This is a genomic window from Pedobacter sp. 05L430 (assembly GCF_056397585.1).
Map to the genome: position 1 here is coordinate 1 of NZ_JBFTNT010000011.1, position 53,298 is coordinate 53,298.

Genomic DNA, 53,298 nt, shown 5'->3' on the forward strand with positions numbered 1-53,298 from the left:
TAATTATACGAAGGGTTGGGATTTGCAGCATAACCGCCAGCAGCCACAATGCCTATATTTTCACCGTTGTAAACCTTATTTTTTCTGATCTCAAAACCATCCACGTATCCATTTATCGTCAAGTTTTCGCTATAACCCGTGTTACAGTCAAAAACCTCATTTTCCTCGACCAAAATCTTTGTAAGTGCCACATTAGTATTGCCTATAATATGAATACCATGTCCACTTCTACCCAATTCGGGGGCGGCATTATTTTCGATATTAAATACCCGATTCTTTCGTAGGGTAATATTACTTGAACCGCCTTTTACTACTATTCCATCAACATTGGCCCAGGCATTAGTGGTTTTAAAATCACAAATATCGAAACCGTCAATTACAATAAAGCTTACATTATTTACTGTAACCAGTGCTTCGTTACCAGACACAGAAAGGCCATCACCACTAATAATCGCTTTTTCTCCCTGATATGGCTTTAAAGTAATCAGCTTATCCTTTCTGCCAGATTTAGCAAAAGAGACTTTTTCCTTATAAGTACCACCTCTTACAAAAACCGTAAAACCGGGAGTAACCAATTCAAGTCCTTTATTAATCGTACTTACCGGAGCCTCCAATGTCCCGCTATTTGAGTCATTTCCGTTGACAGCCACATAGATGTCTYTTCCAGAAGCTTGTCCTTCTGGTTTATCCGAACCTGCTGAGGAACTTTTCTTACTGCATGCAGATAAAACACCATAATTCAACATGATGATCCCTAAAAAAAAGATGCGCTTAAAATACCCTAGCTTTGATGTATTCATAACTTAAATTCAAGAGCTAACCAATTAAAAGCTATTTACTTTTAATTGGTTAGCAAGTTTGTATGTTAAAATTAAAGGAGTTGTTTATTCCGAAACTATTTTTCGAATGCTATTGTTGTTTTTATCCAACACATATACGGTTCCATTCTTGTCCACAGCGACTCCGGAAGGCGCACTAAATGCTGCAGCTTTGCCAACAGCATTTACATTTCCCGCATTTGCAGATCCAGCGAAAGTACTTACTGAGTAAGTCAGGCCATCTACATAACGGATACTTTGATCTGGATTAGAAGTACTCCCGCCTCCAGAGCCATTTCCAGCTATGTACAAATTATTTGAGGCATCTATTGTCATACCCCATGGATAGGCAAATTTAGCGGATGAAGCTGGTCCATCTTCATAACCAACCGACCCAGATCCTGCTGCGGTTGTGCCGATCCAGTTAGAGGATTCGTATTTTTTAATGACCTGATCTCCATGTACAGTAACAAACAGATTCCCCGTATTATCAAAAGCAAGTCCTGATGGATAGTTCAACCCTGCAATAACCTGACTCGTTACGCCAGCTGGTGTCACCTGATATACATTACCTGGAGAATTGCAACTTGCATAAAAAATATTACCGCTCTTCTTATCGAAAACCACACTCCAGGGCTCTTGATTCGCCCAGGTCAAAAGACTAGCTGTACCATCAGGTGTTATTTTTCTAATGTCCCAATTCCCAGGATCAACACAATACAAATTACCTTCAGGGTCTATTGTAAGCCCATAAGGAATACTAAATTTAGCTGCAGTGCCTTTCCCGTCGGCATAACCGCCACTCGTTGGATTACCTACAAAAGTTGTCACGTTGCCATCCTTATCAATTTTTCTAATGCAATGGTTACCTACATCGGTTACATATACATTAAGCTGATCATCAACAACGATACCACTGGCCCTGTACCAGGATTCCCCACTAAAATTAAACATGGCATCTGTACCTTGCGCATTTGCAAATCCTGCAACTCCAGAACCGGCTAGTGTAGTTACAGTTCTTGTATATTCATAAGTAAAAGTACTTGTACTTGTCGCAGTTTTATCACCAATTTTTACGGTAATCGCACCTGAACCTGCCTTTTTAGGCACCACAACCATCAACTGTTTACCATTAACGCCAACTACTTTTAACGGCTTACCATTCAGTGTTACCCTAATCTTTGAGGTATCGGTAGTAAAATTACTTCCGTTAATTAATATTTCAGTACCACCACTACCTTTCTCAGGAAGTATTTTATCAATTGTTATTGGAGAGGAATCATCATGTTTAAATCCTTCATCCTTTTTACATCCTGCAATCACTACCAACAGGAAAGCGGCAATAAGTAAGCAAGCATTTATATATCTTTTCATATTCTTATACGTATTAATAAATGATGAATCCATTACCAACCCGGGTTTTGTACTAAAGATGAATTTTTATCAATATCATCCTGTGCAATAGGAAATAAGTACATCTTATCAGTCCAGGTTCTGTTTTGAAGCAAGGTTCTTTTGTTAAAATCAGCAAAAGCAAAACCCTGGTTACCATCGTTTGTAATGGTATTCATTCTATAAATGCTTTGCACTTTGGGATCCCCCATCATCAACCTTCTGATCAAGGTAAAGTACCTATCACCTTCAAAAGCCAATTCTATTTGCCTTTCCCTCAAAATCCATTTCCTCATTTCATCCTGATTGCCTACAGCTCCCGGATAAACAGTTTCCAAATTAGGCACACCTGCCCGCTGTCTTACCAGATTCACATATTTTAATATATCCGTGTTACTTGGCTCCACCTCATTCAATGCCTCTGCATAATTCAAATACATTTCAGCAAGACGCAGATGAATAAAAGGACGGTAGGTCACAGAACTGGTTCTTATATTAGAAGCAGGGCTCACATTTTTTAACACATCGTAACCGGTAATATCTCCATTATTGTTTACACCAACGCCCGATTTTCCTGAGTAGTAAAACTCAGCACGTCCGGTACCATCCTTATTTGCGTCTGAAGAGAAGAAATTCCTGTCATCCGCAGTAGGCGCAGGTAGAACTGGTTTACCATTGTATTGAATACTCACGTAAAACCGTGCTTCCCTATTAACGTACATATTTGAATTCCCTTTAACATAACCTCTGTTTAAGCCATCTCTGGATTTACCCCAGTTGGCCGGGTCATCGGACTGCACAAAACCTGTTTCCACATACTGAGCTTGTGGATCATCAATAGTCCTTCCGTTACGCATATAAAAGGCATCTACAACATTCTGCGTTGCATTTTGCATATCAAATCCACCTGGTTTAGGTGCACAACGCACCTCATGTCCCCATTGCCATGAACCAGCCATATTGGTAGAGAACAGTATTTCATTGTTCCAGTTTGTCAGGAACAGGTTACGGAAAGATAGGTACGGATCAAACTGAGCATCACCTTCATCAATATTTGTAAATAGTTTATAACCCTGCAGGTCAATTACCGCTTTAGCGGCATCAGCAGCTGCTCTCCATTTATTTGCATCATACTGCAACGGCGCTAAAGAAGTACCGTCATTATTTTTAAACCCTGCAAACTTTGGGTTGCCATTCCACAGCGGACTCGCTGCTAATAAGGTTACTTGCGATTTAACAGCAAGACAGGATGCTTTGGTTGCTCTGCCATAGTTTACCGAAGAAGACCAGGCATCAGGTAAATCAGCCGCTGCTCTGTCTAATAAGGAGTTGATGTGATCAACACATTCATTAAATGGACTACGAGGATATTTATTATAGTCGTCATTAAGACTCAATAATTCAGTCACCTTAACAAAAGGCCCATATTGTCTTAATAATTTCCAGTAAAACCAACCTCTTAAAAAGATAGCTTCTGCTTTGTATTGCTTTTTCAAATCTGCACCGATTAAACTCTCAGACATTTTATCAATATTTTGCTCAAATACAATACTTTGTCTGATACCGGCATAATTATCACCCCAGTAATACCAATAATTACTCTGAGCATTCCAATTTCCAGTAATCATTTTACGAACGGCAACCCCCTGGATACTACATGAGGTTTCATCACTTGCACCAAGCATACTATAGGTATCTGCTGGAATTGAAACATGACTATAAATCTGATTCAGATAGGATTCCGCATTTGCTCTGGTTTGCCAAAGCATATCAGAAGTAAGCAAATTATCAGGTGTTTTATCTAAATATTTACAACCAAGACTAAACAACAATATGCAAAGTGCAATACTGCCGATAGATAGAAAGTTTTTATATAAGTTATTCATTGTAATCATTTTAAGTAATGGTTATTAAAACTGCGCCCTTAAACCAAAAGTTACCATTCTTGTAATGGGATACTTTGCACCATTAGATCCCAATTCCGGATCCCATATTTTGAATTTACTGAAGGTCAGCAGGTTCTGACCTGATGTATAAAAGTACAATACCGGTACACCTGCTTTTTTCATAGATTCTGACGTAAGTGTATATCCCAGAGAAGCCTGTTTTAAACGGATATAAGAACCATCTTTAAGCCAGTGTGTACTGTTTAAATAGTTGTTATCGGAAAGACCACCCACAGTTAAACGAGGATAATATGCATCCTGACGAGGATTATCCGGGGTCCATCTATCTAAAACTTTAGCCAGGGTATTGTTTTGATATTGACCTAAGCCGGAGAAAGGTATCACACCTACCCCGTCTACGCCCATGCCATTTCCCCTAATCTCTGATCCATTTGCCATAATCCCTACATCAGCCACTCCCTGAAAAAATAACGAAAGATCGAATCGTTTATAAGCTAAAGAGAAACCAGCCCCATACAACCAGGAAGGGAAAGGCGACTTACCTAACCTTCTACTGTCATAGGCATCAATAACACCATCTCCATTCTGATCCAGATAACGAATGTCCCCTGGCTGCACTGTCCCGAATTTTTGTTCCGGACGTGAGTCTATATCATCCTGATCGGTAAAGTATCCGTCAGCAACATACCCCATAAATTCATTAGATGCATATCCTGCCGCGCTTTGGTAGGCAAACTTTCTTTTAGGCTCGTCTGCAAAAGTAATTTTATTTTTACTGTGGGTTACATTTCCAAACACACGCACACCTACGGCGCCTATCTGATCATTATACTCAATACTTGCATCTATACCCCGATTACTCATTTCACCTAAATTGGCAAAGATCGCAGTTGAACCGAAGCCGCCAATTGAAGAAATTGATTCTCTTCTGATTAAAATATCTTTACGTCTTTCATCAAAAGCATCAACAATTAGGTTGAACTTATTAAACAAACCGATCTCAAGTCCGATATCTCCTTTGTAAGACTTCTCCCAGGTTAAGTTTTCAATACCTATTAAATTTTCAGTTAAACTACCATAATATGTTCCATTTAATCCGAATCCGGTACCTCCACCTCCACCAATTTGTGTTAAATAAGGGAATCTATTCCCAGTACCTATATTATCATTACCCACAACACCATAAGAACCACGAAGTTTTAAAAGACTGAACGTCTCGGTAAATGGTTTAAAGAAACTTTCATTAGAGATCACCCAGCCTCCGGATACTGAAGGGAAAACTCCAAATTTCTTACCTTTTTCAAAATTCTCGGAACCCGTGTACCCCGCATTCACTTCAAGTAAGTATTTATCCATATAGCCATAGGTAATCCTTCCGGCCAAACTTTGATTACGGAATGGAATGGAGCCAATCACATCCTCAGCTGTACTTTTCAGCCTGTTCCTCATATTATATAAAAACATTCCGCCAAATCGATGATTTCCGAAGGTTCTATCATAATTAATATTCCCCTCTAAATACATCATCCGCTCACCAGCAGAAGATCGACCATAACCTAAAAATTGCTGTCCAATTCTCGTCTGTGTAAACATCAATTCGCCATTACCATCACGACCAATCGCTTGCCAATTGTCGTTTATACCTGATCTTCTGTTATCAAACTGTCCGTAACTGTCAAATGAAAATCTTGCATAAGACGACAAACCAGGAGTGACCACATCCAATTTTTGATTTACAGTAAATACGGATTGAACTGCAGGCCTAAACTCATCAGAGTAGCCATTGTTCTGAACCTCATTTAAAGGATTGGAACCACCATTTGTTGTGGGGCCTGCCCATTTACCATCAGGATATCTTGTAGGATAGGCAACTGGTGTGGTAGCATAAGACTGATACCATAAACTACCTGCAGAAATACCCGGGTAACGGGAATTTACCAACATTGCCCCAAGATTTAGCTGAAGCAAAGTACTTTTAGTCACATTTACATCAATATTACTTCTAAAGTCATATCTCTTAAAATCCAGATTGGGATTAAAACCATTCAAATTTGAAACTTTATATGGGCCCCTCTACCCCTCTTTTTGTGGTAATGATCAATACGCCATTGGCGCCTTTTGCACCATACATTGCTGTTGAAGAGGCATCTTTAAGCAGGGAAATGCTGGAGATATCCTCAGGATCTATGTTATTAAATGAACCCCCAAAATCACTGTTCACATCATCTCGCTGAACACCATCCACGATGATAAGCGGCGAGGTGTTTCCACCGTTAAATGTTCCCAAACCACGAATAGTAAACTGTGAATTATCGTACCCAGGTTCTCCACTTGATTGCATAGAGATAATACCAGCTACTTTTCCGGCCAATGCGTTAGAAAGATTTGCAACCGGGGTTCTCATATCAGCCATATTCACAGAGCTGATGGAACCGGTTACCGTAATCTTTTTCTGGGTACCATAGCCCACTACCACAACCTCCGAAAGCTCATCAACTGCCTCTTTAAGCACCACATTTATGGCATTCTGACCGTTAACAGAAACTTCCTGAGTAATAAAACCAGTGTAAGAAAAAATAAGGATAGCATTAGGCGAAGTAACAGCAATGCTAAAATCTCCATTACTGTTGGTAGTCCCGCCGCCTGTTTCACCCTTTATCCGAACTGTTACACCAGGTATTCCTTTGCCCTGCGGATCCAGCACACGGCCACGTATGTCAATAGCCCGGGCAACAACGGGCTTTATTTTTAAAAGGCCGTTAACCTTTTCTCTAATCACAACAGTTCTGTCCTCAATAGTATAAGACAGGGGCTGGCCGCTGAAAATCTTTTCCAGTACCTCATTCAGTTCCACAGAATTAACTTTGATATCTACCGTCTTTGCGTTTTGCAATAGCTCCTCGGTATATAAAAAATCATAATTGCTTTGTTTTCGTATCTCCTTAAAAATACGCTTAAGGGTCGCTTTTTTTTCCGAAAGCGTGATCCTTTGCGCAAAACCTACTGCACTCACCTGCATCATGGTTGCTATTAATATTACGGTGGTTAGTCGCATAATCAGCAGTAGTTTATTGATATACTTTTTGAGCATACCAAGTTGGTTAGCATAATTTTTATACATTTGTTGGTCTGGTTATTAGCGAGTTGGTTATTGCACTTATTAAAGCTCAATAACAGGTTCGCTGGTTAAAGTTGATTGAATCGCAAGTTTGTTGACTTAGTAATCCAGGCATTAGCCAGTTGTGTTGCAAGCACTTCTGGCTTTTTTTTATTTTCTGTTAGCGAGGGCAGTTTTTACCAAAACAATTCGCTAAACCCAAGATTACTTTATTGATTTTATGTAGTTATTTGGTAACTGTAATCCTCCCTTCTTCAATTATAAAGTGAACCTTATTTGTATATTCTAATTTTCTGAGTACTTGTGACACATTCGCAAAACGACTCACTGTACCGCCAAATTTGTCTTTGGAAACATTTCCTTTAAATGCCACATCTATATTATACCATCGCGAAATCTTTCTCATTACCGATTCGATACTTTCACTATCGAACATAAAGTATCCATTTTTCCAGGCCAAAACCTCATCCATATTTGCCTCGACAATTCTTAACCCATCGTATCCATTTATAGCCTGACTTCCGGGTTTAAGTATTTGCTGTATACCTGAGGCCTTAACCAACACAGATCCTTCCACAAGCGTCGTTTTGGTCAATGGTTCATCAGCATAACTATTGATATTAAAATGAGTTCCCAGAACTTTTATCTCCTGATTTTGTGTCTTAACTATAAAAGGATGGCTTTTATCCTTCGCGACCTCAAAGTAGGCCTCACCTTTTAATTCCACTCGTCTTTCCCTCAGTGCAACGAAAGAGATTGGGTATGTCAATGAAGATGCTGCATTCAAAAACACTTTACTTCCATCTGGTAAAACCACTTGATATTGGCCCCCTCTTGGTGTTTCTATAGTGTTGGGGGCTGCATTTGCAACCTTACCTGGTTCTAAGGTATAAACAATTTTCCCATCGGCTAATTTAGTAACTGTAACACCGGATTGTGGGGGCAGCGCTCCGTTTTTAGCATCAGTAAGAACTATTTTCTTTCCATTCGCTAGGGTGAGTACCGCTTTATTTCCACCAGGAGCTACATCATGAACCAATTTATCAGACTTGGTATCTAGTCTGGACGAATAGTAAAAAGTACCTACACTTAAAGTGATCAGAATGATTGCTGCAGCAGCAAATTTTCTCCAATACAAATTCCTGTCCCGAAGAACAACAATTTTATGCCCTTCTTCACTAATGCTATCTTGTATTTTACCGTAAAGTCTGGTGATTTCATCTAAAGACATTTCTGCCCGATGGTCACTACCTACCAATCTGGAAGCTTCTTCTGCGAGCACAAAATCCCATTCACTTTTATTACTTCCTTCTTCAATGAGCTTAAAAACCCTTTCAAGTTCGGTTTTACTGCATTGATTATTTAAATACCTTGTAAACAGGTGTATGATTTCGTTGTTCAATTTCTCTCCTTTTGTAACTAATACAAATGGGAGTAACGATACATCTATCCTAAAAAAATAATTATTTTATTATTGCAGCCATTAGTACGATTACTGCACTGCGCATAGTGATAAATCCCCTTATTGATTTAAGCGCTTTTACCATTTGATTATTTACTGTGCTCTCAGAAATACCCAGTTCTGTTGCTGCCTGTTTATACGTTAATCCTTGTATGCGACAACGGATAAACACCTCTCTTCTCTGTTCTGGCAAACTTTTTATGGCTTCATTGAATATCGAGCTGCTTTCGCTATAGTCAAGCAGAAGCTCCGTAGCATTTTCCTCGCCAATTACGTTTTTCCGCATCTCCTCCACTATGCTTGTTTCATGTTGGGCCCGTTTTAACAGATTAAGCAGGTGTCTGCGCGCAATAGTATACAGATAGGGTTTAAATGGCTGTTCACAATCTATTTTATCTCTGTTTTCCCAAACCTTAATAAAAGTATCGTGAACAACATCTTCAGCAAGAAGCGAAGACTTTGCTGTTCTTAGCACAAAATATTTTAATTGTTTCACATACAAATAATAAAGACTGCTTAAAGCATCCGCATCACCCTCCCTAAGAAGTGTAACTAGTTTCTTTTCACTGTAATTATTATAAATGTTCATTCGGTTTGGTTCCCAAGCCGAAACTACAAAAAATTAACGCAAATTATATATGTTATTAATTCTCAACCACAACCCTTAACGAGCAGCCACTATTTCTGATGCTCCTGCAAATAACTGCTGTTTCTGGATTTTAAAGCGAAATCCTTTAACAATTCAATTTCCTGAGGGTCGTAAGGTGTAAAGTCACCCCGAAAAAGATCATGCTGCCATACTGCAGGAATAGGATCTGCAGGCCGATGCCCCCACGGCAAGTCTGTTTGCGTTTTACCATTTACAAGGCCCCATAACATACAGCCAACCTTCTCATTATAAAAAACAGCCAGATTATCTTTGATTACCGATCCATTAGGTCTGTTCATCCATTCCGTATTAAATAAGGGTCTGCCCTGCGTTTTAAGTTCCACAATTTGCTTGGTCAGGTCATTTTTATTACCATAATTATGAAAAGAAATAATATCTGAATTTGCAAGCGCAATATCATTCAACCGGTTATCGCCATTCCATATATCAATTGTTATTGGCTGTGAAGGATTGATTTCGCGTGCCCATTTAGCAACCTTTTTAAGCAAGGGAAAACTAGCAGACCCCAGTCCGCCATTTGTGGGTTCGTTGTACAAGTCCCAGATAAAAATGCGTTTATCATCCTTAAAGCGCCCAATTACAGCTTTAACATATTTTTCAATGCGGGGATGGGTAGTAGAATCAACAACCATGCTGTGACCCGGACTTGGCGACCACGCCCAGGCATACCAGCCTTTAAGCGGCTCCGGTTGCTTTCCTACTCTAGGATCATGCTCAATTCCAAAAACACAGTCATCAAACAAAGCAGGCATAAATTTAATATTATGCTTATTGCAAATCGCCAGAAACTTATCCAGGGTATTTAAAAAATATTCCGGATCATCTTCATAAACTGCATACTGAAGTACAGCCCTCAAACAATTAAGTCCGGTTTTCTCTGCCAGGGCAAGTTCCTTATCAATGGTCTTGGCATCAAAACTAGTCTTATCCCACATAGCAGTATAATTAATGGCATAAGCCGGGATATAATTAAAGCCACAATAAAATGGCTGCTTGTTGTACCAATCCCATATTTTCTGCTTTGGCCAGCGTTGATCTGTTTGGGCCGTAACCGGACAAACGAATAGTAACAGCAATAGTAAATTTATTGCATAAGCTATCTTTTTCATTACAAAGTTTAAAAAATTGAGAGCCTTCTATAGCACTAGTGGATTAATTTCTGACTTTACCAAATCGCCAATAGGTGCATTCATCAGCCAACGCTCACGGTCATTTACCTGCCAGCTATTTTTAGGTTCGGCCACCCGTGCGCCTTCAGCGACGTAAATAATAGTCATTACCTCACGCATAATGTCAGATTGGTTACCGGGAGCACTATGAATGGTATTGCCGTAATGCCAGGTTGCGTCTCCGGCCTTCATCGTCGATGAACGCATTATAGGGAAGTCATTATCCTTAACATATTTTTCATATTCAGCTTCCGATTCGTCAGAGATCTCGTAATTAAACACTACCCCTTTTTTATGAGAATCAGACGCAAATGTCAGCATCCCCATTTCTACATTAATATCTACCAAAGGCATCCACATAGTGACGGTATTATGCGTATCCAGTGGCCAATAATACTGATCCTGATGCCACGGAGTAGGTCCACCTCCAGGTTCTTTAAACAGGGCCTGATCATGATAGATACGTACATTTTCTACGCCAAGTAAATCTGCAGCAATTTTCCCCATACGTTTGGCAAGCGTAAATTTCTTCGCTTGTTCATCTACTTCCCACAGATTCATTATCTGCAAAAAAGCTTTACCGTAAGTATCTCTTTCGGCTAAATCTCTCTTTTCGGTATTGAACTTATCAGCAGCTTCTTTTATTACATCTCTGTAAATAAGCACTTCTTCAGCATCAAGTACATTTGGGATTAAAACGTGTCCGTTCTGACGGAATGCAGCAGCCTGTGCATAAGTTATTTCCCGATACTGATCTAATTTAGGCAATTCAATTGTCGACATGGCTCTATTTGATTTAGGTTTACATTTGGTGTTTTCAATTACTAAGTAACTGTTTATCGTTAGTCCGCAAAAGGAGTAAATTGGCCTTTTAATGGTTTTTTTTATCTATTTGCAAGAATAAACCGATAACTTTATGAGAATATGAAATAATTAACATGGCACGAGCCGCATTTGAAGCATTAGACCCATATAATGATAATTCCTTTCTCCTTCGTGAATTCACGGAGTTTACTGCGCCTTATCATTTTCATCCGGAACATGAACTTACACTTATTGTAAAAGGTAAGGGTAATCGTTATGTTGGCAATCATATGGATGTATACAGCTGTGGGGATCTGGTTCTTATAGGCTCAAATCTTCCCCATTGCTGGAAAATTGAAAATAATGAAGAACAAGACAAGGATGTTGCATCGGTAGTTGTTCAATTTAACAATGATTTTTTAGGTACAGATTTCCTGGCCAAGCCAGAGCTATCTCAAATATTACATCTGCTGGAGAGAAGCAAGCATGGAATACAGTTTTTAAATAATACTGCAGAAGAAATAACCAAAAGATTAATTCTTTTGGCCAAACAACCAAATTCTTTTAAGYGACTTATAGAATTTTTAGAAATCTTATATACCCTCGCCATTTCCAAAGAATACAAATTACTCGACAAACAAGAAACAAAGGCGCATCAGTCAGCGAAACCAGAAAGAATCAATATAGTTCTGGGTTACATCATCGACAATTACAAGGATGAAATTTTGCTTGATCAGGCAGCCGCGTTGGTAAATATGACGCCAAACGCTTTTTGCAAGTACTACAAAAAGACCACAAAAAAAACTTTTATAGAAACAGTAACCGACTATCGGATAAATTACGCCATTCAACAACTTGTAAATTCAGATAAATCTATCTCCGACATCTGCTTTGAGAATGGCTTTGGCGACTTATCGCATTTCTATAAACTTTTTAAAAGAAAGATGAAGCTTAGTCCTTTAAAATACCGCAAGGAATTCAGGAAAGATATCGCCTAATTGATCTTCCCATTAGCAGCATCCGGAGTTTGTTTTAAATAAATACGATACAATTCGAAAAAAGTTGGTGCATCCAATAATTCAATTTTAGGATCAATACGCTTTAACTCATCAACCACTTTTACATACCATCCGGGATCTTTTAAAATATTGCGAAACCAATGAAACGGAACCGGCCGTTTCCCTATTCTATCAAGAATATGCTTTGCCGCTTCGGCAGGATCATCCTCATTAACATCATCATCAGCACGCAGCACAGGCATATTCCCATGTAAAGAAGTTAATGGGGTTTTCTGTGGAACTATTCCGTTAGGACTAAACTTAGCATACGCATCCAGTCCTTTTTTATTAAGCCCGGGCGCCTGGCCATCAATAATAAACCCGGTAATGCTTAAGTCCCACTTATCATAATAAGGTTTGTTGTGTGCTACCCAGGCATCAAGGCCATCCGGTAATGCAGAAATTGGTCTGGGCTGCTGCAACATTCCGGGCATTAAGTACCCCGCACCATTATCAGCTGCAGCGAAATAATCATTTTTTGTTGCCGATTCCCTCCTGTATTCCATTGCCATTGGCACTCGCTGCTGTAAAACCGGACTAATGCACCACATCAATGGAATTTTACCGCGCTCGGGACTATCCCATAAAGTAGGCGTAGTTTGAGACACCCATGAAGATGCATCGTAATCACCAACATAGAAAATAAAGAAATTACGCCCTTTAAAATTAACTTTTCCGTCCTCAGTTAAATAACCTCTTTGCTTCAGTTCAGCCTGGGTAACCCACTTTTGTTCATATTTCTTTTTAAGTGGATAATGCTGCCAGAAAGAGGCATTTGCCAGTGCTCCGAAACCAATAGCATCAGCGTCTTTAAACGCGTTATAGGCGCTTATCACAGCAGAATATTCCCATTCGGTCGGCACATCATCGTGACTACCACCGGCATGTTTAGTATATTTAAAAGCCCATGGAGGGAAACCCCCAAGATATGCATAATCCATGCCCTTATTATGCTGATAAGCAGTAAGCAGTAATTCTTTAAGTGTGTTTAGGTCTGTCCCTGTTTTCTGAGTAGGATCATCAGTTGCAGGCTCATCACCCCAAGGGCTCAGGTCAAAGAAAAACCCGCGTTTACTCACAAAAAAATCATGATTGGTAAGCGTATGATGGTTTGGTCCGGCAGCATGCGGATTCTTCATCCACTGCTGATCTACATAATATGCCCCATACTTTGTATTGGTTTTGCCAGCCTTTGTATATTTCTCCATAAACCACAAGTAAGCATCATTTTTTGCCGAACCTGTGGATAAGCGCTTAGTTCCGGGAATATTACCTGATCCTGTAAATAACGACGATCCATTTTTATTTAATAACCAGACCTTAACAGGTAATTTAGGGCCTTGTAATACAAGTTGTGTGTATAAACTATTTTTAGCAGGATCGTAACGAATGGCAATTACATCTTCTTGCCCCGCAACAGAAGAGGCAAYATTACTGGTTGCTGCTACAGTTGGATCATAAACCACCACGCCTTTAATCGCTGACCGGTATGCTTTAACTAAACTAATAACATCCTTATAAACCACAGTATCTCTACTGTTTAACCATTTGTCTTTTTGGCGATATTTATTCCACCAGTACCTGTCAATGTCTATTGACCCATTCTTTACCAAGTAAATATACAGTCTTGGCGATTTGCGGTTCACTATTCCTTGCAGTGTTGAAACTGTATGCACATCATCCCAAGCTGTTTTTACATCTTCAGCGTTACTTAGATCTTTTTCTAAGGTATATCCTAAGTCAAACACACCTATTTTTAGTGATTGAGATTTTACATAGGGAGAGAGCAAAACAAACCACCCCCCAAGGAGCATACTACTGGCTAATTTAAAGGCTGTCATCAGTTGTGTGTTAAACAGTGAATATAAAGAAGTTTTTCAAATTCAGATCCGCCCCGTCTCTTTTAAGTAGCTATCAGTGATATAATTAATGTTGTTTTTACCAGCAAGATTTTAAAGGAAATTTTTGAAGGCAGCAGATGAAAGGCTTTTCTTATCGGAATTTCTGCTTGAAAAAATTAATTGAGATATAATCAAGAATAACCTATATATTTATTTTAAAGTCTCAAAAATATTACAATGTAATGTGTTTTTGACAAATATTGAGCTCAGCCACTAACCAAATAAATTAAAGCTTTATGCCAAAATTCTATATCCAAATTGTAATTCTTTTTCTTCTGTTTTCCTGTACTGGATCAAAAAAAGACAATACAATCTCTGTTGCTGAAAACCCGCTCTTTATCCTACTCGATTCTTCCAATACCAATGTCATGTTTAACAATGTGCTCAAAGAAGATCTTGAAAAAAAAATCGTCGGCTTCTATCAGGGTTTCTACAGCGGTGGTGGTGTAGCTGTTGGCGACCTCAACAATGACGGATTAGATGACATTTACTTCTCTGGCAATATGACCGGAGACAAGCTTTATCGCAATCTCGGTAACATGCGGTTTGCCGATATTACTGAAATTTCAGGCGTAGCTGGACGAACCCCGGGATGGAAAACCGGAGTCAACATGGTAGATGTAAACGGTGACGGGTACATGGATATTTATGTATGTTATGCGGGCAGAGAAGCGGGTCCGGACTCAAAAAACCAGCTCTTTATTAACCAGGGATTAAACAAAGACAGCATACCTACATTTAAAGATGAAGCCGAAGCTTACGGATTGGCTGATCCATCCTACAGTACACAATCAGTCTTCTTTGATTATGACCGTGATGGCGATCTGGATCTCTTTCTTGTAAATGATAATATTAAGGTACTTAGTAATCTGGATGACATTACGATCGAAGAATTAAAAAAACAGGATGATCCGCTTGCGAGCTCTAAACTGCTCAAAAATGAAAATGGACATTTCAAAGATGTAACCAAGCAAGCGGGAATAAATATGTCTACTTTATCGTATGGTCTTGGCGGGGGTGTTGGTGACATCAATGGCGACGGATGGCCTGATATATACCTGTCCAATGACTATGCCATTCCTGACCGAATGTACCTCAACAACGGAAATGGAACATTTACAGATAAACTGCAGAACAACCTGGATCACATTTCATTGTTTTCTATGGGTAACAACATTAGTGATGTCAATAACGATGGCCTTCAAGATATATTCACGCTCGATATGCTTCCTGAAGACAATAAACGCCAAAAGTTATTATCGGGACTGGATAACTATGAAGTATTTAACATCAATTTACGTAACGGTTTTTATTATCAATATATGCGGAATATGCTTCATATAAATAACGGCAACGGCACCTTCAGTGAAGTGGGACAGCTGGCGGGCATCTCCAATACAGACTGGAGCTGGGCGCCCTTGTTTGCTGATTATGATAATGATGGCTGGAAGGATCTTTTTATAACCAATGGTTTTATGCGCGATTTCACTAATATGGACGTGCTTAAATACAATGAGAACTATATGAGAAGCCTCAATGGTCAGGTTGAAGCAAAGGATTTGATCGCTTTACTTAAGAAAGTACCTTCTTCCGATGTAAAGAATTATATCTATAAAAATAATGGTGACCTTACCTTTACCAATAAAGGATTTGACTGGGGAATAAATATACCATCGAACAGTAATGGTGCAGCATACAGTGACCTCGATAATGATGGAGATCTAGATATTATAGTCAATAACATCAATAAGGCAGCTTTCCTCTATCGAAACCAGGGTAGCCCCACAATGCACTACTTAAAAGTAAAGCTAAAAGGTTCAGGTAAAAATACCAGTGGTCTTGGTGCTTTAGTAACTATATTTAATAAAGGACGCCAGCAATGCCTAGAGCAGATGCCATCCAAAGGTTACTTGTCCAGCGTATCTCAAAACCTGCATTTTGGTTTGGGCAAAGAAAAAATGGTTGATTCAGTCAGAATCGTATGGCTTAGCGGAAAGTACCAAGTCCTCACCAATGTTGTAGCAAACAAACAGCTGGTACTTATAGAAAGCGATGCCAAAGACACTTACCAGAGACCAAAGCCATCAAAACCCTTGTTCACCGAAATACCTTCACCAATTGCATCTGCACAGGTTAAGAATGAAATTAATGATTATAAGCGTCAGCCCCTCCTTGTCAATGCACAGTCCTTCACCGGACCATGTATGGCCAAGGGCGACGTGAATGGTGATGGGCTAAGTGATATATTCGTTGGCGGCGACATCAATCAAGCCAGCGCATTATTCATCCAGCAAAAAGGAGGGAAATTCATGAAGAACCAAAAACCCTTTCTAGCCGATACGGCAAGTGAATGCACAGATGCCATATTCTTTGATGCTAATGGAGATAGTCACCCAGATTTGTATGTAGTAAGTGGAGGGTATGGGAGCTTTAAAGACAATGACCCGCTATTTCAGGACAAACTTTATATCAATGATGGCAAAGGCAATTTTACTAAATCAATCAATTCACTTCCAGAAATGCACGTGAGCAAGAGTTGTGCAAGAGTGGGCGATTTTAACGGCGATGGCAGGCCGGATCTGTTTGTGGGGGGCCGTAGCACGACCTMCAAATATCCTGAAACACCAAGGAGCTTTTTGCTGATTAACGATGGAAAGGGTCACTTTTCTAATCAGATTAGAAAAATTGCACCTGATTTGGAGTACATTGGTATGGTTACGGATGCTGGTGTTCTAGACCTAAATAACGATAAGATACAAGACCTTATAGTAATAGGCGACTGGATGCCGGTCACCGCATTCATCAATGATAATGGTAAGCTAAAGAACAGGACAGATAAATATTTTGACAAACAATACAGCGGTTGGTGGAACACCCTGAAGGTTGAAGATCTTAATGGCGATGGCAGGCCGGACCTTGTAGTTGGCAATCTTGGACTTAACAGCCAGTGCCGGGTAAGCGACGACGAACCGGCAGAGATGGTCTACAAAGACTTTGACGATAACGGAGCCATGGACCCGATCCTATGCTTCTACATTATGGGCAAAAGTTATCCTTACCTGACCCGCGACGAGATTCTCGATCAAATGAGCATCATGCGAACACGCTTCCCTGATTATAAAAGTTATGCCGATGCAGGTCTAAATGAAGTTTTCACTGCAGAAGAGCTCAAGGGTTCAAAGATTTTAAAGGCCAATTACCTCAAAACGGTATATTTTGAAAACACCAGTGATGGAAGATTCAAAGAGAAACAATTGCCACTACAGGCACAGTTCGCCCCGGTTTATACCATCACCTGCCTAGACTACGACGGCGACGGGAATAAAGACTTGCTTTTATGTGGTAATATCAACCAGTCTCGCATTCGCTTTGGAAAATATGATGCCAACCACGGTGTAGTGCTAAAAGGCAATGGAAAAGGCACATTTAAATATGTTCCTGAACTGCAAAGTGGTCTTAGTCTAAAAGGCGATGTAAGAAGTACCCTTACCATAAACAATACGCTACTAATTGGAATTAACCAGCAGAAGCTAAGGGCATTCCGGTTTAATCAAAACTAGCCAGCGTTGCGTGTACAAAAAAGTTCATACTATCGGCAAGTTTACCTCGGTATTTCTAAAACAAGTGACAGTGAAATAATTAATGAAATTTTGACAAAAACAGGCAATCCTTTATCAACTGGGGATTGCCTGTTTAATTAGAAAATACAAATTATTACCCTTTTACAGCAAATGCACCTGGCTGATAATCTCCTGCCGGAGTACGAAAAGCAATATTAAGGCGATTGTAACTGTTAATTGTATTTACTGCTATTGTCAAGTCTATCAGTTCCTCTTCAGTAAACTGCTGTATTGCTTCATTATATACTTCATCAGAAACATCACCTCCTGTTATCCTTGTTACTGCCTCGGCCCACGCCAATGCAGCACGCTCACGCGCGGTATACAGCGGAGCATCACGCCATGCATTCAACACATACAGTCGTTGCTCGGTTTCACCTTCTATGCGCAAATCTTTTGAATGCATATCCAAGCAAAATGCACATCCATTAATTTGAGATACCCTAAAATAAATCAAGTTTAAAAGTTTCTTTTCAACCGGAGATTTAGCAAGATAACTCCCTAAACCATACATTGCTTTTATAGCATTCTGTCCTTTTGCGAATAAATTGATTCTTTGTTCCATTTTCTTTTGATCTAAATTGTAATACAATAGTTGTTTTATACCGCTATGACAATTGAGATTTCAGAAATAGGACATCAAATAAAAAATATTTTCTGTTTTTATTATCTATACCCTCCATTTAGAAGATTAGCAAAGAAAACTGCATTTAAAAACAGCCTGCTTGTTCCTAGCCAATAGCCACGATAAGTTGGGTCATCAGCAAACAAAACCACTTCACCGCTTCCACTTGCCGTGGCAATAATGGCCGCAGAATTGGCTACTTTACCAATATTTGTTTTTGATGAATACCCATTAATAAAGGGCTTACTGGTGTACTGGGCCACTGTAGCATATTTGTTTGCGCTAGGTAGTAACAAGGTAGGTCCATTTTTATTGATGAATAACTTTCTATCAGTTATACCAAATGCTATCGGATGTGAAATATCAAGATCTGCCTGAAAAATTGCACCGTTAATTCGTCTCGATCCCTCTACATCTTCTTGTCTGGCATAATCAAGCCTTTCTACTTCTGGTTTGGCAGGAGCATCTTTAGCCCCTCCCGCCGGCGCCTTCTCTTTTACTATTGCCTGAGATGATACCAAAGGAGTTTCTCCTCTTCTTGTGAAAGCCTCTGTTTCTGATAATCTTTCTTTTACAATTTCATTCTGTACAGCCCATGCTGTTGCATTTTGAAAAGTAATTAATGTTCCTCCTTCATTTACCCATGCCTTGATCTTACCTACTGTTTCTTTGTCCCATGCACTATAATTACCACCGGGTAAAACCAAGGTATTATAACGACCTAAAGATGCTCTTGAAAAACTAGCCAGATCAATTTTAGTAACCGGCAAATTAAGTTGTTGATTAAGCAGGAACCATACCTGTCCGGCTTCAGATGAAGTTACCCCTTGCCCAAAAGCTAAAGCTACTTCCGGTTTTCTTACTGCTTTAATATTGCTGCTACCAAGATCTATCCCTTCTGCACTAAATCCACTTGTAACAGATAAAATGTTGATATTAGTTTCTGCAGCTACAGTCTGTAATGCACTATACAGAGAATCAGCTGAAAGAGTTTGCCCTACTACCGGAACAACTAACGACCCATTTCCAAATGCCCGCTTACCAGAAGGAGTATTTGCAGAAAAACCTTTAAAGGCTGTTTTAACGAGCACATTTTTCAGCTGCAATTGATAAAGTGCTTTGCTAGCATTGTAATCGCTGTAGTTAATCAAGTAAGCATAAGGAGACTTTCCGCCTTCAACAGCACCCTTGCCAGGGATTAAAGCAGTAACCTGATTACCTTTTGCAATTGCCACATTTAGTTTAGCATATTTTAAACCATAAGCATGAATAATGCTCCATCCTGTATTGTCATAAAAAATACTGTCTTTTAAAACGTTCTCTTCAAAAATAGAGTGTACCAGTAAGAAATTTGGTTGGGCTGATGGCACCACATAAGCCTTTCCTTTTTCAAATGTTTTGCCATCATGAGTGGTGTTATCGGAGAGTTCATAAACATTGATATGATGCTGCAGCAACAGGCCTAAAAACTTTTGAGTTAAATTAACATCCTTACTATCACCAAAAACAAATGTCTTTGCCGGATTTTTCTGTCCTTGCTCCAGCGCATACTTAAAAAAATCCTTTTGAACTTTAAATAGGCCCGCTTTCTCCGCAACAGAACCTCTTATTGTTGAAAAACTTGTGGCCAGATGATTTCTGATAGTGAAAGCAAAAGTAAGTGGGCCGTTGCTCGACTCCTGTAAGATCCCCCTGGAGCTTGCCTGCTCAAATGTAGCTGCAACAGAACCAAAGAATTTAGGATATGTAGAACCATAAATTGGCGAAAGATTATCATAATTTTCTTTGGTAAAGTAGAACGACCCAATATCATCTAAAGCTTTAGCATGGTATTTAGCTAAAACAACATTAAAATCGTAAATAAATTGGGGTATTACCGGGCTCTCGTGGCGCTTCGGACTTGGTTCAAAATAATAAGTTGCGTTTGTTCCCTGTTCATGAAAATCAATTTGAACATTCGGATACCATTTATGAAAAAACACAAGGCGATTGCGGCTCTCAATCTGAACAAGATTTAACCAATCTCTGTTTAAATCTGTAAAATAATGATTGGTACGCCCATTTGGCCATGCTTCTTGATGTTCCTTATCTATTGGATCGCCAACAGCTGGAAACGAGTGATAAGCATTGTGCCAATTTGCGGCCCTGTCTCTTCCATCTGGATTCAATGCCGGATCTATAAAAATAACCGATTCATCTAACCATTTTTTCGTTTCTGCATCCTGGCTTGCCGCTAAATAATATCCGGCAAGTAAGCTTACCTCCGTACTARAAGTCTCGTTACCATGTACACCATAACCTAGATGCACTATCACAGGTGCATTACTACTTAGCGCAGGTTTTGAAGGATCTACCTGGTTCAGGTGATCCTGCCTTATTTGTTCCAGATTAGTATAGTTTGCCGGAGAAGTTATAGTTACTATAATTTGCTCTCTTTGTTCATATGTTTTACCTATAGATTCAACATGAACACGATCACTTATTTTTGCCAGTTCTCTGAAATAATCGACCACCCTTTCATATCTGGTAAAGTAAGATCCAATCGGATAGCCAAGGTATTGTTCCGGACTAGGTACTTTAGCATCTAAAGCAGTTGCTTTAGGAAAGTAATAATTATTTTGGGCAAATGTGTGTTGAACCAGCAGCATTAAAAATACGATCAATATCTTACTGGATTTATAGATTATTTTCATCATTATTTAAGTTAATAGATTAATTAATATCCTGGATTTTGTGTTACATCTGGGTCTGATAAAACATCAGAATACGGAATTGGAAACAACCAGTAGTTCTTATTGGTTAAACCCAATACTACTCCTGCCCTTTCGGTTCTTACCAGATCAAACCATCGATGAGCTTCAAAAGCAAACTCAATCCCATTTTCGTCTTCGATAGCTTTAATAAGATCTGCTTGGGTTACCGCTGTCGTTTCTGGTACATCAGCTCTTTTTCTTATCGCATTTAAATCTCCGGCTGCCCCTGTCAAATTATTTTGCTGTGCCCTTGCTTCGGCACGTATCAGATACAATTCTGCAATTCGAATTAAATATGATGGATCAGTACTTGTAGATGTTGTATTATACAACACGCCATATACCGTAGCCCCGCTACCAGCTATTAAGGCGTTGCGGGTACCGCCTATTGCCGGATTATTTAATTTTGCMACTAATGCATCCGAAGGCTTTAAAGTAAACTGTCCTCCGGCCGAACTTGGATACCATAAATTCCAGTAGCTATTCCGGTCGTTAACTGAGTAAGCAAGCTCAAATACCGACTCGGCACTTTGAAAAGGTGCTGTAAAAAACGACTTATATGGTTTTACCAAAGAATACTTCGTATTATCTATAACCAGCGTAGCATACTTCTCTGCATCGGCCCATTGTTTCCTATATAAATGGAGTCTGGCTCTAAGTGCTCTTGCAGTACTTTTTTGTGCCCGGTTACGGGTTGTCGCATCCTCCGGAAGAAGCTCTTCAGCTTTAACCAGATCTGCTAAAACCTGATCATAAGTTTGATCCAGCGTACTACGCTTAATGCCTTTCAAAACGGTAAGATCTGTAGTTGGCTTTAATTGGAGCTGAATGCCACCCCAGCCTCTTGCAAGATCAAAGAAAGACAATGCGCGAATAAAGTAAGCCTCTCCAAGAATTTTATTCTTTTCTGCAGCGGTCAGCAATGGGTCTGCTACCCCCGGCACGTACGTAATTACACTATTAGCAGAATTTATTGTTTTATAAATATTCTGATAAGCCGCTACCGTAATTACATTATCTGTAGGAACTGCATTTTGATCTAACTGGAGGTATTCACTTAAGGTTCCATTAAAGATAACATTGTCTGTGGTGATGGTACCTAGCGTTGGGTAGTTCGAGGCATAGTATCCCTGAAGACGATCATATGTACCAATTACGGCTGCACGCGCGGTGCTTACATCAGTAATAGAACTTTCTGTTGGCAAAGAGTTATTTGGTACTTCTTCCAGGTATTTTTTGCAAGATGCTAAAAAGAAAATAACAGCAATGAGGACTGTATTTTTGATATATGTTGCTTTCATTTTTTCTAGATTTTAATCATTAAAAGGTTACGTTGGCACCGATCTGGAAAGTGCGGGGCTGAGGGACAGTTGCCCAATCATAACCTGCCGTATTCTGGTTATTACTTTGAGAACTTACTTCAGGATCCAGACCGCCATAATTGGTAAAGGTTAAAAGATTGGTAGCCTGAGCATATAATCTGATCCTGCTTATGTTAATCTTTTTCAAAACCGCAACTGGCAAAGTATATCCCAGGGTCAGGGTTTTTAATCTGATGAACGAACCATCTTCAAGATACCTGGAACTTAAGCTTGCTACATTCCCGCCATAATTATTGGCTGCACCTCCATTTTCAGTAGGATTCGAACTGTATGTAGTCAATCTTGGAATATCAGTGATATCCCCTTCCTTTTGCCAGCGATCTAACTGACGCGGTAAAAAGCCAATATTAGCCTGAGTTCCTCCATGAACCATGAAGAAATCATTCATATTCATAATCTTGTTACCTTGCTGAAAATAAACGAAGAAGCTCAGATCGAAGCTCTTATAGCTTAAATTATTGGTTAAACCTCCGGTATATTTTGGCAATGCATTGCCTACTATTTGTCTATCGGCAGAAGTGATCAGACCATCCTTATTTACATCTTCATAAACGGCATTACCCGTTTTAGGATCAACGTATAACTGTTTGTACAACTGGAAGGAATTAACCGAATGACCTTGTCTTAGAATTGAAATATTTCTGCCCGAAGCGCCTAAGCTGATATCTGAAGCAAGTTTTTCGATCTTATTATTGTTAAAAGAGATATTAAAATTGGTTGTCCATTTAAAATCTGTTGATGCCACATTCGTGGAATTGATGCCCAATTCAAATCCTTTATTACGTACCGAACCATAATTTTGCAGGTAGCTGGCAAAGCCTGAGCGGTAAGGAACAGGAACGTTTAATAACAAATCATAGGTATATTTATTATAGTAATCTGCCACAATGCTTAGCCTGTTCTTGAAAAACCCGAACTCGGCTCCAACATTAAACTGACGAGTAGTTTCCCAGGTAAGGTCTGGATTAGCAAGTTGCGAAGGGGATATTCCGGGTTGCTCCAGGTAATTTGCTCCTGACGACCATAAACCTTGTGCTGCATAGGAGCCAATTCCGTTTTGATTTCCAGAAAGCCCAAGACTGGCCCTAAGTTTTAATTCATCAAATACATTCAGATTTTTAATAAAATCTTCCTGCCCAGCACGCCATGCTACACCTCCAGAGGGGAAATATCCCCAACGTTTGTTTATCCCGAATTTTGAAGATCCATCGGCACGGATACTTCCATCAATTGTATACTTCCCATTATAGGTATAACTTACCTTACTAAAGAAAGATAACAGTTTGGATTCAGCTCTGGAAGAAGTACCGGAGCGAGTTGCTGCAACAGAGACAGAACGAAGGCTGTTTGCCGCAAAACCAGTTCCGGTAGCAGCTGTGCTTTCATTTAATACCGTATTTATGGTATTACCAACCAATGCATTAATATTGTGCTTACCATCTTCACCAAAAGATTTCACAAAATTCAATACCTGCTCATTAGTTAAAACAAGGTTCTTTGTTTCTGTTGATGAAGCTGAACCATTAGCGGCAATACCTGCACTGATTAGTGTACTAGAATAGCTGTTGTCATATTCACTGCTATTATCTAAACTCCAGCTACTGCGTAATTTAAGTCCTGGAACTATTGAATACTCACCATAAACATTGCCAATAGTACGCCACCCTACCGCTTTACTATCGAGGTTTTCTATTAATGCAAGATGATTGTCAAAGCTACCATACCTGGCATATGTACCATCCTCTTTAAATATTGGAAGGTATGATCTCGGAAATAATGCCGAATTGATAACTCCTTGAGGATTGTTGTCACTTCCGCTCAAGTTCCTGTTTGATCTGGTAAAGTTAATACTGGTACCAATCTTTAATCTGTCGGTTAAATAATTATCATAGTTTAACCTGGCCGAATAACGGGTATAGTCTGATGGTTTTACTATGGATTCCTGATCTAAGTAACCAAGCCCAACATAATAAGTGCTTTTATCTGTACCCCCTTGTGTAGATACCTCGTAATTTGAGGTACGGGCAGTACGAAACAGACCACTGATCCTATCATATGTCGGTTGGGTTTCTGGATTCGGAAAAGGCAAAACCACTGCAGAAAGATCTTCGCCTTTATCAATAGCGGTATTAATTCTGGATTCATTAGTCAACAAGGCTACTTCCGGCCCTGTAGCTACTTCAAACTTATTGATAGCAGTCGACCATCCCTGAAAAGAATTTAAATTTATCTTTGCACTAGTGTTTCGCTTTCCTCTTTTGGTTGTTACAATAATTACTCCATTTGCCCCTAATGAACCATATATTGCTGTTGCATTCGCATCCTTTAGAATTTGTATGTCTTCTATATCAGATGGATTCAAATCAGCGATTGGATTGGAAGCCTGCTGGTTACCTAATCCTGCGGAGATAGGATCAGAATTACTTATAAATACGCCATCAATTATATAAAGTGGATCTACAGAAGCATTGATCGAATTGTTTCCCCGAACTCTAAAGGTAATACCACCACCGGGTACGCCAGAATTTGAAGACACCTGTACGCCTGTAGCTTTCCCTTGTAACAGCTGATTAAATCCTCCCGATGGCTGATCCTGGACAACACTCCCACTAACACTGGTAATCGAGCTTGCTATATATTTACGTTCCTGAGAACTGTAACCCGTAACTACTATTTCATTTAGTTCACTAAGGTTTTCTTTTAAAAGGATTTCTACAGGGCTCCCTTTAGCAGTAATTTCCTGTTGTACAAACCCAATAAAACTTACTACAAGTGTGTACGGAAAGGTTTGTCCGGTTACAAAACTGAATTTACCATTCTCATCTGCGGCAACAGAATGAGTAGTCCCTTTTATTTTTATTACAGCACCCGGAAGGGGTTGTTTTGTTGTGGCATCTAACACAATACCATTTAATTTTGATTTAATTGTTGGTGCACCTACCTGTGCGGCTGCAACATGTGCCCATAATACACAAATGAGCAGGTATGCGCTTCTTTTATATAAATGCTTCATTTTAAAAGTTTAAAAAAGTAATGACATGCGAGTCCCCTTACCTCCTCTTTGAGTGGCATAATTGTGGAATCTAAAAATTTAAAGGTGATCGAAAATCTGCCTAAACAATCAGGCGAAATCCCCTAACAACAACGGCAACACTTGGAGAAGTTGCCCGAAAATAATGATGCTGATTGAAGCCTCACCATTGGAAAATAATGATCAGATTTAGAAGTACTGAGCGACTTGTTTTGAAGTAAAATTGCGTTCATGATTAAATAGTATATTAAATCTATAGAATTAATATACAAATAAAGCAATAAATCATAACATCCGCAATTTTTTATTTAAACTATAGGAACATTAACTAAGAAGAATTGAGATTTATACGCTAAAAGTGTAAAATTTCTGAACCACAACATTCTTTTTATCGTTTCCAGCACAATAATTGTTGTCTTAAATTTTTAATTCAGTATCTTACTTAATCCGAAATTTATGCACAAAAAACTACCAGTACCTTTATGGACCATCTTATCTCCAATCGTTGCCTGGCTAGCCTATTTTGGCAGTTCATTGGATCTGGGGATTTTCTATACATTCTTTCTTGCAGCCGTACTCATTGCCGCAGTACTTGCCGCAGTCCATCATGCTGAGGTTGTTGCTCATCGGGTTGGTGAACCCTTCGGCACTTTGCTGCTTGCACTGGCCATTACCGTTATCGAGGTTGCGCTGATCGTTTCTTTAATGTTAACAGGTGGCCCCGATACCGCGGCACTTGCCCGCGATACGGTTCTGGCCGCTGTAATGATTATTTTAACTGGAATTATTGGTCTGTGCCTACTTGTAGGGGGAGCCAAGTTTAAAGAACAGGTGTTTAGTTTACCAGGGGTAAGTGCGGCTGTGGTTACCCTTACAGCAATACTGGTACTCACGCTGATTCTTCCAAATTATACCACAAGCAAGGCAGGTCCTGAATACACCCCTATCCAACTCATTTTTGTAGCTGTGGTATGTCTGGTGTTGTATGGTGCTTTTGTAATGGTTCAAACCATCAGGCATCGCGATTTCTTTTTACCTCCCGATGCAGATGGCGACGAAGAGGTGCACGCTGAACCGCCAACCAATAAAGTTGCTCTTTTAAGTACTTTCTTATTGCTTTTATGCCTGGGTATTGTAGTATTGCTCGCAAAGGCTCTGGCACCCGATATAGAAAATGCGGTCATCAACTTTGGAGCACCAAAGTCATTGGTAGGGGTCATCATTGCCGCAGTAGTGTTACTGCCAGAGGGGCTTGCAGCCTATCGCGCAGCCAGAAAGAACCGTTTACAAACAAGTCTTAACCTGGCGTTAGGATCTGCACTGGCCAGTATCGGTTTAACCATTCCGGCTGTGGCAATCGTATCCATGGTAACAGGAATGACCATTACTTTAGGAATTGACATGAAGGCTACCGTATTACTCTTGCTGGCACAGTTTACAATCATGCTTTCGCTGGCTACGGGCAAAACTAATATCTTACAGGGAGTGGTTTTACTGGTCATATTTGCGGTCTATCTTTTCACGATAATAGCCCCATAATTTATTTAAATGGGTTACCTTTTTAGGGCAAGGGTATTAATTAATGAACAAAACTTGTATCTAAAACAAAATTATTATGAAAACCCTATTCAAATTTGGCTTTTTAGCTTTAGCAATATCTTTATCAGTTGCCGCTTGTACTTCAGAAAAAAAAGCAGATGCTACAGATTCTACAATGACTGATACTTCTATGACCACAATGGACACTACTGTAACTGATTCAGCTGCTATCGATACCGCTGTGAAGACGCAATAAAAAAATAAGTTCACTACCTAAGCAAAAGCGCCTGCTCATTAATTGAACAGGCGCTTTTGCTTTAATTTAAATATCCACTCAACTAATTTATACCGGACCTATTTTTTCTTTTTGGAGGATTTGGCCAGCGGATTAAACTCCAGGCAGAGACTCAGCCAATGCCTCAGCTCCTGCTGCTTCTCTACATCAGTATCATCTACATACACAAAGTCTTTCATGGTTCGTCCATTGTTGATCATCTGCCTGCAATTGCTATCTTCCAATTTTTCCTCTGCTTTGCTTGCTCCAATGCGGCATAATAAACCTGAACTGGTTACACATATACACATCTTTTCATCAACCATAAAGCAAATCCCGCTAAACATTGCTTTTTCTGTCACGTCATCCCGATCTTCAAGTAACTCGCGGACACGGTTCGCTAATCGTTCATTATAACTCATAAACTATTTTACGTTTAACTCAATGGTAAAAATACCATTCCTTTACCTAAATCACAACGGTGCACAGACATGTTAAACCGAATGAATAAACGAGGATGAATTAAAGAGTACGCAGATAAAGAAGACAAGCACTCCAAAAGAATTGAACTCACGGCTAAAGGAGAACACGTATCCGAGTATGATATTACCGGACTAAAAAAAATGCAATCCTGATCATGAACGGGTTCACTGCAGATGACAAAGACTTATGTATTCAATTGTTAAAAAATGTTGAAATAAAATTCTCAGCCCTATGGTAAAAACATAAAGGGAAAGTGTTTGATGAGATATACAAAGAAATCATGGATATGGTTTGGAAATGCCGCTCATTTATATTTACGCGAGACAAATGTATATCCCCCTTCAAATGAATTAATGGTTATCTTTTGATCACACAATAAATTCCTCAGTTGGTTATATTTGTTTATGGACTTACTGATCAAAACCATTCAAAATTATATTCCACTTTCATCAACCGATGAGGAAATTATACGAAAACTATTTCGCGAGCGAAAACTGAAAAAAGGCGAACATTTACTGGAAGCCGGCAATGTCTGCAGAAATATTATTTTCATTGAAAAGGGACTGGTGCGTTACTACAACAATAAGGACGGGGAAGAGCAAACCGGTTATTTTAACAAGGAGGGGGAATTTGTTTGTGACTACCCCAGCTTTTTACCACAGCAGCCATCATTAACGAACATACAAGCATTGGAAGAAACCACTGTTTATACCATTAGCCATGCCAATATGCAGTTGTTTTATCAGCAAGTAGAGCATGGCGAACGATTTGGGAGACTGGCCATTGAATATGTTTTTGTGAATGTGATCAACCAGATTACCTCACTCTACAATGATCCTGCGGAGCTACGCTATCAGCAGTTTCTTTCCAGGTTCCAGGATATCGGGCAGCGCATACCGCAATATTATATTGCCTCCTATATAGGCATCAAACCACCGTCTTTAAGCCGAATTCGAAAACGTATGGTGGAGTAGCATTAATTAACCTGGGTGAATGAACCCAGCCATTTCATTGGTGAACTTTGTGTTATTAAATACTAAATAACATGAAAACAAAAAATGAAATCACCAGCTGGGGTATCCGCTCAGTATCCTACTGGATGACCATGCTGATTGCCCTGGGCATTATCTTTGTAGGCATCCGGTTTATTGCCATTCCCCAGACCGCCGCACAGGCATTTGGCATCCCTTTTTCCAACACTCAGGACCTCGTTTTTGGAAGAATAAAAGGAATCCGCGATATCTTTTCGGGGATAGTACTTCTGCCATTACTTTTATTACGCATGAGGGTAGCAACCGCTTATGTTTTTACTGTCGCCATCATTATCCCTGCAACAGACTGCCTACTGGTCTTGTTGACCAATGGACTGGATGTTCCGCATATGCTAATCCATGGCTTAACAGCAGTCTACATGGCCTTAACCAGCTTTTTACTGTTCAGTGCTAAACAAAAAGCAACAATCTGATATGAATACACTAATTTTAATGCAGGGCTTACTCATCATGCATCTCAGCGGCCTCACGCTGCTAGCAGGAACCACCGTTGCGGATTATGTTACCTTCCGTACTTTTTCCAGCCAGTTTAAAACCCAGGGCAAACCCTCCGACAGCCTGCTAAACCTGATGTCGAGGCTTGCGATAGTTTTAGCAATAGGCGGCAGTTTACTACTGGTTTCCGGTGTAGGTCTGATGGCGGTTACCCATGGTGTTTTCATGCATCAATTGTGGTTCAAAATTAAACTAGCTCTTATTCTGGTACTTGTACTCAACGGCTTCCTGGTTGGAAATAGGCAGCTCGAAAAGTTAAAGAAGGGTGTAAAGCAAAGCACCGCCCCTACGGATCAAATGGTGAAAGACGCTTCATTTCGGTTGAATATTTTCTATCTGCTGCAGCTGGCGATATTCCTGTTTGTCATTATCCTGGCCGTTTTCAAGATTAACTAACACTGCAGATTGCAGGGAGTATTTGAGAATAGCGCTAAAACAAATACAGATGTCCGGATTTGCCGGGCTAGTTCTTGCGAATCACCAAGTGGGCAAGTGCAGGATCACCCATCATTCGCTGTACCTCGGACCGGACAATGTCCTGCACCTCCTGTTTGATCTGCAGATAATTCTTTTGGACCATACTAGAATTGACCGTTCTGATCACAGGGATAGGGACATAAGCCTTCTCTTCCTTATTCAGGGCATCGAAATCATTCTGTATCTTGCCATGAAAGGCCTTTAAAATAATTTTTTGATCCGGGATATCGGCAACCATACCTACGAATTCCCCGCTGGAAAGGGACGCAATTCTGGAGGCCGGAACGGCAAATTCCAGTTGCTTGCTTTTGCTGATGGAAGTATCTCCACTATTAATTGACATGCTTTGGCGGTCCTGCATGATCTTACCAATGCGTTCACTCAGCTGCTTGGCGGTATCCCCGGTCACCTGCCCGGCAATGATGTTGCCCACCGTACTCATGATCACGTCGGCCTGTTCCCGGCCGTAATCCTTACGCAGCTGGCTGGCATCCTGAATGCCCAGACACACCCCGATTTTATTACTCCTGCCAGTCGCAATGGTAGGAATGATATCGGTAGTCAGCGTTGGAAACTCATCGAAGATCAGCATGGATTTTAGCTTATTCTTCTGATTGATGATTTTTAGCAAGCGGTTAACGTACAAGGAAAGCACTGCCCCGTAGGTCTGGATCTTCTGTGGATTGTTTCCCATACAAATGACCTTCGGATGCTCGGGATTATTGATGTCCAGGCTAAAATCATTTCCGGACAGCACATAGTAAAGCTGAGGAGATGATAACCTGGCCAGGGCAATCTTAGCCGAAGCAATCTGCCCTTCGAGTTGCTCCATGACATCATTCAGGTAGGCATTTACAAATGGGTTAATCAAAACTTCTATTTCCTTCTCCAGACGCATTACCGTAAACAAACTGTCATAATCCAGCTGAATCAATTCAATGGCATGTGGCAAAGTACAATAGGCGCCGTTTTGGTATTTACGTAAAAACCAAATGATTGCAGTCACAAAATTAATTGGGGACTCCACAAAAAAATCTCCTTGCTTTTTCTGCCACTCCCGGTTCAGTCCCAACAGAATGGTACGGGCAGATTCTGAGGCGTCGGTGATGTCAACCATTCCCAGCGGATCAAATACGTTTCCCCGATGACATCGCGACAAGTCATCAAAATTGATAAAAATACATTCGGGTTTACCCTGATAACGGTCCTTATGCTTCAACCAATGGTTGTAGGCAATTAATGATAGATCTGGAAATTTGAAATCGTAGACCAGCATGGAATAAGGTGAAGCTTTAGCCAATGCCTGAGTGATGAATTCCCGGATACAAAAAGCCGACTTACCTGAACCAGGATTGCCCAGCACAATGGTCGCCCTTGCCGGGGAGATCACATTGATATAGCCCTTTCGCTCCTTCCCTTTCAACTTATATCTGGTGGGCAAATTAATGGAAAACTCATTCACCAAAAGGCGCTCTTCCTGCGGAAAGCTCTCCTGATCGCTATTGAAAATATCTCCGCTTAGTTTGTCTTTGATCACCCTGGAAAATAGTGTCGCACCAGTCAGGATCAGTAAATACCCTATGGAAGTCAACCCGATATACAGCGTAGCCCGCCAATGCAGACTCAGCTCGCACGCCAGAACCAGGGCGCTGAGAAAATACAGCAGCAGGCCGGTGAACAAATAGGCAAGGCCGGTTTTGGGACTTAATTTTTCATCCTTTCTGCCACTTACCCCCAGTAAAGAAATGAACAGAAAGCCCAAAGCAACAAGCTTGGATCTATGGAAATCGTCAAACAACCCAGAATGCGCGATATTGACCATTACCCGGTCAGTGAAAGCACTGACAAAGCCCCAAAAATCAAAAGCTAAGTAGCCATAATAATAAAAGTGTAAAAGCAGGATACTGATAGAAATGAATCTGGTCATATCCAAGATCTTTCTCATTGCCTGCTCATTCTCTCCTGTTTGCATTGCCATAATTCCTCTTTAATGTTTAACCGCTCGCTTTCTTCCCCGCTGTTTCCGCTTCGTTTTTACAACAGAAACCGAAAGATGATCTTGTTGGGGCTGTATTTGCGATAGATCGACCAGCGCCGATGAACCATCCACAGGCAAATCATACTGCGAGTCACCAGCATGCACGCCCTGAACTTTCTCAAATTCCACAGCACGGTGAACATTATCGCCCAACCTGCTCAATATCCCTTCAGCACCATAGGCACTAGCTAAGTCTACTCCTTTGAATACACACTTATTCCGGTGATCAACATAAATCACGTCTTGCAATCTCTTATCCTGATCACCTTTAAATACCACATCGATTGCCTTTGTTTTCAGCGATGCCGAGAATGCTGCTGTATCACGAATTTTCACATTGTCTAGCACAAGATCTATTTCATAGAGAATTCTTCCTTCCAGGCCCAACTTAAGCGGCACATTCTTTTTAAATCTTTCTTCAAGGCGATTTAATCCAGGATTGAATGGTAAAGAACTGGCTTTGACCGGCACGCCTATCCGATTACCTGACCCGTCGAGTAAACGATAAATTAGTCCCCTATTTTTAAACAGCCTGGATCCTTCCTTACCCTGTTCCGCCCGAACATTATACAAGCCCAGGACTGTATTTAACTCTGCAAATGAGGTAAAAAGATATTCATTAAGCACGCTTTCCAACACGCGGGCAATACTACCGAACGTTGGCGATTTGCCATAGGTTAGTTTTGAAAGCTGCTGGGGGTACAAAGCGTCACCCGAGTCCTTTACTGCTGTGCTGGTAGTCAGCGCAAAACGGGTCCGGATCTGTTTAAGCAGCGACTGAAAATGGGGCGCTTTCGTATATAGATTAATTCGCTTACCATCAGCCTGTATATTGGTGGTTAAAATATGCAGGTGTGGATGTGCCGCGTCCAGATGTTCATATACCAAATAGGGCTGGTTCCCAAAACCAATCTCCTGCATATAAAATTTTGCAATCTCCTGCAAAAGACTCGGGCTAAGCTGGTTTGCCGGATCAAAGTTCAAAAAGATGTGCAGGCCATTTATTTTAGTGCGCGGGTTTAACGCAGCCATTTTTTCCAGCATTCCCAGTCGGTCAGACTGATTCAATTCAGAAAGTTTGCGCGGGTAATTTTCGGCCATCAGGCAGGTTGCAGCCCCCGAGCACAGCTTAAGCTCGTTGTAGTAGAAACTTCCACTTAAGGATTTAATCGTATTTATGAATGCAACCATTTCTCAGCAGTTGAATTGATGAATACATTTATTTCCTCAATGTTTTTCAACAATTTTCGTCGATCCATTTCATAATTTAAAAGCCAAGTTTGGAATTGCGGAATGCTGGCCATGGTATGCAGTTTTTGAACCGCCTGATCGAAGTGAATTGCCACATCATTTAAGCCCTGCCTTAAAGCCACCAGTTCAACAAAAATATCTTGCAGCGACTGGTTTCTTACGGCTGCAATCATGGGTTTCCCCAGTAAAATTGCCCGTGCATATTCACTAAAATTCCTGTGGGTTGTGCCCGCAAAATTTTTCTGCAGCAGGTCTTGTTCCCCTGCAGTTAACCGCACCGCACAGCGTTTGTTTCTATTATTTTTCTTGCTTCTCATTCCTACATTCTTAAACAACATTAAAAAACCATTATGGAGTTTAGCGCCTCTAACCTAAAGATTTCGCTAACTGAAGATCAGCCAACCCTTTTGCGTAGCATTTACGCTGGCTTATCACACAAAAGTAAGGTTGATAAATACCAGAAAACGACCCAGCATAAATTCTAAAGAGGATTAACCCCATATTAAAAATTAACATTGACGGCCAGAACAACGTCAGTGAGACTTTAGGCTAAGATTCAACCGTGGCCAAAAGAGAAATGAGGAAATAGCCAGGAGATGGTCGCTCATCCCTCTTGAATTCTAAATAGGTTATTCTCCAGGCAACAGATGACCTTTGCTGCTGCGAACCTAAAAGAAGAATTCAACTATGGGAGAATACATAAAATACAAAAACAGCGTCATCAAACTGGGTACCTGCGAAAGTCTCTATTATGCCTCGTATCCAAAATATGTCCAGGCACTGGAATCCGGTCAGCTCAAACAGGAGCCGGGAAACCTTCCCCCTGAAAAATACGCCGGGGCGGACATGGGTTTCCTTTTTCGCTTTCCTTTTCCAGATGAAGATCATTTGAAACTGGGAGAAGTAAAAGATTACAGGCGCGGGATCCCCGTAACCATTACAGATCCGACCATACTTGAAAACTCTTTCTCTTGCAACCAGCCAGCCTGTCCCAGGGAAATTGAGCTTACCCAGCAAAAGCTGGTACATCGGTATTCAGATGGCCAGCTTTGCCTGGTACTGGTTTACCGGGATCCTTACCTTGGCAGCTCTTTCCGTGTGGAAGAGGATGCGGTTATAAAGCAACTCCTCAAACAACTGATCAGAAACAACATTGTTATGGAAACGGATTCCCCAAAAAAAGTGTTTTACCGTCAGATCGCCCGTAGGATCATAGATGGATATCAACTTAACAAGCACAGCTTGAGGATCATCTATCCACAAAAAGATGTCCGGAAACCAAGAATTTCTACAGGTAGAAAAAAGCTAAACTGACCAGAGTTAAGGAGGCAGGAAAAGAGTATAAAAATGGCAAACAACCGGACTCTGTCTAATTCAGTTAAGGTAGTAAGCAATTGAAATKTTTCTTGAACCTATCCGCTATTGGATTGTTTTACTAATAGGACATTTTAGCAAAACAATAAATCAATTACCGCAGATCATGGAAAGAAATTCATTTGTAGAAGGATTGGTGATTGTTCTGGTGATGCTGCTGGTCATTTTCTTTATCAGTAAAAACCGGAGGAACGGAAAAATTTGAAGAGACACAAACAAGCCGGAAATTAAAAAAACATAATGTTTAGATCTCAATGTACGAAGGGGGAATAAATTAATCTGGAGAATTAAGCCAAGACAATTAGATGAGACCAATTGCCCTGGCTGAAATATCAGCTAGTACTCCTTAATCAAACGGATCATCTTTTCCATTGCACGAATGACTATATGTTTATCTACATCCTCCCCTGTATAGGCATTGCTCCGCAGACTTCCAGCAGAGACATTGCTCTGTCCTGAAGCCGTCACAACCAGAGGTGCCAGCTCCTCACATAAAGATTGAAAGGATTTGCTCTTGATTACTGACGCATCCAGCGCCGCACGGACAGCCATCCCCAATTGATCTACCGATAAACCAAATTGAGTTTGTACCTTTTTTTTCTTTGTCAAATTTATCACCTCAGAGGGGGCCAAATTGGGTTTATCCAAATCATTGATCTTTGCCAACACGTATTGGGTTATCAAATCACAAGCAAGGAACCTGGCAAAAAGGTAATCGCAGGAAGTTCGTGACATTCCTGGCAAGAAGGGTAATTCAGGGACAGTAACAAGCATTTTTATATCCGGAAGGAAATACAAGTGGTCTGTTTGGTTCATTCCGCTTCTAAAATAACTGTAATAAAATCCATACCGCTTCAAAAAGTAATCGAGTTGTTCCAATTCTGACTCATAAAAACACTTTATTCCCTGTTTTGCACCAAGAGGCTTATTCAAAATCAGGTGGTACCGTTCCAGATAAAACAGCCAAAGTGCTACAAATTTCGGGCGAATCTCCTTAAAAAATACGATCCGGGTAGTATCGGATAGGTCAACCACATCAGCAAATGAATTGTCCATCGTCTGAATATCTGCTTGAATCAAAGCCAAAGCGGCGTTGAGTATTTCAAGTGGGGTGCCGACTTCAATGTCCGTCAAGCGCTGCTGGAGATCCAGGTAAGTTAATTCAGAATTCTTTTCAAATAAAACCCAAACAGAAGTCAGGTCTGTGTTTTCTTTTTTCATCATAGGGAGAGAATGAGTTTAACAAAAGGTTCTACAAAGTCACCCGCCGTTGKGTAGACCTCAGGACAGGGATATACTGCCATGAAAGTGGATTTTAAAGACAAAAATATCAATAGGGGAAATCCCCTATTTTGTAAAATAAGGAGAAACCCTTAGCTGGACCCACATGCCAGTCACCAACGGTGAGTTACTCCAAAATGCATATCAGCCTTAGTATTCTCAGCCGCTAGCGATAATCAAATTACTGATCCCTGAACGGCCTTTTGATTTTTCTAGGTGCTACGAAATATCAAAAGGCCGTAAAGTCGTCACAAAAGAAAATTACGTAATTGACAATTATCTAAATGAGGTCGAGATCACAGCAGCCTTTGACAAAAAAATGGTTGTTGGGCCTATTGATGCATTGCCCCAGTTTGAGATGAGCTGTAACGGACAGCCGAACGCTTACTTTTCGGATTTGCTCAAAAATTTTGAAAAAAGGCCATTGGTAACGCCAAATAAAAAACTTAAATAAAAAATAAAAGAGCCGGGAATCATGATGTAAGGATGCCAAAAATACAGATACCGCCAACCATAGCCATGACTTTCATTTATATAACTATAAACCAATATTCCTACTGCCAAAGCAATCAATAGTAGCAGTCCAATCACAGCAAGCACTATGGTTTTGGCATTCCATTTCACCTCCTGCTCGTCTATTCCAATGGTATTGCCCACTTCAAAACGGCGTTCATACGGTTTTGAGTMCATAAACTCAAACTCTTCTGAAACCGCCCCTTTTCTTTTTTCACCACGCTCCAACAATCGAATAATACCATTTTTTTTTAAAAGAAGATTAATCAAAAATTCCTTGATGTAATAAATAAATACGATGAACCAAAGTGCCGTGCCCAGGCCAAGCAAAACGAATGCTTCGCTGGCAGATGTATGAATCATCTCATAATCGCTTAGATGATGATTTCCTGCGTAATGGAGAATGAGTGGTAGTCCGATTGCAAAAAACAACAAATAGATAATCCAAAATAGACTAAAAACATTCCAAAATTTCATAAAAACCAGTTTTTTAGTGATTGAAATAAAGCTTCATGTTACTTTTTTAAAGATAGGCAATATTTTATTCGAAGAGATTCATCAATTTATATTGATGAGTGGTGGAAAGCATATTATTGGATTCGTAATTCTCAATGAAGGATCACAGTACAGACCAAAAATGAAAATATAGATTCTTAAATCATTGTGAAAACAGGTAAGCGCGAAGATTTTTTTAATGAACTTAGTTCTATTTTTATTTGTTACACATGGTATATGCGTTCAGTTCACCAACATCTTGAGTAGTTTGTTTTTAGGTACTCCCCAAAAGTTTGTCAAATAGCAAAATAAATGACAAGCAATTTCGCTTTAAAAAAAGTCAAAGTCCTGAAAACTAAAGTAATCATAGCCCGAAAAAAGACAAGGAAGTACAACAGGCCACCCACCATAAAAATCAAACAAATCCGCATTGGGTATCAGCTTGGCTCAAAATGACGTGTCTACTATCTTGTTCTTCCCCACTCATATCTTTGAAATATACACCTAGCAGTTAAGTCTTTTAGTTGCATTTTGCAATTCAGTTAATTTTATTTACCATTGCGATGAGAGCGTTAAATTTTAAAAGCGATACAATTTAGCCCATATTGCATCACTTTATCTTCCTATAGCTCGGCTCCGACGACTACTTTACTATTGACTAATTCAAATGTCGGCGTTTGATAACTTCGATCCTATGGTTGTTCGAATCCTGACAAGTGCACTTCACGTAAATTCAATGTTAACTTGGTGGACAATAAATCAAACGGAACCAGAACAGGCAATTCAAGCCTAGTACTTTTTTATAAATAATAACGAACAATTCATTAAATTTTCCTGCCAGATTGGTATAGGTTGTACCATTCTATAGCTATTCCTTACTCATATCTTGAAATACACATCCAATGCATGAATCCCGTACGAAACCGCACATCAGTGCTCGAAAATGAACACATTGTAGCATTAAAAAGGGGACTGATTTCTAAGAATCGAGTATTTGAATACTGGCATTGAATTGGTTAGTTTTTAACCACCACCTTTTTATCATGAAGACTAATATGAAATTATCAATTCTATTTCTATCCGGAATCTTGTGTTCATTCCAAATTAATGCCCAATCGATAAAAGCAACCAAATCAGATTCAAGTAGCGAAGTTCAAATACCAATGAAGGCTGAATATTGGAAAAGTGACGCCGCTACAACTGAATTTACAACCTACAAAAATACGAATGTTATAAAAGGAAAAAATGGAAGTGCATTTCAGGTATTTTTAAAAAATCACAATTTCAGCAATGGTACAATTGAATTTGATGTAGAACTTAGCGGCATCGGATTTCCGGGAATTAATTTCCGCATGTCCGAAGACCATAAAAATGGCGAGAACTTTTATATCCGTTCTTTTGGTGCTGTAAAACCGGAAACCAGAACAACATTGCAGTATGCTGCCTTAATGGACGGCATGAGCATCTGGGACTTGACCGACGAGTATCAGGCAGGTGCCGTTATATATCAGAATAAATGGAATCATTTAAAATTGGTTATATCAGGCAAACAGATGAGGGTATATATAAATGAAATGACCAAACCTGCGCTCATTGTTCCCGAATTGGAAGGTGGACGTAACTCTGGCGGCATTTCGCTTTCTGGAAATGTTATATATGCCAATTTTACAATAAAACCAAATGCTACAGAGGGCTTAAGTCCCGAATCTGGTTATATCGCAACCACTGGCGATACAAGATACCTAAGAGATTGGATGGTAGCACCTGCGAAAGATTTTCCTTTTGGACAAGAAATAAAATTCTCTTTACCAAGTATGTATGGAAAACTAACAAATTCGGAGTTACCAGATAGTAATACAAAATGGTCACCGATAAAAGCTGAAGCGCGTGGAATTGTTAACCTTACCAGAATATATGGACTAAGAGAAAATGATGTCAGACGACTTACTTGGCTTAAAACTACAATCGATTCCGACAAGGATCAGGAAAGAATGCTAAATTTTGGCTTTAACGATGAGGTATGGCTCTTCTTGAATGGTGAAATTATATACGTTGATAAAAATTACTTTGGTACGCCAGCGCAAAAAAGTCCTGAGGGAAGATGCACTTTAGAAAATGCCAACATTAAACTTCCTCTGCGTAAAGGCAAAAACGAGATAATGATAGCACTAGCAAATTATTTCTATGGCTGGGGCATTATTGCCAGGTTGGATCATACTGACGGTATCAAACGCTAAGAAGCTCGATGCTACCAAACCTCAAACATGCTTGGGTTTAACTGTTTCTTATCGGATGTGCTAGCAAACAAACTATTTCCCGGCCAGGTTGGTACAGGTAATATCTTTCGGAGATAATGGATATTTCTCACTCGTAACTTTGAAATAGACTGATAACCATAGCTGTGGTTTAGCACTAACTGGGATTCATAGCCTTAAGCAGGAGCATTTCCCCAAGTTCACTGAACTTAATACCCTGAGCGTTTTGTCTGCCAATGTCGCTCATCTTAACCAGTGTTTTCTGAAGGATGCTGATCATCTTTTCTTCCGGTTGCGTTTTAATGAGTGCATCGTACTGGAATTCTAAAAACACAAGGCACAACGCATCTTCTATTATCTGTACCTCTGCGTCATTTTTTATTCCTTTTTTCAATATGATTTCCTTGACGCGCTTTATAATGCTTTCGTTATAGTCAATGGAACGAAGTATTTCTTCACACTTTTTTGAATGAAATTTTGAAAGATCACTTCTCCATTTTAAATAGCCGATCCGGCCCTCGGGGTAGGTTTTTCTTGCGATTTCCCAACGGCCAATATGTTGACATCTGGAGGCAAGCTGCAAGGCTTCACTAGCATTTGGTTCAAGTTTTAGTACCCATTGGTGAAGCTTTAATGCATAAAAATATTCAATTGGATAAGTCTTGCCCTGGTATGTAATACTTTCGGGAGACCTCTGGTTATATTGATCAAAAAGAGTATAGGCCTGTTGAATATTTGACATGTTTCACTTTAATTAGAATTTTTGCCAAGTGGCATTTGTTTTGGGATCAGCGATTATTTTATGGGCAATACAATAACAAGAACCCGGGCAGATGGATAAAAAGTTTGCTACATCACACTAACTATAGCAGCAGGTATCAGTAAGGCTTGTTTTAACTAGCATAGCTGAGTCTAATTTAGTGGAAAAAATCAATTGTAATAGAAAATAGTGAATTATTTAACCCTGTTTATATATTTAGGCGATAGTGGTTCAGGTTTCTCTCGTAATCCAATTCAACTTTGCTCGATGGAGGTTTAGATCGGACTTCGGGCTAACACCTATGTGGCCACTTCTTTCGCGGAACCTGGTTCTTCTGATCATTTAATAGGCGACATCAATTGTACTGTAAAATGTTCTGCTATCTGTTATGTGTGTAAACATAAAAGCCGCTAAATCTGCACGCGAGGTTATTGCATCCCCAGAAAGGACCATAAGTAGACATTCTTTAACTCTCAGCCCAAATACCGGCATCAACCAATGATCACAGATCTACTAGAAATCAAATCCTGAACCGTTCCTCCACTCGCATGATATCAATAATTGCAGATCAGCACTGGATCGCTTTAAGAAGTTTGCCGGACTGACTACCGCTCATTAAAATTTCATGAACCAAAAATCAAACGCAGTGTAATCAATAGGAATTTAAAACTTATAATCATGGTAAACCCGGAAGATAGAAACAATAAACTACTGCATCTGGAAATAAGAAACCTTACCAGGTTATTCCCCAAATATCTGTTTGCTCCCGATACACAAAGTTCCTGTAGAAACTCCCGGGTACACTTGACTTTTGTTAGGAAATGGATTTGGGTGGAGATTCCTGCAGACCGATTAACGGAAAAAGCAAAGCATTTCGCAGTTAACTTTGATTTAACCTCACAACATGAAATGAATCCTCCCTGAGTCTCCCAAAATTGACCGTATCGCCCGTCCCTTGTTGATCAAATGATTTATTAATCCTTTGAGGCCAAAATTATTTAGGTTTCTTTTGACCAGGCGATCGTAAAGGTAAAGAACTGTATGCGGTGCCTTACCGCCAGCACTGAGCCTATCCCGTGGCAGTTTGGTTATTGCTCAAAACAAATAATCGTTAAATCGAAGCGTTTACTTGTCGTATTTATCATTTCTTTTGACCTATTTATCATTAGCGCGTTTATTTGTGTAATTTCTTAGGATTTAAGTATTTTAGACTCTGAATTATGGCTGTCACTGCCATTATACTAACCAATTAATAACCTGTTATGAGCCTTTTTAAAGCCGCAAGCATCTTTGCCAAACGGCATATGTTATTTTTAATATGTTTGTGTCCGCTTTTAGGTATTGGTGCCGTACCCCCCTTAAAATTCACCAATATATCCAGCGATAACGGATTATCCAACGGCAACGTTAATTGTATATTGCAAGATAGCAAAGGCTTTATGTGGTTTGGCACTAAAGACGGGTTGAATAAATACGATGGCTACCAAATGGTAGTGTATAAAAATAACGCAAATAATAAGCTCAGTATCAGCGACAACTACATCAGACATATTTATGAGGACAGGAAAAAAAACCTGTGGATTGGCACCTCCAATGGATTAAATTTATTCGACCGGGAGAAAGGCACCTTTACATCCTATAAGCACCAGGTAAATAATCCAGCATCGTTATCTGACAACAGCATCAACCGTATTTATGAAGATCGTCGTGGCAACCTTTGGATAAGTACTTATAACGGCGGCCTGAATCTATTTAACCGGCAAACTAAAAAGTTTAGCTGCTATAGAAAGAATGCAACCAATGCATCATTAAACTACATTAATTACATCTTTGAGGATCGTGAAAATAATTTGTGGATTGCGGCCGGATCGGGCTTAAACAAATTTAACTACCGAAACAATACCTTTAACGAAGATTTGCTGAGCCCTAATTTTAAAGCCAAGATACGGGTAATGCAGCAAGCGCCCAATGGTGATTTTTGGATAGGCACCGAAAATGCGGGTATCTATGTAGTTAACCCTAAAACCAAACAAATAAAGCATCTTTATCATATTGAAACGGATGCATCAAGCATAGGCAGCAACTCGGTTACTGATCTGATTTTTGACAAAAAAGGAAATCTGTGGGCCGGTTGCGTAAACGGTGGCTTAAATTTACTTACCCCCGGCAGCAGTTCCTTTTATCATTATACCGAATACTATCTAAATAACCCCGGTACGCTGCCGCACCGAACCATATCTGCACTTTTTGAAGACAATCAAGGTAACATGTGGATCGGCACACACCGTGGAGGGATTAAATTATATGAGCCCAGATCACAGAACTTTGAACTTTTTCAACACGAGGAAAATAACAATAGCTTAAGCTATAATGATGTTAAGGCGTTTTATGAAGACAGTAAAGGCACGATCTGGATTGGCACCGATGGCGGAGGACTTAACAAATACAACCGCGCCGATAACTCCTATAAACATTACCGCTATAATGCGTTTGATAACAGCTCTATTAGCTCTGATGCGGTGCTTGATATTATAGAAGATAACCAGGGCAACTTGCTGGTCGCTACATGGGGCGGCGGTCTCAATATTTTTAACTCCAAAACCGGAACATTTAAACGGCTTTTAAACAATCCCAAGGATAATTTCAGCATTAGTTCTAACCATGTTTACAAACTGTTGAAGGATAGGAAGGGCAATATTTGGATAGGTACTTATAACGGGGGCCTGAACCGTTATAATCCGGACAATAACACGTTCACACGGGTAACTAAGGACCCGCAGAACAGAACCAGCTTTTTGGGTTACGATATTGTATCATTAAATGAAGATAAAAAAGGCAACATATGGATAGGCACAGACGATGCCGGACTTAACTGCCTTGACGAAACCACAAATTCTTTCAGGCATTATTTTTTAGGGCAGGAGAAAAACCCTATTATTGAAGTAATTTATACCGATAGCAAAGGCCGGGTCTGGGTAGGACAAGCCGGCCTTTATTTATACAATGAAACCAAAGATCAATTTAATCTATACACCAAGAGTGGTGTGCTGGCCAATGAGCTCATTAAGGGCATACTGGAGGATGAAAAAGGCCTGTTATGGATCTCAACCATTAACGGATTAATTAAATTTAACCCCGATAAAGGCACATACAAAAAATACAATAAGGCAGACGGCCTGCAGGGCGAAGAGTTTTCTGCTAATGCGTTTTTGAGGGCCAGGGATGGCAAGCTATTTTTTGGTGGTATAAGCGGGTTCAATTCCTTTTATCCTAAAAACATTATTACCAATAGCTTTATCCCACCGGTATACTTAACCGAGTTTCAGATCTTCAATAAAAAAGTTACGCCCTTTGAATATAACTCGCCCTTAAAAGCAGATATTAACATTGCTAAGGAAATTGTTTTAAAGCACAACCAGTCCACCTTTTCATTATCATTTGCAGCGCTTAATTATGCCGCCAGCAGCAATAACTCGTATGCCTACAAACTGGAAGGATTTGATAAACAGTGGAATTACATTGGGCATGATCGAAAGGCCTTTTATACCAACATAGATCCCGGCACTTACGTATTTAAAGTTAAGGGATCAAACAACGATGGAATCTGGAACAATCAAGTTACCACCCTTACTATTATTATTACACCCCCCTATTGGCAAACCCTGTGGTTTCGCATTCTAATGGGCATTATTTTTATAACAGGCATTTATTATGCCCTAAACTTTAAACGGCAGCTTGAGCTGGATAAACTCGAAAAGCAGAAAAAAGAGGAGTTACACCAAATTCAGCTTCAGTTTTTCACCAACATATCGCATGATTTACGTACCCCGCTTACGCTGATCATGGGCCGATTGGAAAAACTGATGAAAGAGGAAGTGAGCATAGCAACCGGCCGACATTTTTCATCGCTGTATAAAAATGCTAACCGGCTGATGAATTTGATCAATGAGCTAATGGATTTCAGAAAGGTGGAATCAGCGGCTTTATCCTTAAAGGTAGCTAAAGGCAACATCGACCTGTTTATTGATGAAATTACGGACGAGTTTGTCGAGCTTGCGCACGAGAAACAATTAAGCCTCTCTTTCAGGAAAAACTTAACCATAACCGATACATGGTTTGACCGTCAAATAATGGAAAAAATAGTTTTAAACCTGATTCACAATGCTATTAAGTACACCCCGGCAGGAGGAAAAATAATGGTGGATATAACCGAGCCGGAAAACATGATCATCAACAGCTATAAAAACGAGTTGCTGATTAAAAGCGATTATCAATCGAAAAAAAGCATGGCCATTAAAGTTACCGATACGGGGATCGGCATTGATAAGGACTCGTTAAAGCATCTTTTTGAGCGTTATTACAGGGTTTCGGAATCGCATCTTGGATCGGGCATTGGCCTGGCCTTTGTGAAAAGCCTGGTTACCCTGCACAAAGGTGAAATTTGCGTATCCAGCGAAAAAGAAAAAGGCACCGAAGTAATTATTAAAATACCTTGTTTAAAGGATGACTACGACGATTCCGAAATTTGGAACGAAACCCTGGATGAAAGCACTGTTCGGCTGGAAAGCGTGATACCCGTCCTGCAATATACAACCGATGCAAGCAGCACGGCCGTTGACGATTTAATGGAGGAGATTAATACCGGGGCCATTAAAAAGCACATTTTAATAGTTGATGACAACCCCGAAATAATTGAGTTGATCAAAGATAGCTTAGGCAGCTATTACCAAATTTCGGTAGCTACAGATGGTGCAGACGGGATTATTAAAGCTAAGGAGGAACATCCAGATCTCATCATTAGCGACATTATGATGCCGAGGATGAATGGTATTGATTTTTGCCGGCTGACTAAGGAAGACCTGGAAACCAGCCATATTCCTTTTTTATTGCTGACAGCTAAGGATAATATCGAATCGAAAATTGAAGGAATCGGATCGGGCGCCGATTACTACTTTTCCAAACCCATTAACTTTAAGCTGCTAGGTTTAACCATTAAAAATATTTTTGAGCAGCGGCAAAAGCTAAAAAACCATTATGCTAAAGATCACCAGATTGAGGTCAGAGAACTGGCACATTCTACCCGAGATAAAGAATTCATAGACAAACTCTTATCCTACATTAACGCAAACATGACTGACACCTACCTCGATGCCGATTTCCTCTCTGCAGAGATGTGCATGAGCAAAACCAAGTTGTACAACAAAATTAAAAGTATTACCGGCCAATCTATTGGTGAATTTATCCGCACCATACGACTGCAAAAAGCTAAAGAAATCATGATTCATGAAGATATTTTTATTACTGATGTGATGTACCGTGTGGGTATACAAACACAGTCCTACTTCACCAGAGCCTTTAAAAAAGAATTTGGCATTCCCCCCACCCAGTTCATCCAGAAAATAAAACCTACCAACGTGTAACATGGTCTGAATTCCAGGCCAACAAAAACACACTTTAGCGTAAAGAAGGCCGCTCCTGTTATCGGGGCGGTCTTCTTCAATCATAGGTAGTGTTTTTAGTTCCAGTCGTTGCTGATATCCTTTGCAACATTTGGGTTTGCATTTTTCTCCGAGATAGGGATGGGCAGCAGCACATTTTTATCCTGAAAAGGTTGCGTACCATCTTCAATCTGTCGCTGGGCGTTTATGGTTTGTTTGGCAATACCCCAGCGGATCAAATCGAAATAGCGCGATTGTTCGCCGGTAAGTTCCAGTTGCCTTTCGCGCATGAGGATATTGAACGCATTAGTCTGATTGCCCAGTGCTATGTACGCTGGTGCGCTTACCCTGGCCCTTACCTGGTTAATCAAGTCAAGTGGTTCAGTACCGGTATTCCCTTGCTGAATGTAAGCTTCGGCCAATAATAGCAGCACATCGGCATAACGAATTACCTGGCCGTTTATACCACTTTGCGGACCGCCATAAACTGCTATCAAATTATAGTACTGGTATTTTAAATAGTGATAGCCTTTAGCCGCAAACGGATAAGCAACTGGTCCACCGACACATTGCTGGCAATATTGCGTTTGCCCCCCACTTGCCGCATCGCCATAAAAAGTGTAGGCCGCTCGTGGATCGGTGTAGGAGACACCAGTTTGCGGGTTAGGATAGGTAAAGGCCTTAACAGCAGTTGTGGTGATAAACACATTGCTCCAATCATTAAAACCATATTCCTGTGCCCGATCTGAGTGGGTTGCCTTGCCGTTAATTTCCTGGCCGCCGAATACATAATACTGGCTACCAATACCCCAGTCGGTCCATACCTGGTTCATGATCTGGAAAATATTTTCCTTATTATTTTGATTGGTGGTATTAAACAAATCATTGTAATTCGTTGATAAGGTATAGGTATACGGTGCCTGTGTCAGTTTGATTAGTTCGGAAACGGCCAAAGCATATTTCTTCTGATAAAGGTATGCCTTGCCTAAAAGTGCTGTGGCAGCACCTTTGGTAGCGCGCCCTAAATCGGCATTCGCAAAGGCTACCGGTAAATCGGCCTGAGCTTCCTGCAAATCCTTTTCAACAAAGGTCCAGATTTCGGCGACAGTGGCTCTTGGCTGCTCCAGATTATTGGTGGTCTGTTCATAGCTTACGCGCAAGGGTACCCTGCCGTATAAACTTACCAGGTTAAAATAGGCGTAAGCCCGCAAAAATTTGGCTTCGGCAATGTACTGTTTCTGGTGAGCTATTTCTGTAGCTGTAACAGGGTTCCACACACTAGCTCTGTCAATCAACACATTGGCACGAAAAACCATGCGATATAGCGATGCCCACATGGCATCTAAAGTTGGCTGGTTATTGCCAAAGTTATATTGCGCCAGGTTTAGCAAATCGCCGGTCAGGGGTTGATCATTTTTTGCTTCGTAACCTAAAAGATCAAAAATAAAATACCATTCCCTGGCCCACATCCCGTTGTGCAATAAGGTTGCATAGGTGGCTATGGTTGCCTGGTTCAATACGTTATCGCTGGCAAAATAAGTATCATAGGTATAGGCATTTTTATTTTGTACGTCCAGATTTTTTTTACAGCTGCCTGCGGTTAGTAATAAGCCCGCACTCAGCACATATTTCATATATTTTTTCATCACCTTAATCATTAATTTTTAAAATCCTACTTGTATTCCTGCTATAAAGGTTCTTGGTTGCGGTACTTGTCCGTTATCTATCCCACGGCCAAAAATAAAGTCACTGCCACTTACTTCAGGATCATAACCCTTGTAGTCGGTGATGGTGAACAGGTTTTGCGCTGCTGCAAAAACTCTGAATTTGCTAATTACCGTGCCTGTAAGTGATCCCAACGTGTTTTTAGAAAAAGTATAACCCAGCGTAAAATTGCGTACACGCAAGTAAGCGCCGTTCTCGATAAAAAAGTCGGATGGACGTAAGTTGCCTGATGAGGTAACACTCTGTCCAGCTCTTGGCAAGGCTGCCACATCACCGGGTTTGCGCCACCGGTTTAATATAGCTGTGGTAGCATTATGCCCTGTTGAGGCATTCTCGGTAAAAAATTTAAGTGCATTGCCCAGCTGAATAACCGTTACCCCGGATACAACCAGGTTAAGATCAAAATTTTTATAGTTGCCGCTTAAGTTAAATCCATAAATAAATTTAGGGATGGCGCTGCCGAGCACCTGTTGATCTGCCACATTTACAATACCATTACCATCTAAATCTTTAAACAAAAAGTCGCCCGGTTTTATGCCTGCTTGGTATACAGCTGCYGCATTACCTGATTTTTGCTTCGCGATCGTGTTAAGCGCATCGATCTCGGCCTGTGTGCTTGCCACATGATCAACGCGGTAACCGTAAAACGCACCAATTGGCGAGCCCTGCCGCGTTAAGGTAAGTCCATTTAAATTATTAAAAACACCACTGATAATTGGCGATTGCGATAGATTACCTAACGAAAGTGTTTTGTTTTGGTTATACGCACCATTTGCGCTGATGGAATAGTTAAAATCATCTTTGTTTTTGCTTTTGTAAGTAATCTGCAACTCAAATCCTTTATTTTCGGCATCGGCAGCGTTTGATGTTACTACGCTTTGGATGCCATTTATACCACCAATACCCACACTGGTTGGTACCGGAACGTTAACAATTAAACCACGGCTTTTACGTTTGTAATAGCCTGCGTTTAAGGTTAGCTGGTTATTCAGAAACCCCAGATCAAGRCCAATATCGGTTTGATCGGTCTGCTCCCATCTCAGATATGGATTGGAGATGGTTGCTACGGTAACACCGCCAACAAAGGCTTCGTTTGTACCTAAAGAGTAAACCAGGTTACCATTAGGATAACCGCTATAGGTAAATACATCGGTCACACCCAGGTTAAATTTATTGTTACCTGTACGTCCCCAACCGGCACGCAGCCTGCTATCGGAAAGGAAGGGTAAGGCCGACTTAACAAAGCTTTCTTCCGTAAATCTCCAGGCAAAACCTACGCCCGGAAAGTTACCATAACGGTTATTGACACCAAAGTTCGATGAACCATCGCGACGGATACTGCCAGAAAGAATATACCGGTCATTAAACGTATAAATTAAACGGCCATACCATGATTGCGCACGACCAAATTGGGTACCATAGCCCGAACCATTGCCCGTAGTGGTCACGGTAGGTGCAACGCTGATATCCTTAATGTTATCGTTTGTTAAGCCTGTACCTAAAACGGTAAGCGCCTTGTTGTAACCGGCATCAATATAACTTGTACCTAATGTGGCCGAAAAGTTATGCCTGTCAAAGGTCTTGTTATAGGAGAAATAATTTTCGAAAGTATAGGTAAATGAACTACCGAATGAGCGGCCAACTTGTCTCCCATAGGCCAGGTTGTTGGAGGCGACATACGGATACTGGTAGGAATCGGAATTACTGGTATTGTAGGTTGCCGAAAGCTGCGACCTGAATGATAGACCGCTGAGTAGTTTTACCTCGCCAAAAACCTGAGGGTATAAGGTCAAACTATTGCTCTTTCCGTACTTAACCCCTAAATCCTGTAGGGGATTGCCCACATTGCTGTTGTCATCAACATTGGTTACTATAGAGTAGCCGCCGAGCACGCCCGGGTCAAGTATGGGTTTATAAGGTGCATAAGTAATACCGCCAATAAGGCTGKCGGCCTGTCCCGCTCCACGGTTATATCTTAAATTTAAGGTTTGGCCAAAATGGAAACGTCCTAGTGTTTCATCCAGCGAAAAACGGGTAAATAAACGGTCAGTACGGGATTTTTTAATGATCGCATCCTGTGTAATATAGCTCATAGACAAGTTATACAATACCTTGTCACCTCCCCCGCTCACATTCAGATCACTCTCTGTAGAATACGCAGATTTGAATACTTCTTTTTGATAATCGGCGCGGTCAATAAGTACATCTGCGGTATTCAGCTTAGCAGGCACGGCAATATTGGTTGTAGCTGCAATATCTTTAAGCAAGTCCACGTAATCCGCAGCCTTTAAAATATCCAGTTGTCGCCATGCTTTTGAGGTACCCGCCTGCATGTTAAAGCTTACTCGTGTTGCACCTGCTTTTGCTTTTTTTGTGGTGACAATTACTACACCATTGGCTGCCGCCACACCGTAGATGGCGGTTGAAGATGCATCCTTTAAAACAGTGATCGTTTCAATATCCTGCGGACTTAGGGTGGTAAATACGTTACCATCGCCTTGTATGCCATCAATAACATACAGCGGATCAACGCTGGTAAAAGAACCTGTTCCCCGGATAATGATCTGCGAGTTAACGACCWGTACACCGGGCATTTTACCTACAAGTAATTGCGCCGGACTCAGGGCTGTATTGGCACCCGCTTCTTTGGCAGATACGGTATTGACCGCGCCAACAAGATCCTTCCGGCGGGCAGTGCCGTAGCCAATTACCACTACTTCGTTCAATGCCTTATTATCTGGTTGCAGGGTAATATTAACCTCGCTTTGACTGTCGACAACAACTTCCTGCGGCACGTACCCAACCATGTTAAAAACTAATATAGCACCGGCATTGACATTGATGGAGAACAAACCGGCAGATGATGTTGCAATGCTATTTTGTTTTCCCTTTTCAGTAATGGTAGCTCCCGGTAAAGGTTGGTTATTATCACCCGAGATCACCTTGCCTTTAACATTTACGGATTGCGCAAACGCCTGCCCGCAAATAAAGGTTACCATAATGGGTATTACATAATACCTGATCTTTTTGAGGAGATTTTTTTGATTAGTAATTTTTAGTCTCATAATTAATTGATTTGGTTTTAAGTATATATAATATTGGTTTTAAGCACTCACTAAACACAAGCGAACCCTCGAAAACAGCATCAACAATAAAAAGACGCRGGAAACGCCAGCAACATATTACCATTGGTTTATTGATGACTACATATTTTGTACTTAGCAAATCAACTACTTATCACGTTGTTTTATTTGTCCTATTTATCATTTCTTTTTACCTATTTATCATAACAAATCGGATACTACGCTTGTGGCTGATCAGCGTCCGCTGGATATTTAATGAAGTGAAAGACCAGTCCGACGCCTGGGCTTACTATATCTACGGCGGGTGATCATCCTAAGGGAGTATTAAATGTTTATGTTGACAATGGGAGAAGCTATCGTTGACTGATTCGGCAATACGACAGACATACCGAACGGATTCTTCAAACCACTAGGCTTGAAGGCCAGCACAGCGGAGAAAAACCTAGTATGCTCACTTATGACATTCATACCGGAAATTTGCTGGATTGGGCGGAAATTTCTGTTGTTTTCTGCAAGCGTAATTACTGCCAGTTTGCCTGTTACAGGGTTTTGCGTTGGCGGGGAAGAAGAAAAGGGAATTAAGCTTATTGATTTTGAAGGTAAAACAGGGCTTGCTTACTGTTCTATTTGAATTTGGAACCTTGGATGATAAAGCTGATAGTTAGCTTGCTTTGTATAATCGGTACATTTTATAAATTTACATTCAATATTAATACTAAATGATAATTCCAGAATCACAGTTTGAAAAAGGTATTTACAGTATCCGTCAGCTTCTAGAAGGCGAAGCCAATCTTTATAAATCCATGCGCTTAGAAGCCATCCAAACTGAGCCAGCCATGTTCAGGTGTACCACTCCTGCAGAAGTAGAACTTACCGATGCGCAATGGCTGGAGCGGATAAAAGATCCAAGAGCGGTTTTTGGCCTTTTTGCAAATGACGAACTTGTGGGCATGACAAGCATTTTGCTGCTAAACGAAGAGCAAGGTTACATGGGCCAATCTTATGTCCGCAAAGAACACCGGGGAAAGGGGCTCTCCGTTCTTTTTTATAAAATAAGAATGGCCTGGGCATTGAACCGAAAGTTAAAATATCTGAGCGTAAGTCATCGGGAAAGCAACCTAATTTCCAAAGCCGCAAATCAGCGTTTTGGTTTTCGATACACTCACAGGGAACCATGCAACTGGCTTGATGGCACTACCGAGGACGTACTATATTATCTGCTTGTCTTATAGGGTTCCCGATCTGGGCATTTCGGCAAAAATGGTTGTTTCCCACTCATATCTTTGAAATATACAGTCAGGCATCAAAGATAAGCCCGCCTGTGAGCACCTGTTATAAAAATGGGGTGCTTTTGTTTTCGTAAAAATTTTGGCTACTTGCAACCTTTTATAAGGTAAGTTCGTCTTTTCTGAACCATAAAGAAATTGACTAGTAAAATGAATATTCTTGCAAACATTAAATTAGAAATATCAGTTGTATGCAGCATGCTGATTGGCCAAGTTGCACTTTGCCAGACAACTGCCTTTAAAACGGATAATCCACTCAAAACCTATTTGGACAGCCTGGTACAGCAAGCGGCATCAGTTTACCTGCAGGCACCCGCTACGTTTGACCTATCCATCGGCATATATTCCCAGGGACGTCCCTATCAATATAACTACCACAAAGGCGACGGCAGTCTGCCAACGGGCAACAGCTACTACGGCATGGGTTCAATTGCCAAGACATTTGCAGGATGGATGCTGGCCAATGCAGTGACTGAGGGAAAATTAAAACTAAATGATGATATCCGCAAATACTTGCCCGGCAGCTATCCCAACCTGGAATATAAGGGACATCCGGTACGCATAGTTGACCTCTCCAATCATACAGCAGCAATGCCGGCTATGTCAAAAGACTATTCAGATAAATTTATTGACAGCATCTCTAAACTGAAACCCGAAAAGCTCGCCGTTTTTTTTAAAGAATATACCGCCGACAGTCTTTTTAAAGACATGCACCACTTTAAATTAGATACCATACCCGGAACAAAGTATCAATACAATGGAAATGCGGTTATGGTACTGATAGCCATACTTCAGCGTATTTATCACCGGCCATATCCCGAGCTGGTCACTGCTTATCTTAAACGGAATGGAATCGACCACACCAGACCTGCGCTAACAAAAACGGAAGCGAAAGGCCTGCTCATGGGGCATGATGAAAAGGGTAATGCTTCACCTTTATCCGTGGATGAAGGTTTCAGAGCTGCCCCATCCATGGTTTCCACGCCCAATGATATGTTGAAATACATCAAAGCTAACCTCAACGAAAACAATCCGGTCATTAAGTTAAGCCATCAACCCACATTCACCACACCAGGTGGCATGAAAATGGGCCTTAACTGGATGATGGACAAAGAAGACAACGGACTGCCATACATTATGCATACCGGCCGTGACGGAGTTGGCTTCACCGCCTTATGTTATCTTTATCCGGACAAACAAACCGGCATCGTGATTTTAGTGAACGATGGAACCGGTGAGGATAAAGTATCCGCATTGAAAAATAACATCATTGCAAATTTGTTCCATTGACCTCTGTCCGATACTGAAAAATGTTTACAGTTTTTGAGGTTGGTAAAAACTTAAAAATTGTAATCCTGATACGAGTTGACAATTACGTTTCTTTTGCTACTTTCTTTACAAAGAAAGTAGTTCGGACATTTGTGACCTTATTGATTTAACTACGATTACATTGCATCAAAGATCTGCAAATCGATTATTAAGCAAATGATATTAGTCGTGTTGTGAGATGAACTATGTTCAACAGGTACAGAAATCGAACCTATTAGACAACATGTAAATTATTCTACCTTCAATTGTTCTGGCAATTAGTTAACTATGTCCAGTCTGTGTAGCAACCCTAAATTCGGCATGACTATCATACTTCGTCACCCAAAAGGAGTCAAATTAAAGCATCAACAGGCCAGTTGATTCAATTATCAAAAAAATGATTTCATATCTTGAATTATCGAACTAACATTTGCTCCTGTCAACAAAGGATAGCTGAACAT

Annotated in this window: 37 protein-coding genes; 14 read left to right on the top strand and 23 right to left on the bottom strand. The window is 40.4% G+C overall.

Annotated features, from left to right (window positions below; genetic code table 11):
- From AC1DG9_RS04695 to AC1DG9_RS04735, 9 genes are all read right to left on the bottom strand, one after another.
- The coding region (locus tag AC1DG9_RS04695) for a DUF1565 domain-containing protein (protein ID WP_477634353.1) at positions 1-800 on the bottom strand (800 nt) is incomplete at its 3' end.
- A gap of 84 nt (positions 801-884) precedes the next feature.
- On the bottom strand, positions 885-2,192 hold the full coding sequence (locus AC1DG9_RS04700) for an IPT/TIG domain-containing protein (RefSeq protein WP_337715748.1): 1,308 nt from the start codon (positions 2,190-2,192) through the stop codon (positions 885-887).
- A 32-nt stretch (positions 2,193-2,224) separates the two neighbouring features.
- Entirely contained in the window at positions 2,225-4,096 is a 1,872-nt protein-coding gene (locus AC1DG9_RS04705; RefSeq protein ID WP_337715750.1) for a RagB/SusD family nutrient uptake outer membrane protein, read from the bottom strand.
- A 24-nt stretch (positions 4,097-4,120) separates the two neighbouring features.
- Positions 4,121-6,166, bottom strand: coding sequence for a SusC/RagA family TonB-linked outer membrane protein (locus AC1DG9_RS04710; protein ID WP_477634354.1), 2,046 nt, complete (start codon positions 6,164-6,166; stop codon positions 4,121-4,123).
- 10 nt (positions 6,167-6,176) lie between these two features.
- Complete coding sequence (locus AC1DG9_RS04715; protein WP_477634355.1) at positions 6,177-7,208, bottom strand: STN domain-containing protein; 1,032 nt, start codon at positions 7,206-7,208, stop codon at positions 6,177-6,179.
- A gap of 253 nt (positions 7,209-7,461) precedes the next feature.
- Positions 7,462-8,637, bottom strand: coding sequence for a FecR family protein (locus AC1DG9_RS04720; RefSeq protein WP_337715752.1), 1,176 nt, complete (start codon positions 8,635-8,637; stop codon positions 7,462-7,464).
- Between the two features lie 61 nt (positions 8,638-8,698).
- Complete coding sequence (locus AC1DG9_RS04725; protein WP_337715753.1) at positions 8,699-9,286, bottom strand: RNA polymerase sigma factor; 588 nt, start codon at positions 9,284-9,286, stop codon at positions 8,699-8,701.
- 89 nt (positions 9,287-9,375) lie between these two features.
- Positions 9,376-10,476, bottom strand: a complete 1,101-nt coding sequence (locus tag AC1DG9_RS04730; protein WP_172660852.1) for a glycoside hydrolase family 2 TIM barrel-domain containing protein — start codon at positions 10,474-10,476, stop codon at positions 9,376-9,378.
- 27 nt (positions 10,477-10,503) lie between these two features.
- Positions 10,504-11,319, bottom strand: coding sequence for a phytanoyl-CoA dioxygenase family protein (locus AC1DG9_RS04735; RefSeq protein WP_337715755.1), 816 nt, complete (start codon positions 11,317-11,319; stop codon positions 10,504-10,506).
- Positions 11,320-11,474: 155 nt separating this feature from the next.
- Between AC1DG9_RS04735 and AC1DG9_RS04740 the strand changes: the two genes are divergently transcribed.
- The gene (locus AC1DG9_RS04740; protein ID WP_477634356.1) at positions 11,475-12,338 is read left to right on the top strand and encodes an AraC family transcriptional regulator; all 864 of its coding nucleotides are present in this window, start codon (positions 11,475-11,477) and stop codon (positions 12,336-12,338) included.
- Here the strand turns inward: AC1DG9_RS04740 and AC1DG9_RS04745 are convergent.
- Positions 12,335-14,239: a GxGYxYP domain-containing protein gene (locus AC1DG9_RS04745; protein ID WP_477634357.1), complete on the bottom strand. Its 1,905-nt coding sequence runs from the start codon at positions 14,237-14,239 to the stop codon at positions 12,335-12,337. The two genes, AC1DG9_RS04740 and AC1DG9_RS04745, sit on opposite strands and share 4 nt — an antisense overlap.
- A gap of 296 nt (positions 14,240-14,535) precedes the next feature.
- On the opposite strand from AC1DG9_RS04745, the gene AC1DG9_RS04750 reads away from it, so the two are divergent.
- Positions 14,536-17,859: a VCBS repeat-containing protein gene (locus tag AC1DG9_RS04750; RefSeq protein WP_477634358.1), complete on the top strand. Its 3,324-nt coding sequence runs from the start codon at positions 14,536-14,538 to the stop codon at positions 17,857-17,859.
- Positions 17,860-18,013: 154 nt separating this feature from the next.
- Here the strand turns inward: AC1DG9_RS04750 and AC1DG9_RS04755 are convergent, their stop codons facing one another.
- From AC1DG9_RS04755 to AC1DG9_RS04770, 4 genes are all read right to left on the bottom strand, one after another.
- Positions 18,014-18,484, bottom strand: a complete 471-nt coding sequence (locus tag AC1DG9_RS04755) for a carboxymuconolactone decarboxylase family protein (protein WP_337715764.1) — start codon at positions 18,482-18,484, stop codon at positions 18,014-18,016.
- A gap of 101 nt (positions 18,485-18,585) precedes the next feature.
- Complete coding sequence (locus tag AC1DG9_RS04760; RefSeq protein WP_477634359.1) at positions 18,586-21,240, bottom strand: M14 family zinc carboxypeptidase; 2,655 nt, start codon at positions 21,238-21,240, stop codon at positions 18,586-18,588.
- Positions 21,241-21,260: 20 nt separating this feature from the next.
- A complete protein-coding gene (locus tag AC1DG9_RS04765; RefSeq protein ID WP_337715768.1) occupies positions 21,261-22,598 on the bottom strand; it encodes a RagB/SusD family nutrient uptake outer membrane protein in 1,338 nt (445 codons plus the stop codon).
- A 19-nt stretch (positions 22,599-22,617) separates the two neighbouring features.
- Positions 22,618-25,692: a SusC/RagA family TonB-linked outer membrane protein gene (locus AC1DG9_RS04770; RefSeq protein ID WP_337715770.1), complete on the bottom strand. Its 3,075-nt coding sequence runs from the start codon at positions 25,690-25,692 to the stop codon at positions 22,618-22,620.
- A gap of 474 nt (positions 25,693-26,166) precedes the next feature.
- Between AC1DG9_RS04770 and AC1DG9_RS04775 the strand changes: the two genes are divergently transcribed.
- Entirely contained in the window at positions 26,167-27,249 is a 1,083-nt protein-coding gene (locus AC1DG9_RS04775; protein ID WP_172660860.1) for a calcium:cation antiporter, read from the top strand.
- A 76-nt stretch (positions 27,250-27,325) separates the two neighbouring features.
- A complete protein-coding gene (locus tag AC1DG9_RS04780; protein ID WP_172660861.1) occupies positions 27,326-27,505 on the top strand; it encodes a hypothetical protein in 180 nt (59 codons plus the stop codon).
- A 98-nt stretch (positions 27,506-27,603) separates the two neighbouring features.
- Here AC1DG9_RS04780 and AC1DG9_RS04785 read toward each other — a convergent pair whose 3' ends face one another.
- Entirely contained in the window at positions 27,604-27,945 is a 342-nt protein-coding gene (locus tag AC1DG9_RS04785) for a TfoX/Sxy family protein (protein WP_337715772.1), read from the bottom strand.
- 465 nt (positions 27,946-28,410) lie between these two features.
- Between AC1DG9_RS04785 and AC1DG9_RS04790 the strand changes: the two genes are divergently transcribed.
- The 3 genes from AC1DG9_RS04790 to AC1DG9_RS04800 all read left to right on the top strand — a co-directional run bounded on the left by AC1DG9_RS04790 (position 28,411) and on the right by AC1DG9_RS04800 (position 29,949).
- On the top strand, positions 28,411-28,980 hold the full coding sequence (locus AC1DG9_RS04790) for a Crp/Fnr family transcriptional regulator (RefSeq protein WP_337715774.1): 570 nt from the start codon (positions 28,411-28,413) through the stop codon (positions 28,978-28,980).
- A 71-nt stretch (positions 28,981-29,051) separates the two neighbouring features.
- On the top strand, positions 29,052-29,471 hold the full coding sequence (locus AC1DG9_RS04795) for a DUF4267 domain-containing protein (RefSeq protein WP_337715776.1): 420 nt from the start codon (positions 29,052-29,054) through the stop codon (positions 29,469-29,471).
- 1 nt (position 29,472) lies between these two features.
- Complete coding sequence (locus tag AC1DG9_RS04800) at positions 29,473-29,949, top strand: hypothetical protein (protein WP_337715778.1); 477 nt, start codon at positions 29,473-29,475, stop codon at positions 29,947-29,949.
- 67 nt (positions 29,950-30,016) lie between these two features.
- On the opposite strand, the gene mobC is transcribed toward AC1DG9_RS04800, so the two are convergent.
- From mobC to AC1DG9_RS04815, 3 genes are read right to left on the bottom strand one after another with little or no spacing between them, the layout of a single operon-like run.
- Entirely contained in the window at positions 30,017-32,002 is a 1,986-nt protein-coding gene (gene mobC, locus AC1DG9_RS04805) for a conjugal transfer protein MobC (protein WP_477611799.1), read from the bottom strand.
- Positions 32,003-32,017: 15 nt separating this feature from the next.
- Complete coding sequence (locus tag AC1DG9_RS04810) at positions 32,018-33,259, bottom strand: relaxase/mobilization nuclease domain-containing protein (protein WP_477611750.1); 1,242 nt, start codon at positions 33,257-33,259, stop codon at positions 32,018-32,020.
- On the bottom strand, positions 33,244-33,636 hold the full coding sequence (locus AC1DG9_RS04815; protein ID WP_477611751.1) for a plasmid mobilization protein: 393 nt from the start codon (positions 33,634-33,636) through the stop codon (positions 33,244-33,246). Before AC1DG9_RS04815 ends, AC1DG9_RS04810 begins: the two co-directional genes overlap by 16 nt.
- A 370-nt stretch (positions 33,637-34,006) precedes the next feature.
- On the opposite strand from AC1DG9_RS04815, the gene AC1DG9_RS04820 reads away from it, so the two are divergent.
- Entirely contained in the window at positions 34,007-34,633 is a 627-nt protein-coding gene (locus AC1DG9_RS04820) for a hypothetical protein (protein ID WP_477611752.1), read from the top strand.
- A gap of 396 nt (positions 34,634-35,029) precedes the next feature.
- Here AC1DG9_RS04820 and AC1DG9_RS04825 read toward each other — a convergent pair whose 3' ends face one another.
- Both AC1DG9_RS04825 and AC1DG9_RS04830 read right to left on the bottom strand, forming a co-directional pair.
- Entirely contained in the window at positions 35,030-35,917 is an 888-nt protein-coding gene (locus AC1DG9_RS04825) for an RteC domain-containing protein (protein WP_477611753.1), read from the bottom strand.
- A 441-nt stretch (positions 35,918-36,358) separates the two neighbouring features.
- Positions 36,359-36,964: a hypothetical protein gene (locus AC1DG9_RS04830; RefSeq protein WP_477634360.1), complete on the bottom strand. Its 606-nt coding sequence runs from the start codon at positions 36,962-36,964 to the stop codon at positions 36,359-36,361.
- Positions 36,965-38,025: 1,061 nt separating this feature from the next.
- Here AC1DG9_RS04830 and AC1DG9_RS04835 point away from each other — a divergent pair.
- On the top strand, positions 38,026-39,219 hold the full coding sequence (locus AC1DG9_RS04835; protein ID WP_477611755.1) for a hypothetical protein: 1,194 nt from the start codon (positions 38,026-38,028) through the stop codon (positions 39,217-39,219).
- Between the two features lie 175 nt (positions 39,220-39,394).
- On the opposite strand, the gene AC1DG9_RS04840 is transcribed toward AC1DG9_RS04835, so the two are convergent.
- Positions 39,395-39,979: a DUF4202 domain-containing protein gene (locus tag AC1DG9_RS04840; RefSeq protein ID WP_477611756.1), complete on the bottom strand. Its 585-nt coding sequence runs from the start codon at positions 39,977-39,979 to the stop codon at positions 39,395-39,397.
- 696 nt (positions 39,980-40,675) lie between these two features.
- Here AC1DG9_RS04840 and AC1DG9_RS04845 point away from each other — a divergent pair.
- Both AC1DG9_RS04845 and AC1DG9_RS04850 read left to right on the top strand, forming a co-directional pair.
- Positions 40,676-40,921, top strand: a complete 246-nt coding sequence (locus AC1DG9_RS04845; RefSeq protein ID WP_477611757.1) for a hypothetical protein — start codon at positions 40,676-40,678, stop codon at positions 40,919-40,921.
- Between the two features lie 338 nt (positions 40,922-41,259).
- Positions 41,260-45,417 (top strand): hybrid sensor histidine kinase/response regulator, encoded by a 4,158-nt coding sequence (locus AC1DG9_RS04850; RefSeq protein WP_477611758.1) that lies wholly within the window; start codon positions 41,260-41,262, stop codon positions 45,415-45,417.
- 95 nt (positions 45,418-45,512) lie between these two features.
- Here AC1DG9_RS04850 and AC1DG9_RS04855 read toward each other — a convergent pair whose 3' ends face one another.
- Together AC1DG9_RS04855 and AC1DG9_RS04860 are read right to left on the bottom strand one after the other, a co-directional pair.
- Entirely contained in the window at positions 45,513-47,081 is a 1,569-nt protein-coding gene (locus AC1DG9_RS04855) for a RagB/SusD family nutrient uptake outer membrane protein (protein ID WP_477611759.1), read from the bottom strand.
- Between the two features lie 18 nt (positions 47,082-47,099).
- Positions 47,100-50,225, bottom strand: coding sequence for a SusC/RagA family TonB-linked outer membrane protein (locus tag AC1DG9_RS04860; RefSeq protein ID WP_477634361.1), 3,126 nt, complete (start codon positions 50,223-50,225; stop codon positions 47,100-47,102).
- 475 nt (positions 50,226-50,700) lie between these two features.
- On the opposite strand from AC1DG9_RS04860, the gene AC1DG9_RS04865 reads away from it, so the two are divergent.
- From AC1DG9_RS04865 to AC1DG9_RS04875, 3 genes are all read left to right on the top strand, one after another.
- Positions 50,701-50,874, top strand: a complete 174-nt coding sequence (locus AC1DG9_RS04865) for a hypothetical protein (RefSeq protein ID WP_477611761.1) — start codon at positions 50,701-50,703, stop codon at positions 50,872-50,874.
- Positions 50,875-50,962: 88 nt separating this feature from the next.
- Positions 50,963-51,475, top strand: coding sequence for a GNAT family N-acetyltransferase (locus AC1DG9_RS04870; protein ID WP_477611762.1), 513 nt, complete (start codon positions 50,963-50,965; stop codon positions 51,473-51,475).
- A gap of 204 nt (positions 51,476-51,679) precedes the next feature.
- On the top strand, positions 51,680-52,819 hold the full coding sequence (locus AC1DG9_RS04875) for a serine hydrolase domain-containing protein (RefSeq protein WP_477611763.1): 1,140 nt from the start codon (positions 51,680-51,682) through the stop codon (positions 52,817-52,819).
- The last annotated feature ends 479 nt before the right edge of the window (positions 52,820-53,298 follow it).

What these genes read in the sequence shown, in the direction of transcription:
- AC1DG9_RS04735 (WP_337715755.1), bottom strand. Translation starts at nt 11,319, where the DNA reads ATGTCGACAATTGAATTGCCTAAATTAGATCAGTATCGGGAAATAACT.
- AC1DG9_RS04820 (WP_477611752.1), top strand. Translation starts at nt 34,007, where the DNA reads ATGGGAGAATACATAAAATACAAAAACAGCGTCATCAAACTGGGTACC.
- AC1DG9_RS04795 (WP_337715776.1), top strand. Translation starts at nt 29,052, where the DNA reads ATGAAAACAAAAAATGAAATCACCAGCTGGGGTATCCGCTCAGTATCC.
- AC1DG9_RS04840 (WP_477611756.1), bottom strand. Translation starts at nt 39,979, where the DNA reads ATGTCAAATATTCAACAGGCCTATACTCTTTTTGATCAATATAACCAG.
- AC1DG9_RS04855 (WP_477611759.1), bottom strand. Translation starts at nt 47,081, where the DNA reads ATGAAAAAATATATGAAATATGTGCTGAGTGCGGGCTTATTACTAACC.
- AC1DG9_RS04700 (WP_337715748.1), bottom strand. Translation starts at nt 2,192, where the DNA reads ATGAAAAGATATATAAATGCTTGCTTACTTATTGCCGCTTTCCTGTTG.
- mobC (WP_477611799.1), bottom strand. Translation starts at nt 32,002, where the DNA reads ATGCAAACAGGAGAGAATGAGCAGGCAATGAGAAAGATCTTGGATATG.
- AC1DG9_RS04825 (WP_477611753.1), bottom strand. Translation starts at nt 35,917, where the DNA reads ATGATGAAAAAAGAAAACACAGACCTGACTTCTGTTTGGGTTTTATTT.
- AC1DG9_RS04790 (WP_337715774.1), top strand. Translation starts at nt 28,411, where the DNA reads ATGGACTTACTGATCAAAACCATTCAAAATTATATTCCACTTTCATCA.
- AC1DG9_RS04815 (WP_477611751.1), bottom strand. Translation starts at nt 33,636, where the DNA reads ATGAGAAGCAAGAAAAATAATAGAAACAAACGCTGTGCGGTGCGGTTA.
- AC1DG9_RS04810 (WP_477611750.1), bottom strand. Translation starts at nt 33,259, where the DNA reads ATGGTTGCATTCATAAATACGATTAAATCCTTAAGTGGAAGTTTCTAC.
- AC1DG9_RS04845 (WP_477611757.1), top strand. Translation starts at nt 40,676, where the DNA reads ATGGTAAACCCGGAAGATAGAAACAATAAACTACTGCATCTGGAAATA.
- AC1DG9_RS04780 (WP_172660861.1), top strand. Translation starts at nt 27,326, where the DNA reads ATGAAAACCCTATTCAAATTTGGCTTTTTAGCTTTAGCAATATCTTTA.
- AC1DG9_RS04770 (WP_337715770.1), bottom strand. Translation starts at nt 25,692, where the DNA reads ATGAAGCATTTATATAAAAGAAGCGCATACCTGCTCATTTGTGTATTA.
- AC1DG9_RS04875 (WP_477611763.1), top strand. Translation starts at nt 51,680, where the DNA reads ATGAATATTCTTGCAAACATTAAATTAGAAATATCAGTTGTATGCAGC.
- AC1DG9_RS04715 (WP_477634355.1), bottom strand. Translation starts at nt 7,208, where the DNA reads ATGCTCAAAAAGTATATCAATAAACTACTGCTGATTATGCGACTAACC.
- AC1DG9_RS04865 (WP_477611761.1), top strand. Translation starts at nt 50,701, where the DNA reads ATGACATTCATACCGGAAATTTGCTGGATTGGGCGGAAATTTCTGTTG.
- AC1DG9_RS04725 (WP_337715753.1), bottom strand. Translation starts at nt 9,286, where the DNA reads ATGAACATTTATAATAATTACAGTGAAAAGAAACTAGTTACACTTCTT.
- AC1DG9_RS04730 (WP_172660852.1), bottom strand. Translation starts at nt 10,476, where the DNA reads ATGAAAAAGATAGCTTATGCAATAAATTTACTATTGCTGTTACTATTC.
- AC1DG9_RS04755 (WP_337715764.1), bottom strand. Translation starts at nt 18,484, where the DNA reads ATGGAACAAAGAATCAATTTATTCGCAAAAGGACAGAATGCTATAAAA.
- AC1DG9_RS04800 (WP_337715778.1), top strand. Translation starts at nt 29,473, where the DNA reads ATGAATACACTAATTTTAATGCAGGGCTTACTCATCATGCATCTCAGC.
- AC1DG9_RS04775 (WP_172660860.1), top strand. Translation starts at nt 26,167, where the DNA reads ATGCACAAAAAACTACCAGTACCTTTATGGACCATCTTATCTCCAATC.
- AC1DG9_RS04705 (WP_337715750.1), bottom strand. Translation starts at nt 4,096, where the DNA reads ATGAATAACTTATATAAAAACTTTCTATCTATCGGCAGTATTGCACTT.
- AC1DG9_RS04850 (WP_477611758.1), top strand. Translation starts at nt 41,260, where the DNA reads ATGAGCCTTTTTAAAGCCGCAAGCATCTTTGCCAAACGGCATATGTTA.
- AC1DG9_RS04785 (WP_337715772.1), bottom strand. Translation starts at nt 27,945, where the DNA reads ATGAGTTATAATGAACGATTAGCGAACCGTGTCCGCGAGTTACTTGAA.
- AC1DG9_RS04870 (WP_477611762.1), top strand. Translation starts at nt 50,963, where the DNA reads ATGATAATTCCAGAATCACAGTTTGAAAAAGGTATTTACAGTATCCGT.
- AC1DG9_RS04835 (WP_477611755.1), top strand. Translation starts at nt 38,026, where the DNA reads ATGAAGACTAATATGAAATTATCAATTCTATTTCTATCCGGAATCTTG.